63 protein-coding genes are annotated in these 55,823 nt (G+C 42.5%); 31 read left to right on the forward strand and 32 right to left on the reverse strand.

Going from position 1 to position 55,823, the window contains the following annotated elements:
- Positions 1 to 327 precede the first annotated feature (327 nt).
- The 3 genes from B4K11_RS12135 (at position 328) to B4K11_RS12145 (ending at position 2,663) form a co-directional block, all read left to right on the forward strand.
- Positions 328 to 504, forward strand: a complete 177-nt coding sequence (locus B4K11_RS12135) for a DUF6435 family protein (RefSeq protein ID WP_292952437.1) — start codon at positions 328 to 330, stop codon at positions 502 to 504.
- Positions 505 to 745: 241 nt separating this feature from the next.
- A complete protein-coding gene (locus B4K11_RS12140; RefSeq protein WP_292952440.1) occupies positions 746 to 1,342 on the forward strand; it encodes a glutathione peroxidase in 597 nt (198 codons plus the stop codon).
- Positions 1,335 to 2,663 (forward strand): ABC1 kinase family protein, encoded by a 1,329-nt coding sequence (locus B4K11_RS12145; protein WP_292952443.1) that lies wholly within the window; start codon positions 1,335 to 1,337, stop codon positions 2,661 to 2,663. Before B4K11_RS12140 ends, B4K11_RS12145 begins: the two co-directional genes overlap by 8 nt.
- Here B4K11_RS12145 and B4K11_RS12150 read toward each other — a convergent pair.
- Complete coding sequence (locus B4K11_RS12150; RefSeq protein ID WP_292952446.1) at positions 2,643 to 3,044, reverse strand: thiol-disulfide oxidoreductase DCC family protein; 402 nt, start codon at positions 3,042 to 3,044, stop codon at positions 2,643 to 2,645. The two genes, B4K11_RS12145 and B4K11_RS12150, sit on opposite strands and share 21 nt — an antisense overlap.
- A gap of 85 nt (positions 3,045 to 3,129) precedes the next feature.
- On the opposite strand from B4K11_RS12150, the gene B4K11_RS12155 reads away from it, so the two are divergent.
- Positions 3,130 to 3,873 (forward strand): SDR family NAD(P)-dependent oxidoreductase, encoded by a 744-nt coding sequence (locus tag B4K11_RS12155; protein WP_292952449.1) that lies wholly within the window; start codon positions 3,130 to 3,132, stop codon positions 3,871 to 3,873.
- Between the two features lie 21 nt (positions 3,874 to 3,894).
- Here the strand turns inward: B4K11_RS12155 and folM are convergent, their stop codons facing one another.
- Genes folM through folE form a run of 3 tightly spaced genes read right to left on the reverse strand, consistent with a single transcriptional unit; the run spans position 3,895 to position 5,592 of the window.
- Entirely contained in the window at positions 3,895 to 4,605 is a 711-nt protein-coding gene (gene folM / locus B4K11_RS12160) for a dihydromonapterin reductase (protein ID WP_292952451.1), read from the reverse strand.
- Positions 4,606 to 4,622: 17 nt separating this feature from the next.
- The gene (locus tag B4K11_RS12165; protein ID WP_292952453.1) at positions 4,623 to 4,940 is read right to left on the reverse strand and encodes a DUF6482 family protein; all 318 of its coding nucleotides are present in this window, start codon (positions 4,938 to 4,940) and stop codon (positions 4,623 to 4,625) included.
- 13 nt (positions 4,941 to 4,953) lie between these two features.
- Positions 4,954 to 5,592 carry a GTP cyclohydrolase I FolE gene (gene folE / locus B4K11_RS12170; protein ID WP_292952456.1) on the reverse strand — a complete coding sequence of 213 codons (639 nt, stop codon included), beginning with the start codon at positions 5,590 to 5,592 and terminating at the stop codon, positions 4,954 to 4,956.
- Positions 5,593 to 6,049: 457 nt separating this feature from the next.
- Between folE and B4K11_RS12175 the strand changes: the two genes are divergently transcribed.
- From B4K11_RS12175 to B4K11_RS12185, 3 genes are all read left to right on the forward strand, one after another.
- Complete coding sequence (locus B4K11_RS12175; RefSeq protein ID WP_292952459.1) at positions 6,050 to 7,810, forward strand: sensor domain-containing diguanylate cyclase; 1,761 nt, start codon at positions 6,050 to 6,052, stop codon at positions 7,808 to 7,810.
- A 97-nt stretch (positions 7,811 to 7,907) separates the two neighbouring features.
- Positions 7,908 to 8,375, forward strand: a complete 468-nt coding sequence (locus B4K11_RS12180) for a methyltransferase family protein (protein ID WP_292952462.1) — start codon at positions 7,908 to 7,910, stop codon at positions 8,373 to 8,375.
- Positions 8,376 to 8,476: 101 nt separating this feature from the next.
- On the forward strand, positions 8,477 to 8,968 hold the full coding sequence (locus tag B4K11_RS12185) for a hypothetical protein (RefSeq protein WP_292952465.1): 492 nt from the start codon (positions 8,477 to 8,479) through the stop codon (positions 8,966 to 8,968).
- 8 nt (positions 8,969 to 8,976) lie between these two features.
- On the opposite strand, the gene B4K11_RS12190 is transcribed toward B4K11_RS12185, so the two are convergent.
- Positions 8,977 to 9,435 (reverse strand): GNAT family N-acetyltransferase, encoded by a 459-nt coding sequence (locus B4K11_RS12190; RefSeq protein ID WP_292952468.1) that lies wholly within the window; start codon positions 9,433 to 9,435, stop codon positions 8,977 to 8,979.
- Positions 9,436 to 9,962: 527 nt separating this feature from the next.
- Here B4K11_RS12190 and B4K11_RS12195 point away from each other — a divergent pair.
- Positions 9,963 to 10,586 carry a TorF family putative porin gene (locus B4K11_RS12195; protein ID WP_292959404.1) on the forward strand — a complete coding sequence of 208 codons (624 nt, stop codon included), beginning with the start codon at positions 9,963 to 9,965 and terminating at the stop codon, positions 10,584 to 10,586.
- A gap of 129 nt (positions 10,587 to 10,715) precedes the next feature.
- Here the strand turns inward: B4K11_RS12195 and gatB are convergent, their stop codons facing one another.
- From gatB to gatC, 3 genes are read right to left on the reverse strand one after another with little or no spacing between them, the layout of a single operon-like run.
- Positions 10,716 to 12,170 (reverse strand): Asp-tRNA(Asn)/Glu-tRNA(Gln) amidotransferase subunit GatB, encoded by a 1,455-nt coding sequence (gatB, locus tag B4K11_RS12200; protein ID WP_292952474.1) that lies wholly within the window; start codon positions 12,168 to 12,170, stop codon positions 10,716 to 10,718.
- Positions 12,171 to 12,184: 14 nt separating this feature from the next.
- Positions 12,185 to 13,636 carry an Asp-tRNA(Asn)/Glu-tRNA(Gln) amidotransferase subunit GatA gene (gatA, locus tag B4K11_RS12205; protein ID WP_292952477.1) on the reverse strand — a complete coding sequence of 484 codons (1,452 nt, stop codon included), beginning with the start codon at positions 13,634 to 13,636 and terminating at the stop codon, positions 12,185 to 12,187.
- Between the two features lie 55 nt (positions 13,637 to 13,691).
- Positions 13,692 to 13,979 (reverse strand): Asp-tRNA(Asn)/Glu-tRNA(Gln) amidotransferase subunit GatC, encoded by a 288-nt coding sequence (gene gatC, locus B4K11_RS12210; protein ID WP_292952480.1) that lies wholly within the window; start codon positions 13,977 to 13,979, stop codon positions 13,692 to 13,694.
- A gap of 222 nt (positions 13,980 to 14,201) precedes the next feature.
- Between gatC and B4K11_RS12215 the strand changes: the two genes are divergently transcribed.
- From B4K11_RS12215 to B4K11_RS12245, 7 genes are all read left to right on the forward strand, one after another.
- A complete protein-coding gene (locus B4K11_RS12215; protein ID WP_067982568.1) occupies positions 14,202 to 15,239 on the forward strand; it encodes a rod shape-determining protein in 1,038 nt (345 codons plus the stop codon).
- An 85-nt stretch (positions 15,240 to 15,324) separates the two neighbouring features.
- Complete coding sequence (gene mreC / locus B4K11_RS12220) at positions 15,325 to 16,194, forward strand: rod shape-determining protein MreC (RefSeq protein WP_292952743.1); 870 nt, start codon at positions 15,325 to 15,327, stop codon at positions 16,192 to 16,194.
- Entirely contained in the window at positions 16,191 to 16,691 is a 501-nt protein-coding gene (mreD, locus tag B4K11_RS12225) for a rod shape-determining protein MreD (protein WP_292952492.1), read from the forward strand. Before mreC ends, mreD begins: the two co-directional genes overlap by 4 nt.
- A 15-nt stretch (positions 16,692 to 16,706) precedes the next feature.
- Positions 16,707 to 17,285: a Maf family protein gene (locus B4K11_RS12230; protein ID WP_292952495.1), complete on the forward strand. Its 579-nt coding sequence runs from the start codon at positions 16,707 to 16,709 to the stop codon at positions 17,283 to 17,285.
- Between the two features lie 9 nt (positions 17,286 to 17,294).
- Complete coding sequence (gene rng / locus B4K11_RS12235; protein ID WP_292952498.1) at positions 17,295 to 18,761, forward strand: ribonuclease G; 1,467 nt, start codon at positions 17,295 to 17,297, stop codon at positions 18,759 to 18,761.
- Between the two features lie 12 nt (positions 18,762 to 18,773).
- Entirely contained in the window at positions 18,774 to 22,640 is a 3,867-nt protein-coding gene (locus B4K11_RS12240) for a YhdP family protein (RefSeq protein WP_292952501.1), read from the forward strand.
- The gene (locus tag B4K11_RS12245) at positions 22,633 to 23,451 is read left to right on the forward strand and encodes a carbon-nitrogen hydrolase family protein (RefSeq protein ID WP_292952504.1); all 819 of its coding nucleotides are present in this window, start codon (positions 22,633 to 22,635) and stop codon (positions 23,449 to 23,451) included. Before B4K11_RS12240 ends, B4K11_RS12245 begins: the two co-directional genes overlap by 8 nt.
- Here B4K11_RS12245 and yjgA read toward each other — a convergent pair.
- From yjgA to B4K11_RS12310, 13 genes are all read right to left on the reverse strand, one after another.
- Positions 23,448 to 23,975, reverse strand: coding sequence for a ribosome biogenesis factor YjgA (gene yjgA, locus B4K11_RS12250; RefSeq protein WP_292952507.1), 528 nt, complete (start codon positions 23,973 to 23,975; stop codon positions 23,448 to 23,450). The genes B4K11_RS12245 and yjgA overlap by 4 nt on opposite strands.
- 9 nt (positions 23,976 to 23,984) lie before the next feature.
- Positions 23,985 to 25,334, reverse strand: a complete 1,350-nt coding sequence (gene mgtE, locus B4K11_RS12255; protein WP_292952510.1) for a magnesium transporter — start codon at positions 25,332 to 25,334, stop codon at positions 23,985 to 23,987.
- 139 nt (positions 25,335 to 25,473) lie between these two features.
- Positions 25,474 to 25,743, reverse strand: a complete 270-nt coding sequence (locus tag B4K11_RS12260) for an HPr family phosphocarrier protein (RefSeq protein ID WP_292952513.1) — start codon at positions 25,741 to 25,743, stop codon at positions 25,474 to 25,476.
- 5 nt (positions 25,744 to 25,748) lie between these two features.
- Positions 25,749 to 26,606 carry an RNase adapter RapZ gene (rapZ, locus tag B4K11_RS12265; RefSeq protein ID WP_292952516.1) on the reverse strand — a complete coding sequence of 286 codons (858 nt, stop codon included), beginning with the start codon at positions 26,604 to 26,606 and terminating at the stop codon, positions 25,749 to 25,751.
- Positions 26,607 to 26,615: 9 nt separating this feature from the next.
- Entirely contained in the window at positions 26,616 to 27,071 is a 456-nt protein-coding gene (gene ptsN / locus B4K11_RS12270) for a PTS IIA-like nitrogen regulatory protein PtsN (RefSeq protein WP_292952519.1), read from the reverse strand.
- 20 nt (positions 27,072 to 27,091) lie between these two features.
- Complete coding sequence (gene hpf, locus B4K11_RS12275; protein WP_292952522.1) at positions 27,092 to 27,382, reverse strand: ribosome hibernation-promoting factor, HPF/YfiA family; 291 nt, start codon at positions 27,380 to 27,382, stop codon at positions 27,092 to 27,094.
- A gap of 55 nt (positions 27,383 to 27,437) precedes the next feature.
- Complete coding sequence (locus B4K11_RS12280; protein ID WP_292952525.1) at positions 27,438 to 28,940, reverse strand: RNA polymerase factor sigma-54; 1,503 nt, start codon at positions 28,938 to 28,940, stop codon at positions 27,438 to 27,440.
- Between the two features lie 56 nt (positions 28,941 to 28,996).
- The gene (lptB, locus tag B4K11_RS12285) at positions 28,997 to 29,722 is read right to left on the reverse strand and encodes an LPS export ABC transporter ATP-binding protein (protein ID WP_292952528.1); all 726 of its coding nucleotides are present in this window, start codon (positions 29,720 to 29,722) and stop codon (positions 28,997 to 28,999) included.
- Between the two features lie 4 nt (positions 29,723 to 29,726).
- Entirely contained in the window at positions 29,727 to 30,257 is a 531-nt protein-coding gene (gene lptA / locus B4K11_RS12290; protein ID WP_292952531.1) for a lipopolysaccharide transport periplasmic protein LptA, read from the reverse strand.
- Positions 30,247 to 30,819 (reverse strand): LPS export ABC transporter periplasmic protein LptC, encoded by a 573-nt coding sequence (lptC, locus tag B4K11_RS12295; protein WP_292952534.1) that lies wholly within the window; start codon positions 30,817 to 30,819, stop codon positions 30,247 to 30,249. The genes lptA and lptC overlap by 11 nt, the downstream gene beginning before the upstream one ends.
- Positions 30,820 to 31,350, reverse strand: a complete 531-nt coding sequence (locus B4K11_RS12300; protein ID WP_292952537.1) for a KdsC family phosphatase — start codon at positions 31,348 to 31,350, stop codon at positions 30,820 to 30,822.
- A complete protein-coding gene (locus B4K11_RS12305; RefSeq protein WP_292952540.1) occupies positions 31,350 to 32,321 on the reverse strand; it encodes a KpsF/GutQ family sugar-phosphate isomerase in 972 nt (323 codons plus the stop codon). The genes B4K11_RS12300 and B4K11_RS12305 overlap by 1 nt, the downstream gene beginning before the upstream one ends.
- Before the next feature lie 18 nt (positions 32,322 to 32,339).
- Complete coding sequence (locus tag B4K11_RS12310; protein ID WP_292952543.1) at positions 32,340 to 33,293, reverse strand: calcium/sodium antiporter; 954 nt, start codon at positions 33,291 to 33,293, stop codon at positions 32,340 to 32,342.
- Positions 33,294 to 33,498: 205 nt separating this feature from the next.
- On the opposite strand from B4K11_RS12310, the gene B4K11_RS12315 reads away from it, so the two are divergent.
- The 9 genes from B4K11_RS12315 (at position 33,499) to hisD (ending at position 40,159) form a co-directional block, all read left to right on the forward strand.
- A complete protein-coding gene (locus B4K11_RS12315; RefSeq protein WP_292952546.1) occupies positions 33,499 to 34,311 on the forward strand; it encodes an ATP-binding cassette domain-containing protein in 813 nt (270 codons plus the stop codon).
- The gene (mlaE, locus tag B4K11_RS12320; protein WP_292952549.1) at positions 34,308 to 35,090 is read left to right on the forward strand and encodes a lipid asymmetry maintenance ABC transporter permease subunit MlaE; all 783 of its coding nucleotides are present in this window, start codon (positions 34,308 to 34,310) and stop codon (positions 35,088 to 35,090) included. Before B4K11_RS12315 ends, mlaE begins: the two co-directional genes overlap by 4 nt.
- 1 nt (position 35,091) lies before the next feature.
- Positions 35,092 to 35,550 (forward strand): outer membrane lipid asymmetry maintenance protein MlaD, encoded by a 459-nt coding sequence (gene mlaD / locus B4K11_RS12325; protein WP_292952552.1) that lies wholly within the window; start codon positions 35,092 to 35,094, stop codon positions 35,548 to 35,550.
- A 3-nt stretch (positions 35,551 to 35,553) separates the two neighbouring features.
- Positions 35,554 to 36,249 carry an MlaC/ttg2D family ABC transporter substrate-binding protein gene (locus B4K11_RS12330; protein ID WP_292952555.1) on the forward strand — a complete coding sequence of 232 codons (696 nt, stop codon included), beginning with the start codon at positions 35,554 to 35,556 and terminating at the stop codon, positions 36,247 to 36,249.
- Positions 36,249 to 36,539 carry an STAS domain-containing protein gene (locus tag B4K11_RS12335; RefSeq protein WP_292952558.1) on the forward strand — a complete coding sequence of 97 codons (291 nt, stop codon included), beginning with the start codon at positions 36,249 to 36,251 and terminating at the stop codon, positions 36,537 to 36,539. Before B4K11_RS12330 ends, B4K11_RS12335 begins: the two co-directional genes overlap by 1 nt.
- A gap of 114 nt (positions 36,540 to 36,653) precedes the next feature.
- Entirely contained in the window at positions 36,654 to 36,896 is a 243-nt protein-coding gene (locus B4K11_RS12340; RefSeq protein WP_292952561.1) for a BolA family protein, read from the forward strand.
- Between the two features lie 23 nt (positions 36,897 to 36,919).
- Positions 36,920 to 38,182: a UDP-N-acetylglucosamine 1-carboxyvinyltransferase gene (murA, locus tag B4K11_RS12345; RefSeq protein WP_292952564.1), complete on the forward strand. Its 1,263-nt coding sequence runs from the start codon at positions 36,920 to 36,922 to the stop codon at positions 38,180 to 38,182.
- Between the two features lie 19 nt (positions 38,183 to 38,201).
- Complete coding sequence (hisG, locus tag B4K11_RS12350; RefSeq protein ID WP_292952566.1) at positions 38,202 to 38,855, forward strand: ATP phosphoribosyltransferase; 654 nt, start codon at positions 38,202 to 38,204, stop codon at positions 38,853 to 38,855.
- Positions 38,852 to 40,159 carry a histidinol dehydrogenase gene (gene hisD / locus B4K11_RS12355; protein WP_292952569.1) on the forward strand — a complete coding sequence of 436 codons (1,308 nt, stop codon included), beginning with the start codon at positions 38,852 to 38,854 and terminating at the stop codon, positions 40,157 to 40,159. The genes hisG and hisD overlap by 4 nt, the downstream gene beginning before the upstream one ends.
- Before the next feature lie 95 nt (positions 40,160 to 40,254).
- Here the strand turns inward: hisD and B4K11_RS12360 are convergent, their stop codons facing one another.
- Complete coding sequence (locus B4K11_RS12360; protein ID WP_292952572.1) at positions 40,255 to 41,400, reverse strand: Do family serine endopeptidase; 1,146 nt, start codon at positions 41,398 to 41,400, stop codon at positions 40,255 to 40,257.
- A gap of 77 nt (positions 41,401 to 41,477) precedes the next feature.
- Here B4K11_RS12360 and B4K11_RS12365 point away from each other — a divergent pair, with 77 nt between their 5' ends.
- The gene (locus tag B4K11_RS12365) at positions 41,478 to 42,239 is read left to right on the forward strand and encodes a Nif3-like dinuclear metal center hexameric protein (RefSeq protein WP_292952575.1); all 762 of its coding nucleotides are present in this window, start codon (positions 41,478 to 41,480) and stop codon (positions 42,237 to 42,239) included.
- Between the two features lie 5 nt (positions 42,240 to 42,244).
- Here B4K11_RS12365 and B4K11_RS12370 read toward each other — a convergent pair whose 3' ends face one another.
- Entirely contained in the window at positions 42,245 to 42,790 is a 546-nt protein-coding gene (locus B4K11_RS12370; protein ID WP_292952578.1) for a YhcB family protein, read from the reverse strand.
- A gap of 240 nt (positions 42,791 to 43,030) precedes the next feature.
- Positions 43,031 to 43,807, reverse strand: coding sequence for a FadR/GntR family transcriptional regulator (locus B4K11_RS12375; RefSeq protein WP_292952580.1), 777 nt, complete (start codon positions 43,805 to 43,807; stop codon positions 43,031 to 43,033).
- A 144-nt stretch (positions 43,808 to 43,951) separates the two neighbouring features.
- Here B4K11_RS12375 and B4K11_RS12380 point away from each other — a divergent pair, with 144 nt between their 5' ends.
- Entirely contained in the window at positions 43,952 to 44,938 is a 987-nt protein-coding gene (locus tag B4K11_RS12380) for an MDR family oxidoreductase (RefSeq protein WP_292952583.1), read from the forward strand.
- Between the two features lie 85 nt (positions 44,939 to 45,023).
- Here the strand turns inward: B4K11_RS12380 and B4K11_RS12385 are convergent, their stop codons facing one another.
- A complete protein-coding gene (locus B4K11_RS12385) occupies positions 45,024 to 46,202 on the reverse strand; it encodes an NnrS family protein (protein ID WP_292952586.1) in 1,179 nt (392 codons plus the stop codon).
- 126 nt (positions 46,203 to 46,328) lie between these two features.
- Between B4K11_RS12385 and cobU the strand changes: the two genes are divergently transcribed.
- From cobU to B4K11_RS12405, 4 genes are read left to right on the forward strand one after another with little or no spacing between them, the layout of a single operon-like run.
- Complete coding sequence (gene cobU, locus B4K11_RS12390) at positions 46,329 to 46,850, forward strand: bifunctional adenosylcobinamide kinase/adenosylcobinamide-phosphate guanylyltransferase (RefSeq protein ID WP_292952589.1); 522 nt, start codon at positions 46,329 to 46,331, stop codon at positions 46,848 to 46,850.
- Positions 46,851 to 46,852: 2 nt separating this feature from the next.
- On the forward strand, positions 46,853 to 47,902 hold the full coding sequence (cobT, locus tag B4K11_RS12395; protein ID WP_292952592.1) for a nicotinate-nucleotide--dimethylbenzimidazole phosphoribosyltransferase: 1,050 nt from the start codon (positions 46,853 to 46,855) through the stop codon (positions 47,900 to 47,902).
- 17 nt (positions 47,903 to 47,919) lie between these two features.
- Complete coding sequence (locus tag B4K11_RS12400) at positions 47,920 to 48,528, forward strand: histidine phosphatase family protein (RefSeq protein ID WP_292952595.1); 609 nt, start codon at positions 47,920 to 47,922, stop codon at positions 48,526 to 48,528.
- Positions 48,529 to 48,550: 22 nt separating this feature from the next.
- On the forward strand, positions 48,551 to 50,098 hold the full coding sequence (locus B4K11_RS12405; protein ID WP_292952598.1) for an HDOD domain-containing protein: 1,548 nt from the start codon (positions 48,551 to 48,553) through the stop codon (positions 50,096 to 50,098).
- Positions 50,099 to 50,140: 42 nt separating this feature from the next.
- Here B4K11_RS12405 and B4K11_RS12410 read toward each other — a convergent pair whose 3' ends face one another.
- The 5 genes from B4K11_RS12410 to B4K11_RS12430 all read right to left on the reverse strand — a co-directional run bounded on the left by B4K11_RS12410 (position 50,141) and on the right by B4K11_RS12430 (position 53,412).
- Positions 50,141 to 50,431 (reverse strand): hypothetical protein, encoded by a 291-nt coding sequence (locus B4K11_RS12410; RefSeq protein ID WP_292952601.1) that lies wholly within the window; start codon positions 50,429 to 50,431, stop codon positions 50,141 to 50,143.
- A gap of 29 nt (positions 50,432 to 50,460) precedes the next feature.
- Entirely contained in the window at positions 50,461 to 51,027 is a 567-nt protein-coding gene (locus tag B4K11_RS12415) for a cob(I)yrinic acid a,c-diamide adenosyltransferase (protein WP_292952604.1), read from the reverse strand.
- Between the two features lie 220 nt (positions 51,028 to 51,247).
- Positions 51,248 to 51,475 carry a phosphatase gene (locus B4K11_RS12420; RefSeq protein WP_292952607.1) on the reverse strand — a complete coding sequence of 76 codons (228 nt, stop codon included), beginning with the start codon at positions 51,473 to 51,475 and terminating at the stop codon, positions 51,248 to 51,250.
- 18 nt (positions 51,476 to 51,493) lie between these two features.
- Positions 51,494 to 52,396, reverse strand: coding sequence for a polyphosphate kinase 2 (ppk2, locus tag B4K11_RS12425; protein ID WP_292952610.1), 903 nt, complete (start codon positions 52,394 to 52,396; stop codon positions 51,494 to 51,496).
- Between the two features lie 104 nt (positions 52,397 to 52,500).
- On the reverse strand, positions 52,501 to 53,412 hold the full coding sequence (locus B4K11_RS12430) for a 2-dehydropantoate 2-reductase (RefSeq protein ID WP_292952613.1): 912 nt from the start codon (positions 53,410 to 53,412) through the stop codon (positions 52,501 to 52,503).
- 83 nt (positions 53,413 to 53,495) lie between these two features.
- Here B4K11_RS12430 and B4K11_RS12435 point away from each other — a divergent pair, with 83 nt between their 5' ends.
- Positions 53,496 to 53,978 carry a YajQ family cyclic di-GMP-binding protein gene (locus B4K11_RS12435; protein WP_292952616.1) on the forward strand — a complete coding sequence of 161 codons (483 nt, stop codon included), beginning with the start codon at positions 53,496 to 53,498 and terminating at the stop codon, positions 53,976 to 53,978.
- Positions 53,979 to 54,036: 58 nt separating this feature from the next.
- Here the strand turns inward: B4K11_RS12435 and B4K11_RS12440 are convergent, their stop codons facing one another.
- Both B4K11_RS12440 and B4K11_RS12445 read right to left on the reverse strand, forming a co-directional pair.
- Entirely contained in the window at positions 54,037 to 54,252 is a 216-nt protein-coding gene (locus tag B4K11_RS12440; RefSeq protein ID WP_292952619.1) for a hypothetical protein, read from the reverse strand.
- Between the two features lie 71 nt (positions 54,253 to 54,323).
- Positions 54,324 to 55,745 (reverse strand): AmpG family muropeptide MFS transporter, encoded by a 1,422-nt coding sequence (locus tag B4K11_RS12445; RefSeq protein WP_292952622.1) that lies wholly within the window; start codon positions 55,743 to 55,745, stop codon positions 54,324 to 54,326.
- Positions 55,746 to 55,823: the final 78 nt, after the last annotated feature.

Genomic DNA, 55,823 nt, shown 5'->3' on the forward strand with positions numbered 1-55,823 from the left:
TTCAAATCCAGCCCCCGCTACCAAATATAGATTAAACCGATTTAGTTCATTCTAAGTCGGTTTTTTCGCGTCTGGGGATAAGGAAATTCAAGTAAAACTCGCCGGGCTCAGCTCTTGTGATTTTTGTATCTGGCTCTTAAAGCGAAGATCGTTGGTTTAGCGATTACGAAGTAATTACCATCTAGCGCGAAGTGCGCAGTCTGAAAGGTGGCTTTAGCCAATAAATCCAGTTCCCTCCATTGATTCTAGACATTTAATTAATTTTATATTGATCAGTTTGGTTCTAGCCAACGTAATACAGTTATTTGATATCAATTGGAGTTGAAAATGTTCTCATGGTTTAAGGCTGATCCGTTAAAAAAGCTTGATAAGCAGTATAAGGATAAGTTGGAAGAAGCGATGCTCGCGCAGAGAGCTGGTAACATAGAAAAGTATTCAGAATTGACTGTAGAGGCACAGGCAATTGCGCAACAGATTCAGCTATTAAATAGGGCAAAGGCGTAATAGTAATTTTTTGCTGAACTAGCTCTGATTTGACCGAGCATAATTGCTTAGAACTTCCGACAAGGGATGGTCGGTAATTATTTCGTTCAATGCATTTAGCTTTTTGAATGTATGTCTATTTTTGATTTATCCCCTAGTAAAGCTGTTTATTTTTCCTTTATGCCACTTTCATAATGGCACTATCATAATCCATATGTGACTTTTTTACGTATGGAATAGGAAACCATTCTGGAGTCTAGTTATGAATTGGGCGGTATCTTCCATGATAATGTTGGCTTTATCCGCACTATTATTTATTCCTCCTACGTCTGCCGAGCCTGTATTAGAGACGATTGAGTCAAACACAGACTGCCCTGCGGTTTTAAATTATCGTTTTAAGCGTTTGGGTCATGAGGAATATCAATCGGTGTGTGAGGCCTATAGGGGAAAACTAATTCTGGTTGTTAATACTGCGAGCAAGTGTGCATTTACCCCTCAGTATGATGGTCTTGAGCAGCTTTATCGACAGTATCGTTCGGCTGGTTTGGTTGTATTGGGCTTTCCTTCAAATGATTTTGCAGGCCAAGAGCCAGGTACAGAGAAAGAGATCTTAAATTTCTGTCGATTAACATATAGCGTTGAGTTTCCCATGTTTGAAAAAGTTCATGCTGCTCAGGGGAAAGCACATCCCTTTTATAGACACTTGGCAAACTTAGCTGATGGGCAGTATCCAAGCTGGAACTTTCATAAATACTTGATTGCGCCTGATGGCGAAGTCATAGCAAATTTTTCTAGTTTCACTAAACCTTTAGATCCCCGCTTAGTTAATACTATCAAGGCGAATCTACCTAATGGGTGAGTTAGTACAGGAGAATGCGCGAGCAGTTCCGAAATCACGAATTTCAAGGTTAACTAAATTAGGCGCTTTAGCCGGGAAGGTCGCAGGCAATATGCTTGTTGATGGCGGTAAAGAGCTTATGAAAGGTCGTAAGCCCGTTGTGCGAGATCTTCTTATATCCGGGAAAAATCTCACGCAATTAGCTGATAAGTTGGCGACTATGCGTGGTGCAGCCATGAAGGCCGGGCAGCTATTGTCGATGGATGTTGGTAATTTGGTACCAGAAGATATGGCCGTGCTGTTAGAGCGCCTACGCGCCGATGCAGTGGTAATGCCCACGGTACAATTGCTAGAAGTGCTGGAAAAAAACTGGGGTGAGTCTTGGCAAGATAATTTTCAGCGTTTTAGCTTTAAGCCGGTCGCGGCTGCTTCCATTGGACAGGTGCACAAGGGACTGACTCAAGATGGTCAGACGTTAGCGATTAAGATTCAATACCCCGGAGTCCGTCAAAGTATCGATAGCGATCTTGATAATGTTTTTGGTCTGTTACGCCTTAGTGGACTTATTCCTAAAGATATAGATCTATCCCCTTTAATCAACGAAGCTCGTATACAATTAAAACTAGAAGCCGATTATCAGCATGAGGCCCAGCAACTCGCGAACTACACTGATAACATGGCCTCCTTTGTTAGACGTGATGAGCTATTGTTACCTGAGTATTATCAAACGCTTTCAACAGATGAAATTCTATGCATGAGTTATATGCATGGGCAGTCGCTTGATAAACTCGCGTTTACCTCTCAGGGTGAGCGCAATAGGGTTGTATCTTTGATGATGCAGCTCTTCTTCGCCGAATTCCTCGAGTATGGCTGTGTTCAGACAGACCCTAATCTGGCTAACTATCTCTACCAGATAGAAATGAAACGGCTTATTTTGCTCGATTTCGGCGCTACCCGTGAATTTTCTTCCGAGTTTGTTGGGCGATATAAAGCAGCACTCTTTGCTGCCTATATTCAAGATCGGGCGGGATTGGCAGATGCCCTGAACCAATTAGGCTTTTTCAGTCAGGGCCTAGACGTTAGAAATTTAGAGATGATTTTAGATATCTTCATTTTAGCTACTGAGCCTTTGAGGTTTGATGGCGCTTATGATTTTTCCGGTTCAGAGCTTGCCCAGCAGATCCGTGATAAAGGAATGCAGATGAGCAGAGAACCTGATGCTTGGCACTCACCGCCACCAGATATTTTATTTTTACACCGCAAAATGGCCGGACTTTATTTGATTGCGGCTAAGTTAAATGCTCAGGTGAATGTTAAAGCGCTAATCTCTACCTATTGGTGAGCATTGCCCAGTTTTACAACGGTGCTTAAAGCGCCATACAGCGAAGCGACTGTAGACGATTTCTAATAAGCTATCTAGGCGCAGTAGTTTTACCAGTGCAGCGAGCTTTCTGTAGTAGGGTAGGTTGTCCCAGAGAAGTACAAAACTTGCTACACCTGAGGCTTTCTCCCCCATAGTATTGATGCAGTGTAAACGCTCTAAAGCTGATGTTAGGGATATATCATATTCTTTTAGCTTCTCTGGTGAAGTGGTTATATCTATCCATTCAATCTTGCCTAGGCGATCCACTTTCTTGTAGTGGTTAATCTCTTTTTCGCACATAGGACAGCCACCATCAAAAAAGACGATAGGCTTTTTAATCATGGGAGGGGTGTTTTGCATAATCTACCCTTAGGTTTCACGGTTCAGTGCATGGTTTACGTTAAATTCGGGTGATCGGTTCATTTTACTCGCGCGTACAATGTATATGACTGAAAAAACAAAAAAGCTTAAAAACGTGGTGATTATCGGTGCATCCGGCGGTATTGGGGCGGCTTTAATTACGCAACTACTCAAAGATGATGAAATAGAAAAGATCTTTGCCTTTTCTCGCTGTTCTGTTGATAAGCCACAGCTTTCTCATGAAAAAGTGATTCACGGATTTATCGATTTAACTGAAACAGCGAGTATCGAGTGCTTAGGAAGGTCTTTAGAAGGAGTTGAGTTCGATCTAGCTATTGTCTGTTCGGGTTTATTGCAAAACGGAGATGTTAAGCCTGAGAAGTCACTACGACAAATTAATCAAGATACTCTCAGACAATATTTCCAAGTAAATAGCATTGCTCCTATGTTAGTTGCTCAACAGCTAGTGCCATTGATGAATCGAAACAATGACAGTCAACTGGCTTTTTTATCCGCTCGTGTTGGAAGTGTCTCGGATAACCGGTTAGGTGGTTGGTATGGTTACCGTGCCAGTAAAAGTGCATTAAATATGCTGATTAAAACTCTAGCAATTGAGTGTCAGCGTACCTTACCTAAGTTAACTATTGTAGGTTTACACCCAGGTACTGTAGATACAAATTTATCCAAGCCATTTCAAAATAGAGTCCCAGCCGACAAATTATTCACCCCTATACAATCAGCCAACTATTTATTAAGTGTGTTAGCAACGCTAGATGTGAGTGATAGCGGAAAGGTGTTTGCTTGGGATAAAAAGGAGATCATGCCTTAATAAGGTGATCTCAAATGCAATTTAGCGGATATGTCTGCCGCCATCTAAAGACAGTATGCGTCCGGTCATATATTGGCTCTCTAGTAGATAATCTACCGCATTTACAACCTCTTCAGCTCCCGGAGTGATCTTCATCACTGATTTATTCAAGGCTTTAGCGCGATAGGCTTCGTCATCTTCAGGGTTAAACATGATGAGCGAAGGTGCAATTGCATTGACTTTGGTGTGTGGTGCTAACAATGAGGCAAATGATAGCGTCATATTACTCAGCGCGGCTTTACTCGCAGCGTAGGCGATATGCTTCGCACTGCCTTTTTCCACGACATAGTCACTAATGTGGATAATATCAGCGGTTTTAGAGTTGTTAGCAAGTAGGTCTTGCAGTGCTAAGTTGAGTTGATAGGGCACGCCTGCATGGATTTGCATCATTTTGCTGAATATTTCTTGAGGGGGGACGCCGGACGATTCTGCTACCCAATCAGAGGCATTATGAATAATGCCTCTTAAGCCTCTATAGTTCCTTATTAGATGATCAATTAAGTGATCTAAATCTTGTTGTTGGTATAAATCACAATGGATCAGATCTGCGCCAATCAACTTATCAAAAGTACCATAGTCTGTTCGGTAAGTGCCGATAACAGGAATACCATGGTGTATAAAGTATTGGCATAGAGCATACCCTATACGTTTACCGACACCTGTGATTAGTACTGGGTTTGATGATGTTGCCATAATTTATCAATTAAATCTTAATGTGAAGTAGTTGCGAGGTACTTCCAAGGTAAGGAAATCTCAAAGCTATCTAGAAAAACGTTTTCAGGTTGTCCTACCATTTCATCGTAGGCGCTGTTGGGCCGACGTAAAACATAACTTTCTACATCTACGCATTGAAAAAGCTCCTGTATGTCTAGAAGGTTGCGGCTATTGAAGGGATCTTTACCTTGGTAAAGCACATGCTGCTTCCCTTGATATACAATGAATACTTGATATGTCATCCAGTCTATTGAATGTACAATGACTTTATCGATAGGGTTTAAATCCGTAACATCTTCTATTTGAAGTTTCATCGATAGCCTCTTTTTAAATCAAAAATTCAGCTCGAGTGCGCTCGTTACTCTTAAATATACCACCCAATGCAGTTGTCTCAGTTGTTGAATTAACATCCATGACCCCGCGGGATTTAACGCAATAATGTGTTGCTGAAATAGATATGGCTACATTGTCAGTTTCTAATAAGGTCTGTAAGGCTATAAGAATTTGTTTGGTTAGGCGTTCCTGTACTTGTGGTCTCTGGCTAAAGAAGCGTACCAGTCGGTTGATTTTAGATAAGCCGATTATTTTTTTATTCGGTATATAAGCAACTTTAGCTGTCCCATCTATGGTGACAAAATGATGTTCACAAGAGCTGATTACGCTTATATCACGAACTTTAACCATCTCTTCAACATCCATTTTATTTTCAATCATTGCTATCTTGGGAAAGTTCTCGTAGTCGAGCCCTGAAAATATTTCATAGACATACATTTTAGCTACGCGGTGTGGTGTTTCTCTAAGACTGTCATCTTCTAAATTTAGCCCAAGCGTACTGACGACCTCAGTCATTAACCCTTTAATTCTTTCGTATCGCTGTTGTTGGTTTAGTTGCGATTTAATGGTCGGTGTTTCGAGACCTTTTTCTATAAGCTGTTCTTGAACAGCTATCGCTTCTGCAGAAATCATAGTGGTAGCCCTTAAATTACAAAGCTACTGTTATACGCAGTAGTAAATCCAAATGGATCACTTCCTTATTCTGATTTTTGTGCTGCGACAGAAATCTAGGTTCTGTGAAAATGTGGCAAATACAGAGAGCTGAATAATTATGCCCTAGAACTTTGTTAGGACTTTTAGCACTGAGGTGGGATATTAATGTTAGTAGTTATTTGTTTAAGAATACATTGAATTAATGTGGTGGTTATGGGTTGGTAGTTAACTTGTTATATATATTAGATTTATTATATTTGGTGTATGTTTATTGTGTGTGTCTAGTTCTAAATAAGGGTGCGCTTTTTGTTTGAATGTATTTGCTTGCTATCGATGTCAGTAAGAAACGTGAGTAGATGTTATGGGCTATGTTTAAAAATGGCTCTTAGGTGTTTTCCTTGACAGTAGTTTTTCAGATAAAAATGGATACCGACGTATGGTCAATGCTTTCAAGACGTTAAAGTTTAGAAATAAAATTATCGTTATTTTTATCTTAGCTGTGCTGGTCGTTATGGCATCGATCTTAATGGCTTTGCCAGCGATTAAGACAACTGTTCTAAATAGTGCTAAACAAGAATTAATCACAACGACAAACCTCGCAGCAACTTCCGCGGAATCATTGTACAAGAATGCGATTCGTAATTACTTGCGTGGAATTACAGAAACCCACCTCAATACCTTGAAGCTCAAATACAAGCAATATCAGGCCGGTGAAATTACAAAACAAGAGGTGATCGAGCAATTTGAAGAGATTGTTTCCTCTCAGGTTATTGGTAAAACCGGATATATGGTTGTGAGCGATTTTGCAGATAAAGACCGTATCACTACGCTTGTGCATCCCTTTATTAAAGGCCAAAGGATTGATCAGTATGCATTTGTTCAGAGAATGTATATTCAAAAAGAGGGGTACTTTGAAAACCAATGGCAGAACCCTAATGATCCTTTTCCTCGTCTAAAGGCTGCATATATGAGCTACTTTGAACCGTGGGAGTGGATAATTAGTGTGCATCCATACAAGGATGAGTTTAGCTCGTTGATAAATATTGAGGAGTTTAAGCATAGCTTATCTAAAGTGCAGCCTTCTACTTTAGAAGGAAGTTATGTTTCGATATTCAATGGCCAAGGTGATCTTATGTATCATCCTACATTTACAGAAGAAAATGTTTTTAATGCGCAGGATGCGGTAACCGGTGCTTTTTTCGTTCAAGAAATAATCAGTAGTATCAATGAAAGGAAAGACGATAGCACTATCAGTGGGTGGAAAGAGTTTACCTACAACCAGCGGGGCAAAGAGGATGTGCCAGTTGAAAAATTAATGCGTTATCAATATGTCCCAAGCCAAGACTGGATTATAGCAACGATCATTAATAAAGATGAGGTGTTGAAACCTTACTTAAGCTTATTGCAGCAGTTGGTTATTATTGGGGCGATGCTCTTTGTGGTCATCTCTCTTTTAGCGTTTTTCTCCGGAAGGTATTTGACGCATCGTATCAACAGTTTAGTTATCGCTGCGAAAAACCTTTCTCGTAATAAGTATGATTTGGATCTAGAGCGCACAGCGGATGATGAAATAGGTGATCTGGAAGATGCTATGGGTACAGCTGCTCAGACTATTGAACATCTATTAATGGAACAAAAACGCCTTAATGCCAACCTGGAGGACAAAGTGGAGCAGAGAACCAAAGAGCTTGCTTTAAAGAATGAAGAGCTTGGAAAGCTTTATATCACTGATTCTCTTACTGGCTTATTCAATCGACATAAACTTGATGCGGTCTTGAAAGAAGAAGCGGATAGGTGTTCTAGATATAAGAAGGTTTTCGGGTTGATCATAATTGATATAGACCATTTTAAACATGTTAATGATTCATATGGTCATCAGGTAGGAGATACCGTACTCCAAGAATTTGCTGAGATATTAAAATCTTCCTCAAGAAAAACCGATACGGTTGGTCGATGGGGAGGGGAGGAGTTTATGATTATTTGCAGTGAAACGAGTTTAGAGGGAACGCAGGCTCTAGCTGCGATGTTGAAAGATAAAATTTCAACTTATCCATTTAGCCCTGGAGAAAAGAGGGCCGCTAGTTTTGGAGTGTCAGCCTACCTCATTGATGACGAGCTACATGACTTGGTGAAACGAGTAGATAGTGCATTGTATAAAGCAAAAAATAGTGGAAGAAATAATATCCAAACCTTATAAGTAAGTTCATTATTTATGTTATAGCTCGCTATGATTCAATTATTGCGATGAGATTTATAGATCATGAAAAAGCTACTGTAATCAGGGAGGTTGAGTTTTGGATGTAATAGATAAGGGACCAGGGGTTAGGGTTCCGCCACCATTAATTTTTCTATTCATGATTGCAGTAGGCTATTGGCTTAATCTTTATTATCCATTGATTATTCCTTGGCCTGAATTTTTCTTCTTTATCGGTTTGTTTTTAATTGCAGTTGCTGTGAGTTTTGCGCTAATAGCGGTGTATCAATTTTGGCGTGAAAAAACACATATTGAGCCGTGGAAGCCTGCTAGCTCCCTAATGTTAGAGGGTGTTTTTGCCTATTCTAGAAATCCTATCTATTTATCGTTCATTATTATTACGCTTGGTATCGGTTTAGTCTTGAATAATATATGGATCTTATTTAATACAGGTCCATTGTTGATAGCTTTGTATTTTTTGGTTGTTAAAAAGGAAGAGCTATATTTGGAAAGGGTATTTGGTGATCTATATCTGGATTATAAAAAAAGAGTAAGGCGTTGGTTATAATTCAGTATATAGGCATGTTAGATTGTTAGTTCTTACACAATGCTATGAAGAAGGATTCAGCATCTGCTTTAAGTTAGATTGCTGTATGAGCTGAGGTTTTTATGGAAGTTAGTGCTTTAATCTTGTTAGATGGCAGTGAAAATATTGAGAAATCTATTGAAACTTCTCTCCTAAGAGTTCCAGCCGGAATAGATCATGTGCTCTTTATGTTGCCCCAGGAGAGTGAAGGGAATCATACGCAGAACCATACAATCCTTTACCGTGATAGTAACGATAGTTTGCTATTACAGGCATTCTTCGATGTGCTTAATAAAATGGAGTCCGGCCGGCTTTTGATCTTAAATGGGGTTGATGAATCGATCTCTTGTGAAAATATTGAGCACTTACTTGAGTACTCCACTCGCTTGCCTCACATGACTGTAGTGGCTGTTAGGCAGGGTAATGCTTTAGACTTTCCTTTAGTTTTGCCTACCTCAGCGAAATTGGATATTGCGGATTTTATTCATGAGGGGCAGGGGGAGCAGGGCGTAAACGGATGGCTAGAACAGGGGGTTTATATTGAGTGCGAGCTATCACCGGTAGTGACAGGCTAAAAATCTATCTATGAGACAGACAGCACCATTGCAATAGATTCCTGCCCCCGTCTTTTGTAACGGTTTGACATCTCTGCTAGTTGATCTGGAATGTGTTTTCCTTCAGCTTTTTTATATTGGTTAGTCATATAAAATTGCTCAAGATGAGGTAGAGCTAAGCAATACAGGTCGTTATTTTTTTTCACTTCATTTTTGCTTATGTAGCGTAGAAGTTGGCTGCCAAGCCTTTTTCCTCGTTTAGATTTATCAACCCATAAGCCTCTAAGCAGTGAGAAACTAGTTGTGTCTGAGCAGTGAGCTAAAATACGTGCGGCTGCTACGATTTCTCCATTCAGCTCAAGCCAGCAGCATAGGTCCCTGGGTTGTATTTTTCCTTTGTAACCATTTCTTTTGTAGAAGCGTCCAAGCATTGGTGATTGAAGCTCGTGCCCATAGCTCGTTTTGTACTTTGCATTTAAATTCTGCAATATTCCTACCTCTTTTTGTCAGTATTGCTGGCGGTATTTCTCTTCAGGCCAGAACTAGATAATAAAACCAGAATAACTTGTTTTTTTCGAATATGGTTTTACTTTTTTAGCATGATTTCTAGGTGCTTTCCCGGTGCTACTCATATGCCCAGTGGACCTGATCGTTATGCTTAGAATGATGGGATATTTAAGTTCAATCCTCGAAAAGCGTGCTGCCGCAGATGTGGCAAGATTCATTTTATGTCTTCATCTTAGGTGGTGCTGTGTTGTTTAGTGCTTGATAGCATAGCTGAGATATTAATGTGGGCGCTAGCCCTGATTGGATGCGCTAGCCCTAATAGGGTGCGCGCTTGCATCTTGTTGCGCTAATGTGGTGCGATTTTGATTTGTTGCGACGCAGCATATAATGGATTGTGATCCTTGTTCGTTCATAAATTATTGTAAATAAAGGCTTTTTTTGTTTTGGCATAGGGCGTGCATTACTGGTGGTAATTCAAGACTTATATGTATCGAAGGGGTGAATACAAATGATGAAATCTACAACTAAAACTTTAATTGCTGCGGGTCTACTGTCTGCTTCTGTTATGGCTGAAGCGGGTCTATCTGCAAATATTGGCGCGATGAGTGACTACTACTTCCGTGGTGTTGACCAGACTACTGGTGCAAGCATGATGGGTGGTGTTGATTACGAAGCAGACAATGGTATCTATGTTGGCCTATGGGCTGCTGACCTATCTGATGATGACGTAGAGTACGACATCTATGGCGGTTACGCTGGTGAAGCTGGCGATATCTCTTATAGTCTTGGTTACACTGGTTATTTCTACACAGAATCTGATGTAGATTTCCATGAGTTGAACCTTAACTTAGGTTATAGCTTCTTCAACCTAGAAGTAACTTTAGGTACTGAAGATCAGCCATCAGGTACTACTGAAGCTGATTACTCTTTTGTTGGTCTAACGGGTGAATACGAAGGCGCTTATCTAACATACGGCACTTTCGGTAAGGACTATGACGGTGACTATGTTGAGCTTGGTTACGGTATGACATACGAAGGTTTAGATATGAACCTTGCTTACATTAACCCAGACGACACTTTGGGTAATGCAGATACAGTAACATTCTCTATCAGTAAGTCTTTCGATTTTTAATCCCAAGCAATTGATCGAAATATACTAGTATTGAGCCCGTCTTATGACGGGCTTTTTTTGTGCGCTAAGGATGAAAAAAACCGCGATAAACGCGGTTTTTATATTCTTTGACCTTATACGTATTAGCTTTTAGCCAGTAAGGGCATCGAGTTTTTTCTTGAGCATGCCCTGAACTTGGCCTGGGTTTGCCTTGCCTTGAGAGGCTTTCATGACTTGACCCATGAAGAATCCAACCATCTTCCCGCGTTTATCAGGCTCAGCGTTAACATATTGGTCGACTTGAGGCTGATTGTTAGTGATGACTTCATCAACAATCTTTTCAATCGCGCCGCTGTCAGTTACCTGCTTTAAGCCTTTGGCTTCAATGATTTCATCTGCAGTGCCGCCCTCTATCCACATAACTTCAAAGACTTGCTTAGCGATTTTTCCGGAAATAGTGTCGTCCTTGATACGGCTAAGTAGTCCGCCAAGTTGATCTGCATTGACAGGACTGCTGCTAATATCAAGATCATTTTGGTTTAGAAGTTTTGATAGCTCTCCCATCACCCAGTTTGCAGACAGTTTTGCATCTTTAGAGGCTTTAGCAATAGTTTCAAAGTAAGCGGCCATATTGTAGTCAGCAGACAGTACCATGGCATCGTAATCACTGAGTTTATATTCCTCAATGAAGCGAGCTTTGCGCGCATCTGGAAGCTCTGGCAGTGTTTCGCGAACAGCTTCAATGTACTCATCATCGATCACTATTGGGAGTAGATCTGGGCAAGGGAAGTAACGGTAGTCGTTAGCTTCCTCTTTTGAGCGCATGGAGCGAGTTTCGTTTTTGTCTGCGTCATACAGTCGAGTGGCTTGCTCAACGCGACCGCCATCTTCGATCAAATCAATCTGACGCTCGATTTCGCCCACAATCGCTTTTTCAATGAAACGGAAAGAGTTGATGTTCTTAGTTTCTGTGCGGTTGCCAAGCTCTTCTTGCCCCATAGGGCGCACTGATACGTTGCAATCGCAACGGAATGAGCCTTCAGCCATGTTACCGTCACAGATGCCTAAGCTCGTTACAATCGAGTGGATTTTACGAACATAAGCTACAGCTTCTTCAGCGCTGCGCATATCTGGTTCAGAAACGATCTCAAGGAGTGGTGTACCTGCACGGTTTAGGTCGATTCCAGTCATGCCAGGGAATTCATCATGCAGTGATTTGCCTGCATCTTCTTCCAAGTGTGCACGTGTAACGCCAATGCGCTTTTCAGTGCCGTCTTCGAGTGTGATATCTATATGGCCGATACCTACGATCGGCTCAAAAAGCTGACTGGTCTGGTAGCCTTTAGGCAGATCGGGGTAAAAGTAATTTTTACGATCAAAGACAGACTTCTTTCCAATCTCAGCATCAACCGCTAGGCCGAATTTAACCGCCATGCGAAGTGCTTCTTCATTGAACACGGGTAGTGTGCCGGGTAGTGCAAGATCGACCGCGCAAGCTTGGGTGTTAGGTTCTGCACCAAACGCAGTGCTGGCACCCGAAAATATTTTGGATTTTGTGGCTAGTTGAGCGTGTATTTCTAGCCCTATTACCGCTTCCCATTCCATAATTATTTAACCTCTCAGATGCCTTGTGGTGACTGTTTGTGCCAGTCAGTTGCCATTTGGAATTGGTGCGCAACATTTAATAGTTTCTGTTCGGCAAAGTAATCGCCGATGATCTGCAGACCTGTTGGTAAGCCGTTAACTGTACCGCAAGGGATGGACATGCCTGGTAGGCCTGCTAGGTTTAGGGAGATCGTAAAAATATCTTCCATATACATAGAAACGGGATCTGAGGACTTTTCACCTATTCTAAAGGCAGGGTGTGGTGTTGTTGGGCCCATGATAACGTCGACTTCGCTAAGTGCTTTTGTAAAGTCATCACGAATTAAGCGTCGAATCTGCTGAGCTTTATTGTAATAAGCATCATAGAAGCCTTCAGATAAAGCGTAAGTGCCTACCATGATGCGGCGCTTAACTTCAGGGCCAAAGCCTTCGCCACGTGAACGCTTGTACATATCTTCAAGGTTGACAGGTTCTTCGCAGCGGTGGCCGTAACGAACACCGTCAAACCTTGAAAGGTTTGAGGACGCTTCAGCAGGAGCGATGATGTAGTAAGCAGGAATCGATAGTGCCGTATTCGGTAAGCTGACCTCTTTTACTGTAGCGCCTAGTTTTTCAAACTCTTTGATTGCGGCTTGTGTTTGGGCTGCAATGTCTGAGTCCATGTCATCCATGATAAACTCTTTAGGCAGGCCGATACGTAGGCCGTCTAATGGCTTATTCAGGTCTGCTGTGTAATCCGGTACGTCGCGCTCAACAGAGGTTGAGTCGTTTTTATCGAAGCCCGCCATAACGTTAAGCATCATTGCAGCATCTTCAGCGGTTTTTGTCATTGGGCCGCCTTGGTCCAATGAGGATGCAAAGGCGATCATGCCAAAACGTGATACGCGGCCATAGGTTGGTTTAAGACCGGTAATACCACATAGCGCAGCAGGTTGGCGAATTGAACCACCAGTATCTGTTCCCGTTGCTGCAGGCGTTAGCTGTGCTGAAACTGCGGCTGCAGAACCACCTGATGAGCCTCCAGGAACACGATCCGTATCCCAAGGGTTGCGGCAAGCGCCATAGAAGCTGCTTTCGTTTGATGAGCCCATAGCGAACTCATCCATGTTGGTTTTACCTAACGAGATTGCACCCGCTTGGTTGAATTTATCAACAACGGTTGCGTTATAAGGTGAGATAAAGTTGTCCAGCATCTTTGACGCGCAGCTTGTGCGAGTGCCTTTAGTGCAGAAGATATCTTTATGCGCGATGGGTAATCCAGTAAATGCTCCGGCATTCCCAGTGGCAATAATCTTGTCAGCTTCGCGTGCTTGTTGAAGAGCGGTCTCTTCTGTAACAGTGATGAAGCTATTGTATTTAGCGTCTTCTGCTTTAATGCGTGCAAGGTAGGCTTGTGTAAGCTCAACGCTGCTGAATTCGCCTGATTTTAGCCCACTGGCTAATTCAGCTAATGTTTTGTCAAACATGGAAATATATCCTTAAAAAAATTCCTGATGAAAAGAGGCGGTCAAATTAACCGTCTTATTCGATTACTTTAGGAACTTGGAATAGGCCGTTTTCGACGGCGGGCGCAACAGATTGGAGATTTTCGCGCTGGTTCTCTTCCGTAACGGCGTCACTTCTGAGGCGTTGTACTGCATCAAGAGGATGCGCCATAGGCAAAACGTCGGTGGTATCAACGGATTGCATCTGGTTTACAAGGTCAAGAATGTTCGACAAGTTTTGCGCGTATTCAGGAGTGTCCTGTTCTTCAATTTGAAGTCGCGCCAGATGGGCGATCTTGTCCACATCAGTGCGGTCCAGAGACATAATTTACTCTCACTTATTGGGGTGTTGTCGATGAAAAAATCAACGGAAAAAAAATAAAGGCCTACGTTATCATATTGGTGTTGTATCATGAAGGTTAAATAAGATAGATATTTAAGTAGTTTTACTGATTTTCACCTTGCTCAAAACGTTTGCCATTGTTAGAGTTACGTGTTTTCAGGATATAGCGGCTATACCTGCAGAATTTCTTAGGACTCCCTGTACATGCTCAAGAAAATTCGTGGTCTTTTTTCCAGTGATCTGTCCATCGACCTGGGCACAGCTAACACGCTGATATATGTCCGTGATAAGGATATAGTTCTCGATGAACCTTCTGTTGTAGCGATACGACAGACCGGTAATCAGAAATCCGTTGCAGCCGTAGGCGCTGACGCTAAACGTATGTTGGGCAGAACGCCCGGCTCTATCACAGCTATCCGTCCGATGAAGGATGGTGTTATTGCAGATTTCCATGTGACGGAAAAGATGCTGCAGTACTTTATTAGTAAAGTACATGATACTAATTTTTTAACACCAAGCCCTCGTGTTTTGGTGTGCGTACCTTGTAAATCCACTCAAGTAGAGCGACGTGCTATCAAAGAGTCCGCTATGGGTGCTGGTGCGCGTGAAGTATATTTGATCGATGAGCCTATGGCCGCAGCTATCGGTGCAGGTTTACCTGTAGATGAAGCAAGCGGTTCGATGGTTGTTGATATTGGTGGTGGTACGACCGAAATAGCAGTTATCTCATTGAATGGTATCGTTTATGCGGATTCAGTTCGCTTAGGTGGTGACCGTTTTGATGAATATATTGTGACTTATGTACGTCGTAACTACGGTAGCTTAATTGGTGATTCTACTGCTGAACGTATTAAGCAAGAGATTGGTACAGCCTACCCATCATCTGAAATGCATGAGATTGATGTACGTGGCCGTAATCTTGCTGAAGGTATTCCGCGTAGCTTTACACTGAATAGCAACGAAATTCTTGAAGCACTTCAGGAGCCTTTGTCAGCAATTGTTCAAGCGGTTAAAAGCGCATTGGAGCAGTGCCCACCTGAATTGGCGTCTGATATTGCTGAGCGTGGCATCGTTTTAACCGGTGGTGGCGCTCTACTGAGAAATATCGATCGTTTGATCAGTGAAGAAACGGGCTTGCCAGTGATTGTGGCTGAAGATCCGTTAACCTGTGTTGCCCGTGGTGGTGGTCGTGCGTTAGAAATGCTCGACAAACATGGTTTTGAACTGGTTAGTCATGATTAACCCATGTCCAATGCTAATTTTGTTGTGATCTGTTCTTCGTTCCTCCGATGTGAAGTTTCACATCTGGAGGTGACGTATTAAGACTATCTTTCGTGGCCGTTCTTCTGGTCGACGTTTCTTTTTTTTACTTCTCATTGCATTTTCTTTAATGGCCGCGGATCTTTATTCTGCAAACGTTAGGGATGGACGTGCCTACTTATCACTTATTCTGACACCGTTACAGTGGATCGTTGATGTGCCAAGCCGCTTAGCCGGTGAAGTGTCTGATGTGGTCGTTGATAGAAGTTTGTTGCTTAAGGAAAACGCAAAGCTTAAATCGGAAGCGCTTTTGCTCGAACGAAAAGTACAGCAAAATTCTGCGTTATGGCATGAAAATGATCGTTTACGTTCTCTTCTTGTTAGTAGCAAGCGTGTAGATGAGTCGGTCCAGCTTGTTGAGCTAATAGGTGTCAATCCTGATCCATTTCAGCATCAGGTTATTATCAATAAAGGCAGTGAAAACGAGGTCGTTTTAGGTCAACCGATTCTTGATGCTGGTGGCGTGATGGGGCAGGTGACGGAGATGTCGCATTATACAAGCCGTGTCATGTTAATTACTGATGCAAGGCATGCTTTGCCTGTTGAAATCAATCGTAATGGCTTTCGTACTATTGCCTTAGGTAAGGGGCAGTTAGACGAGCTTGAACTTGATCATGTACCTGATACTGCGGATATTAAAGCGAATGATCTGGTTATAACCTCAGGACTGGGTGGCCGTTTTCCTCGAGGTTATCCCGTGGCGATTGTCTCAGAAGTTATTCGTGATCCCGGCCAACAGTTTGCGCGTGTAAGAATTAAACCTACAGCGCTGCTAGATAAGTCAAGACATCTCCTATTGGTCACCATGCCGGCGGAAGTTGAAGAGATCGCTTTGCCTCTAAAAGGTGAAGTGTTGCCTTCTAAGGAGATTCAATGAATTCCGGATCCCCGGCTCAAACGGGTGGCGGCGGATTTATTATTCTAGGGACATTTATTGTTGGTTTAATGTTAAGTCAAATTCCTTTACCTTACTTTATCGAATGGGCACGACCTGAATGGGTGGCTATGATTTTGATCTATTGGGTAATGGCACTGCCTCATCGGGTCGGTATGGGCATGGCATTCTGTTTAGGTCTTTTGCTGGATGTTATTAAAGGTAGTGTGCTGGGGTTGAATGCCTTGTCGCTGACTATTATCGCTTTTCTTACGTTGTTGCTGCATCAACGCCTACGCATGTTCCCTATTGTCCAGCAAGCGCTGATGGTCATGGTCTTTGTCGGCATTAATCAGCTTTTATTCCACTGGATGCAGGCGTTTACAGGCTATACAGGTGATTCTTTAGTTTTTCTACTTCCTTGTTTGGTAAGCGCGGTACTCTGGCCATGGTTGTTTGTTGTGCTTCGTGGTGTGCGTCGAGTATTTAGAATTAAGTAATATTTGGAGGCTAAAGTGAAACTTGTATTGGCTTCGGCTTCACCGAGAAGAAAAGAGCTTTTAAAACAGATAGGTGTTCAGTTTTCGGTTAGACCTGTAGATATTTGTGAAGATGTAATCGCGGGTGAAACCCCTTTAGCTTATGTGTCTCGATTGGCTGAAGAAAAGGCACGTGCATGTAGCATTAAAGGTGATGAGGTTGTGTTAGGCTCAGATACCACCGTAGTGCTGGATGGGCGCATTATTGGTAAACCAATGTGTAAAGCAAGGTCCATAGAGATACTAAAGGCTTTGTCAGGAAAAACTCATCAGGTTTTAACCGCAGTTGCTTTGATAGGCAAGGAACAAACTAACGTTGTAGTGGTCGAAACCGATGTTACGTTTAGAGATATTTCCCTACAAGAGTGCGAATCGTATTGGTTAACAGGAGAGCCCATTGATAAAGCGGGTTCTTATGGTATTCAGGGGCTTGGTGCTGTATTTGTTGATAAGATTGAAGGTAGCTACTCTTCAGTGGTGGGATTGCCATTGTCGCAAACTGCGGAACTGTTAAAAGTAGCCGGTGTTGATATCTGGCAACTAGACAATATTTAAGGATCAGTCATGGGCGAAGAGATTTTAATCAACTTTACACCGATGGAAACTCGGGTTGCGGTCATAGAAAATGGTATGCCTCAAGAGGTATATGTTGAGCGCGTACACCGTCGTGGGATTGTTGGGAATATCTATCAAGGGAAGGTCGTCCGTGTTCTACCAGGGATGCAAGCCGCTTTTGTTGATATTGGTCTTGAGCGCGCCGCGTTTATTCATGTTGAAGAGGTCTTATCACAGAACGTTTCTCATGAGGAGAAAGTTAATACGTCTATTGCCCAGGTATTAAGAGAGGGGCAATCTCTTCTCGTTCAGGTGACTAAGGACCCCATTGGTACGAAAGGAGCTCGGCTGACTACGCATCTGTCTCTACCTTCGCGCTATCTTGTTTGTATGCCGGGGAATGAGCATATTGGTGTTTCTCAGCGTATTGAAGATGCTGAGGAGCGTGATCGCTTGCGAGGAATTATCCAAGCATTGATCGCTGAAGATGATGGTGAGCCAGCAGGGTTTATTTTACGAACGGTGGCTGAAGGAGCTGCTGAAGCTGAATTGAGTGCAGATATTCAGTTTTTACGCCGCTTATGGGCGTCCATTCAGGTCAAAATCAAGTCTGCGAAAGCGCCTAGTGTTATTTATGAGGACCTGCCTCTCAATATGCGTGCTTTGCGAGATATGGCGCATTCCGGCTTAGAAAAGATCCGCATCGATTCCCGTGAAACCTATCAGAAGGCGCAAGAGTTTGTAAAAGCGCTAGTGCCTGAAGTTGCTGATACCCTTGAGTATTATCCAGGTGAGCGCCCAATCTTTGACCTCTTTAATGTTGAAGATGAGATCCAAAAGGCCTTAGGTCGTAAAGTCGAATTGAAGTCAGGTGGTTATTTGATATTTGACCAAACAGAAGCAATGACTACGGTTGATATTAATACTGGGGCTTTTGTAGGCCATCGTAATCTAGAAGAAACCATATTTAAAACCAATCTGGAAGCTGCTACGGCGATCGGGCGTCAGTTACGTCTGCGAAACCTTGGTGGGATTATTATTATCGATTTTATCGATATGGAAGATCAAGATCACCAAAGACAAGTATTAAGAACGCTTGAACGTGTTCTAGAGAGAGATCATGCTAAGTGTAAATTAACAGGGGTTTCTGATTTAGGCCTTGTAGAGATGACGCGTAAGCGAACGCGTGAAAGCTTAGAGCAAGTGTTGTGTGATGTTTGTTGTGAATGTCAGGGGCGAGGCTCTATTAAAACGCCGGAAACGCTCTGTTATGAAATTTTCCGTGAGATTCTACGTCAACATAGAGCCTATGATACTGAAAGTTATCTTGTATTGGCCGCTCAGCCTGTTGTTGATTATGTGCTAGACGATGCATCTAATCATGTAGCCGAGTTAGAATCATTTATAGGTAAAACAATCCGCTTCCAAGTTGAGCCTATGTATAACGCAGAGAGTTTTGATGTCGTTTTGCGCTAATAGGGGGCGCTAGTGAAGCGTTATGCTCATTCGTCCTTATGGTTCCTATATTGGGCCCTCGCATTTCTTATAGCTTTTATAGCCGTTGCTTTGTTGGCGCTGAAGGTTCTTGTTCAAGATGCGGGAGAATATCGTCAAGATATTGAACGTTTATTGTCATCTCAGTTAAGTGCGGAAGTTCATTTAGTTGATATACAAGGTGACTGGGAGGGTTGGCAGCCGGTACTTTCATTAAAGGGCTTGTCTGTCGATGCGATAGAGCAGCAGCCGGGTTTATCACTTGCGGTGATGGATGCGGTTATTCAGCTGGATCCTGCTGCATCGATTAAGGCTTTTGCCCCCATTTTCTCTAAGTTAGATATTGATGGTACGACCTTAAGGTATGATCTGAGTAAATCCCCTGAGGGTGGCGACTCACCTGACGCTGAGGCTGCTGGAAAATCTAGCTCGCGCTCTGGAGCGTTAACTTTTCTACTTAATCAAAATGCTATTAATCTTAATGACACTCGTATTGTTGTTAAGCCTCAATATGGACAAGAGATATCTGTTTCACCGATTCAATTAAGTTTTAATCACGATGATGTGTTGAAGCAGCTAAAGATTGATGCTGATCTTTTGACCGGCAACAAGCAGGCGTCAATAAAATTTGTGGCTGAAGTGGAGGGAAGCGCCTCTGATAACCCTGTTGATTTTTATCTGAAAATTGAAGGCTTGAATCAGGCTCAGTTGAATCCATGGTTGAATCTTGCAAATATCAAGATTGATAGTATGAGCGCTGAGCAGGAAGTGTGGGGGCAATCGCAGCAAGGTAGATTAAGTTATTTAACGGGTAGAACTTCAATTACAGATTTTCAATATCAGGATTATGTACTGGAACAGTTTACCGTTCAAACTGCGTTGATTAGACGGGATATTGGCTACCAGCTACAGATTACTGATTTTGTACTTGATGCTGCAAAAAGCGAAATATCCATTCCGCAAATTAGTATGGATTTTGAGCGCGATAAGGGTGCGATTTTACCTAGACGTATAATGCTCGATCGTATTGATCTTGGAGTCGCGGCTAATTGGTTGTTAAAGCAGCCTTCTCTACCTAGTGGGGCATCGATAGCCCTAGATGAACTTTTACCTACAGGTATTGTTAAAAATCTATTGATATCTTGGCCTGTGGGTGCGGAACTGAGTGAGGCTGAATTATCAGCTGATCTAGAGAATGTGGGTATTGATGCTTGGGATGATATCCCCGCAATTAAGGGAATTAATGGATTAGTTGTTGCTGACCGTTCAGGCGGTAATATTCACCTTGAAAGCCAAGACTTTGCTATGCAATACCCAACTTTGTTTGACTATCGTTGGGATTATCATAATGCAAAAGGAGTTGTCGGCTGGCGGCTCGAAGATGAGGGAGTTGTTGTCGCGTCTCAATTACTAAATTTGAGTAATGATGACTTGAACGCAGCAGGCCGGTTTAGTATTTACCTACCGTTTGCAAATGATGAACAGCCGTTACTTAATTTACAAATAGGTCTTCAGAATACCAATGGTCTGCAAGCTAAGTTTTATACGCCTCCTAAAGAGGTGGGTGTTGAAACCTACAATTGGTTAGTAAAAGCGATTAAGAAAGGTCATGTTAAGCGTGCTGGCTTTGTGCTGAATGGTGTAACGCGTTCTCGTTTGCCCAATTATCAATTGCCAGTCGTGCAGATGTTTTTTGATGTAAATGATGCTTCATTTGAATATCAATCTGGTTGGCCGCAGGTTGCTAATGCTAATGCTTTTGTTTTCTTTCGCAATGGTGAGTTAATTGTTGAGGCTCAAGGAGGTGAGGTGTATGACTCGCCTGTAGAGTTCTCTTGGGTTCATTTGCCTCAATCAGCTGATAAAATATTTGTAGTTGGTGCTGTTGAGGGCGTGACTCATGATCTTCAGCGTTTATTAACTCAGAGTGACCTTAAAGACGCAGTAGGTGATGGTCTCGATGATTGGGAGATGAGTGGCCAGGCTGCAACTCTCGTTAATTTGGCTATCCCGCTTAACGGCGAGAAAGAGCCAAGCGTTTCTGTTGAGACTGTGTTATCTAATGCAGGGTTTAGAGCGGATAAAGAAAAGATTAATTTCACAGATATTACTGGCAAGATTAAATTTAATTCCCAAACGGGTTTATCCGCAAATAAGATAACTGCGCAGCTGTTTGATAGACCTGTCAACGCAAGTATTTCTACTAAAAATGAGAAAACCCAGATTGCTTTAAATAGCCATATTGCGACGAATACGCTACGTGAATGGTTAGGACTTGATCTTCTGGCTATTTTTAAAGGAGAGTTGCCTTATTCTGCCCGCTTGGATATGTGTCCAGGGAAATCATGCAATCAGTTGGTTATTCAGAGTGATCTAAAAGGTGTAACTATCTCTGCGCCAGCGCCGTTTGGTAAAGCGAAATTGGCTTCAATGCCGTTAACCGTGATTAGTGACCTAGGTGTGACTTATAGTGATGAGCGAACTGTTGTTCGCATTAATTTGGCAGACCAGCTGCGCGGGGTTATGGTTAATGATGATGACACTATTGAGCGTGCTGGATTTAGTTTGGGTGGAGCAAAACCTTTAGTCCCTGTTGAAAAAGGCGTGTGGGTTGATGGGCGTCTTACCTCTGTTGATTATGCTGAGCTAGAAACGTTTTTAACGACAGCAGGTCTACTTGGGAGTGATAAGGAAGGGAGCTCTACTGACGGCGTGACTGAAAGTAAGCTGCGTCAGGTTGATCTATTTCTTAATGAATTTTCAGTGCAAGGAAAAGTTATATCTGATCTTGCATTGACGTTAGCGCCAGCCCCTTTAGGTTGGATGATTAATGCAGATAGCTCTGAGCTTTCAGGGCGATTGTGGTTACCGGAAGATACAAGTAAGCCGTATAAAGTCGATTTGCAGTATTTGAATATACGACAGAGTGAAGATGCTGCTAGGGTGAATAATGAGCTTGAATCTGAAGCTTCTAGTATTGATATAGATCCGAGTTCGTTACCTTCTGTTGATTTTAAAATAGCTAGTTTGTCGTTAGATGAGTATCCCTTGGGGCGTTGGTCTTTTAAGCTTAGGCCTACGAAAAAGGGTGCTACAGTTAATCACATAAAGGCTAATATGGAGGGCGCTGAGATCTTAGGGGAGCTTCGTTGGGAAAATGGACCTAACTCAATTTCTGATCTCACATTGAAGCTCAAAGGTGATGATTTTACGAATGTCCTTAAAACGTGGAAGCTTCATGAGGCGATTGAAAGTAAAAAGCTAGATTCCTATTTGCAACTTTCTTGGGATGGCGCGCCTTGGGCCTTTGAGTTGGGTAGTTCCAATGGGGAATTACAATTTACAGCTGAAGAGGGGCGCATTTTAGATGTGGGTAAGTCAGGCAATATTTTACGTGTATTTGGCATTCTCAGCCTCCAATCATTAGGGCGTCGTTTAAGGTTGGATTTTACCGATCTTGTGAAAACGGGTGTCGCATTTGATGAAATGAAAGCAAGTTATACAATTAAGGAGGGGATTGCATATACATCTTCTCCATTTGTTATGACAGGGCCTTCCGCTAATATTGCTATGCAGGGGTATTTAAATTTAGTGGATGAGACTGTAGAAAAGGATATTGAGGTTGCTATACCTGTTACAGGTAATATTCCCCTTGTAAGTGTTTTGTTAGGTGCCCCTCAAGTGGCTGGAGCTGTGTTCCTATTTGATAAGCTTATAGGTGATCCGTTAGCCGATTTTACGACCGTTAAGTATCATTTATCGGGAGATTGGAGTGATCCGCTTATCACGATTGATCAGGGTGAGCCGGTGAAGTCAAAAGAGTCAGCGCCGTCAATATTGATGGATGATCGAAATGGCTAAGGTTGCTATAGCGCAGATGGTCTCAGGTGAGCTTCTGGAGGATAACCTATCTGTTGTGGAGCAATTGGCTAAAGAGGCATTTAAAGCCTCTGCCAAGCTGCTTTTATTACCTGAAAACTTTGCAATGCTTGATTCAAAAGCGTTGGTCAGATTAGCTCGCTCGGAAGAGCAAAATAAAACCATTCAAAATTTTATAAGTAACCTTTCTGTACAGTATGGTTTATGGATAATTGCGGGTTCAGTGCCGCTATTATCGCCTTGTGGTGAAAAAGTTTTTGCTAGCTGCCTCGTATTTAATGATGTAGGCGAATGTATTGAAAGATACGATAAAGTTCACCTGTTTGATGTGGATGTTTCAGATGAGCATAATCGTTATCGAGAGTCCGACTTTATTGAACCCGGAGAGCAGCTTGTTGTTGTGGTAACACCTGTAGGTAAAGTGGGTCTATCTATCTGCTATGATTTGCGTTTTCCTGAGCAGTATCAGCGATTGCGGGAGATGGGAGCTGAGGTTCTTGTTGTGCCTTCTGCATTTACTTATACGACAGGTGAGGCGCACTGGGAGGTTTTATTAAGAGCCCGTGCGATTGAAACTCAGTGTTATGTTTTGGCTGCAAATCAAGGTGGGCAGCATACGAAAACACGGCAGAGCTGGGGACACAGTCTGGTTGTAGACCCTTGGGGAGAAGTGCTTGCTGTAAAAGATAAGCCCGGTGTGGGTTTAGTAATGGCAGATGTAGATTTGGCAGATTTGCATAACAGGCGTGAGAAAATGCCCATTATGCAGCATCGTACAAAGGTAGGCTTTTAAGCGCCTGCAACCTCACGTAAGTACTTGAATAGCTTCCTTGCTGAGGCTGGAGGCTTTCCAAGTTCTTGTTCTTTTTTCGAATTTCTGATCAGTTGTCTTAAATGCTGAACATCGGCTGTTGGGTGCTCTTCAATATAATTTTGAAGGGCGCTATTCCCTTCAGCAATAAGTCGATCCCTCCAGACCTCTAATTTATGAAATGTCTGTGTGTGTGCTTGATGACCCGCTTCATAGGTGCCGAGATCATGCTCAATTTTTTCAGTGTCTTCAGTTCTTAGGATTTTACCGACAAATTGCAGGTGTCGCTTTTGAGCGCCATGAGATTTGATTCGATGAAACTCTTCTATCGCCGAATGTAGTCGATCATCTAACTGTAATTTTTCAAGTTGATCTTTATTTAGTTTGGTTAAACGTACGCCTAATTCCAGAAGTCCGTGCATTTGGCGTTTTAATTCTGATTTGCTCAGTTCTCCCTCATCAAGGTCGTTTAAATGAGAGTTGGAAAAGTTATCGTTATTGCTCATGATCTATTCTCATGCGTAAAAAATAGTGGCTAAGCCTAAAAAGGCAAAGAAGCCTACCACATCCGTGATAGTCGTTAATAGCACGCTTCCTGCGAGGGCAGGGTCTATACCCATTGATTTTAGAATAATGGGTAAAAGTGTACCGGCCATGGCGCCTGCGACCAAGTTAATAACAATGGCGATCGCAATGATGATCCCTAGGTTTATATCTTGGAACCATAGGGTGGCAACTACAGCAATGACGCCGGCCCAGAGTATGCCGTTTAAAACGCCTACGACCATCTCTCGATTAAGCAGCCAGCCGGCATTAGAGCGTTCGACATGCCCGAGAGCTTGACCGCGTATGACAAGTGTCAGCGTTTGAGAGCCGGCGATACCGCCCATAGAGGCAACTATTGGCATAAGGACAGCCAGAGCCACTACTTTATCAATAGTTTGTTCAAATAACCCGATTACAGCAGATGCTATAAAGGCTGTAAGCAGATTGATGCCCAGCCAAACAGCTCTGCGTCTGGTGGTTTTCATTACCGGTGCGAAGGTATCTTCGTCTTCGTCAAGACCCGCCATGCTCATCAGGGAGTGATCTGCATCTTCGCGGATGACATCTACCACGTCATCGATTGTGATACGACCTAGGAGTTTCCCTTTGTCGTCAACAACCGGGGCAGAGATAAGATCGTGCTCTTCAAATAGAGCTGCTACTTGGTCGTCGGGCATGTCGGCATCTATTGCTTCTATGTCCGTGACCATAATCTCTCGAATGGTAATTGAAAGATCTGAAACCAGCAGTTTGGTAAGAGGGACTAGGCCTATATAGGAATCCTTACGGCTGACCACAATCAGGCTATCAGTCATTTCAGGGATTTCATCATGGCGGCGAATATAACGTAAGGTTGTTTCAACGCTAATGTCCGGACGGATAGTGGTCGTATCCGTATTCATCAAGCCGCCAGCAGTATCTTCCGGGTAGGAAAGTAGCTTCTCAACTCTACGTCGATTTTGCTTATCCATGATCCGCAGAGTTTCTTTCATTACTCTGTTCGGAAGTTGCTGAAGTACATCGACCATATCATCTGAATCAAGAGATTCAGTGAGGGCTAAAACCTCTTCAGAATTCATTCGGCTTAAGATATCCGCTTGGATATCATCGCCTAGATGCTGCAGTACCTCAGCTTCATGTTCTTGAGAAACTAAGTTCCACAATATTTGACGTTCTTTCGGAGGAGACTTTTCAATGAGTCGAGCGACTTCAGTGGGGCGTAACGTGCTGTTGAGGGTAAAGCGAATCTGCCTGAACTCGCCACTATCTAAAGCATCATTTAGCTTGTCGAGATGTGACTTGGTTTCTTTAACAGCCATAGGTATTGTCGCTTTTGGACTTCGCTTGTCTAACTTTTTTCGTATTAATGTTAACTACAAAAATTAGATGAAAATAGTCTGGGAGATTATTATAACTGATTGTAAATGGGTAATATAACCCTAAGAAGAGGCTTGAGGGTTATTCATCTTCATCAAATCGATTATTAACTAATGTCTCTATTGCCTCTAAAGCGGCTTCTTCATCACTTCCGTCTGTTTTTATTGTGATAGAAGTACCTTTGCTCGCTGCTAGCATCATAACTGACATAATGCTCTTTCCATCAACCGGCCGCCCCTCTTTTTCCAATGTGATATTAGATGAAAAGCGAGAAGTGACAGCAATGAGTTTTGCTGCTGCTCGTGCATGTAAGCCGAGCTTGTTGATAATGAGTAGCTCTTTTTCTTGCATAGTAATTAGCTCAACTCTCTGTGGCGAACATGAACATTATCCATATGTTTAGAAAAATGAGAAGCTAGATGTTCGCTGATATAAACAGAACGGTGTTGGCCACCTGTGCAGCCAATGCCTATCGTGATGTAGCTGCGATTATTATTAGAAAATCGAGGCAGCCAACGTTCAAGAAAGCTTTGAATATCTGAGATCATTTCGCAGACTTCTGACGAGGATTTAAGAAAATCCTGTATTGGTTTCTCTCTTCCGGTGTATTTCCTTAATTCAGGAACCCAATGGGGATTAGGGAGTGCGCGTACATCGTAGACAAAATCTACATCTAGAGGAACGCCATGTTTGAAACCAAATGATTCAAATTGAACTGACAGAGTTTGCTCTTTTCGTTTTGCGACCCGTAATTTGACTGTGTCTCTTAATTCATACAGTGATAGTCGAGTTGTATCAATTCGTATATCGGCGAGACTGGCGATAGGCTCAAGAAGCTCGGATTCTGACTGGATCGATTGCTGTAGGTTTTTAGAGCTATCAGAGAGGGGGTGTTTGCGTCTTGTTGAGCTATAACGTTTTAGCAGCGTCGCTTCAGAAGAGTCTAAAAAAATGACTTCATATTCCGCCCAATGTTCTTGGCGTAGTTGCTCTAAAATTTCAGGAAACTTCGCAAGATTACTTAAAATATTACGAGCGTCTATGCTAACGGCAATTTGGTCAGGATGACTTGCTTCGCTGCTCATTTGTTGAACAAGGTCGGGCAATAATAGAGCAGGCAAATTATCTATACAGTAGAAGCCAATATCTTCTAAAGCTTGTAGAGCTGTACTTTTTCCGGAGCCTGAGCGGCCGCTAATTACTACAAGCTTCATTGATGGCTCCTAAGATCCCAATTTTAAAATTGCATTATAAATTGAGTGATTATCGTGGGCCTTCCTGATTGTGTCTCTTACCGTCTCTTGGCTGAATAGCTCGGCAATAGAAGCAAGTGTTTGTAAATGCTCAGAAGTAGCATCCTCGGGCACAATTAAGATAAATAAGAGATCAACAGATTGGCTATCTACAGCATCAAAATCAATAGGTGAGTTAAGCCTGACAAGATACCCTTTAGCATCAGAGCATTCAGATAAGCGGCAGTGAGGTATAGCAATACCATCGCCAATACCTGTACTGCCTAGTTTCTCACGTGATAGAAGTCCGTTAAAGATGCAAGATGAATCCATATCTGGATTTTGCTCTGATATTATTTCTGCGGCACTTTCTAAAATGCGCTTTTTGCTGCCACCCTCAAGACCACAAAGGATACTTGAGGGGGTTAATAGTTCATGAAGCAACATAATTTTGGATGTGAGACCGTTTATTTGTGTTTTTTGGTTTTTTCTTTATGTTTGATAACTTGACGATCTAATTTGTCTGTTAGGCCGTCAATTGCAGCATACATGTCTTCATGTTCATGGGTCGCAAAAATTTGTGCGCCAGATAGATGAAGCTCTGCTTCTGCTTTTTGTCTTTGCTTTTCAACACTAAGTGTCACTTGAACATTGGTAATGTTATCGAAGTGGCGCTCAATTTTTTGCATTTTTGAGAGCACGTAATCATTCATTGATTCAGTCAATTCTACATGGTGTCCAGTGATGTTGATCTGCATAAGTCTCTCCTGATTATATGTGACGTTTTTCGCCACCTTTTATTATTAATGGCTATTAAACCAGACGCTTCCGTTCATTAGAAGGCGGAATCCCCATGGCTTCTCGATATTTTGCAATTGTTCGTCTTGCAACTTTGAAGCCTTGTTCGTCTAAAAATTGTGCAATTTTGTTGTCACTGAGTGGTTTGGTACTATTTTCAGCAGCAACCATCTTCTTAATGAGTGCTCTAATGGCGGTTGATGATGCAGCGCCACCTGTGGCTGTGCTTACATGGCTAGAGAAAAAGTATTTTAGTTCAAAAATTCCACGGTGTGTGTGCATGTACTTTTGTGTGGTTACGCGTGAAATGGTGGATTCATGCATCTCTACGGCTTCAGCAATATCATGAAGGACCATCGGTTTCATACCTTCCTCACCGTGATCTAGGAAGCCTGCTTGGCGCTTAACGATCTCATTAGATACTTTTAAGAGTGTCTCATTTCGGCTTTGTAGGCTTTTTATAAACCAGCGAGCTTCTTGCAGGTGGTTTTTTAAATAGGTGTTATCAGCGCTATTATCTGCTCGCTTAACGAGTCCCGCATAACCTGAATTTATACGTAATTTGGGTGAAACTTCAGGATTTAAGTTAACTGTCCATGTTCCTTGCTGCTTAGTTACGATTACATCTGGAATGACGTATTCTGCAGTGCTGCTACTTATGGAGGCCCCTGGTTTAGGGTTCAGGGTTTGAATCAGTTGTATGACCTGCTGTAATTGCGCTTCTTTTAAACGGGTTTTGCGCATTAATTGGCGATAGTCATGAGTGCCAAGCAGTTTGATATACTGCTGCACAACTTTAATGGCTTCAGCTTTCCATTCAGTCTCTGGCGGAAGTTGTTGTAACTGTATACTTAAGCAATCCCCTAGATCTTTGCATGCGACTCCAGCAGGATCAAATTGTTGAATTCTGTGTAAAACGGCTTCTATTTCGTCGAGTTCAATCTCTTCAAACTGCTCACCTGTTTGGGCATGGAAGTGATCCAAGATCTCTTCAAGCGTAATAGTGAGATAACCGTCTGGGTTAATTCCGTCAATAATATTGGTCGCAATTAAGCGATCAATATCACTCATGGGTGTCAGGTTTAATTGCCAGTGTAAATGGTCTTGTAAAGTCTCTTCCGAGGAGTCATTAGATTCAAAAGAATCAAAATCTTCTTTGCTTTGGCTTGAGGCTGGGCCTGATGATTGATAAGTATCTTCCCAGCTGCTGTCGGTGGAGAGTTCATCTGGAATGCTCTCATTCCAGTTATCTTCAGGTGTTGCATTTTCATCTGTATCAGCCGTCGCAGTGGCTGGTGCTTCTGAAGTAACTTCAGGTGACTGACTATTATTTTCTTGTTCAAGAGGGTTTGACGGTTGTTCATCTTCGGAGGCGTCTAGCATTGGATTGCTTTCTAGGGCTTCCTGAATCTCTTGTTGAAGATCAAGTGTGGACAGTTGCAGTAAGCGGATAGCTTGCTGTAACTGAGGGGTCATGGTGAGCTGCTGCCCAATTTTTAAATGAAGCGCTTGTTTCATAATACTAAGGGCTAAACTCCTGAAACTACATAATTCATTTATATTTAAGTATATGCTTAAAGCGTAAATTGGTCGCCAAGATAAGCATTTTTAACGGCTTCATTTGCCATGATATCTTTTGGTGTGCCATTAGCAAGGATTCTTCCTTCACTTACAATATAAGCGCTTTCGCAGATATCTAAAGTTTCTCGTACATTGTGATCTGTAATGAGTACGCCGATACCTTTTGATTGTAGGTGACGAATTGTTTGTTTGATGTCATTAACTGATATAGGGTCAACGCCTGCGAAAGGTTCGTCTAATAGAATAAATTCAGGTTCAGTAGCGAGCGCTCGAGCTATTTCTACACGTCTACGTTCGCCGCCTGAGAGACTCATGCCCATACTGTCTCTAATATGGGTGATATGAAACTCTTCTAGTAACTCTTCCATCTTTTGAGTCGCAGATTTTTTATCAAGATCTTTGCGCGTCTCTAATATAGCTAGAAGGTTATTTTGTACTGAGAGTTTGCGGAAGATAGAGGCTTCTTGTGGAAGGTAGCCTATGCCTTTTCGTGCTCGGCCATGCATAGGAAGGGAGGTGATGTCTTGTCCCTTTATATTGACGATGCCTTTATCTGCTTTTACTAATCCCACAATCATGTAAAAGCAAGTTGTTTTGCCAGCGCCGTTGGGGCCGAGAAGGCCAACAATTTCGCCGCTATTTATCTGCAATGAAACATCTTTGACTACTTCTCGCCCTTTGTAGCGTTTAGCTAGGTTGCAGGCTTCTAATGAACTCATTGATCTAGTTAGCCTTATCTTTCTTTGTGGTGGGTTGAATAACCATGTTGATACGCCCTGGTTTATCGTCTTTACCAGAGCTGTTGTTGCTACCAAAAGCATTAACAATAGATCTGTTTAGATCGTAAATTATCTTTTTGCCTGTAAATGTATCTTTGTCTTGAACGACTTTTGCATTTTCAGTAATAGTGAGTTTTTGTTTAGTCACTTGGTAGACCATATGTAGCCCCCAAGCATCGCTATATGGCTCATCTATTTGTGGGCGTTGACGGAAATGAGCAGGAGAACCCGTAGCAATTAGTTTTTCAATACCATCTTCTCCTCGATGCATATCAACACGTGCTCCTTCTATTAGAAGTGAGCCCTGAGTGATGATGACATTACCGGTATAGGTTGTAATGCCTGTTTTGTCGTTTATTTGAGCGGTATCTGCTGCTATATAGATTGGTTTGCTCTGATCGTCAGGAAGAGCGTAAGCGTATGTCGTAGTAAAGCAGATAATTATGGCGAAAAGATTTAAGAACTTATTCCGCATTGCTATGGGTCCCTTTTACTCTAGAGTGTAAATTTAAGATGCGAGTATCAAAAGTCACATCCATTCCTACACCTTCTAGTTTGCTATGTGGCGATGTAATTGTGACGTGTTCTTCAGTTTCCGCGTAATCCTTTTTAGGATAGATGGTCAAAAAATTAGTGTTTATAATCGTTTGAGATTCAGTGTCAGGATTATCAATAACGACCACATTGCCTGAAAGATCTGTTCGACGATTATTATCTCGTACTGTGCCTTTATCAGACGAAATCTTTAGCTGCGAATGATCTGTTCGGTAACTGGTATTTATCGGCTTGTCTAAGTGACTTGCCTTCTCTTTAGGGTAGTGTTCTAAAAGGATGGATTCCGTTTTACGAAGTAAACTGCCGTCGCTATCCCACTCCTTAAATGTTGCGTTTTCAACAAAGTAATCAATCGTGTTTTTTGCCTTAGTATTTTGAGAAATGCTTTCGTTTGGGGATGACGAAAAGCCCCAGTACAATAAGACTGGAATAAGTATAATTGCTGCGAGAATTATTCTGGTTTTATTGCTCAGTTCAGGCATTTATAAGTATGTTTCTTGTATGTGTTGGAGTTTGCCTTGCGCATTAAGGATGAATTCGCAAAATTCACGTCCAGCCCCTTCGCCACCTTTACGTATAGTACACCAATCGGCATGCTCTTTTACGAATTCGTGCCCATTGGGGACCGAGGCTCCGAAAGCGCAGTGTTTTATAGCTGATAAGTCTGGGTAGTCATCGCCTATATAAGCTGTTGTTTCTGCTGAATGAGATGTGCTTTCCCAGATCTCTTTTAATGCATTTAGTTTGTCTTCTCTTCCTTGGTATAGGAAATTTATGCCTAGAGAATCAGATCTCTTTTTAACTTGCAGTGAGCTTCTACCGGTAATGATAGCGGTTTCAATTCCCGCTTGCATGAGCAGTTTAATACCAAGCCCATCAAGGGTATTAAATTGCTTAACTTCTGTTCCATCGGCCAGAAAAAGAAGTTGGCCATTTGTTAATATTCCGTCAACATCAAATACTGCAAGAGTAATGCTTTCTAAGCGTTTTTGAAGCGTGTTCTGCTCTGGCATTAAATAACTCCAGCTTTTAAAAGATCGTGCATATTTAAAGCGCCAATTGCCTTGTTGCTTCTATCCGTTACGATAAGCGCGTTAATTTTAAGGGTTTCCATTATCTGCAGGCACTCGGCAGCGAGTATATCCGCAGTAACGGTTGTGCCATTATGGGTCATCACGTCATCAATCGGCGTGTTGTTTAGATTGGTATTATTATCTAATGCTCTTCGTAAATCACCATCCGTAAAAATACCGATTAACTCTTCATTATTATTGATAATGGCTGTCATGCCCAAGCGCTTCAATGTGATTTCTAATAAAGCATCCTTAAGAGACGTGCCTGTTAAAACGGTAGGAATGTCATCTCCAGAATGCATCACATCGCTGACCTTGAGTAATAAGCGTCGGCCAAGGCTTCCACCTGGGTGTGAAACCGCGAAGTCTTCAGCACTAAAACCTTTAGTTTCCAGTAAAGCTATAGCCAATGCATCACCTAAAACAAGTTGGGCTGTCGTACTGGAGGTTGGCGCTAAACCTAAAGGGCAGGCTTCGCGTTCAACACCAATATGAAGATTAGCCGCAGATGCGCTGGAAAGTGTTGAAGCTGCATTGGCTGTAATGCTAATAAATGGGGTGTTCATCCTTTTTAAAAGTGGAATGAGTGTCACAATTTCGGAAGTTTCACCAGAGTTGGAAAGGGCAATTACGACATCGTTGGATGTAATCATTCCTAAGTCACCATGGCTTGCTTCTCCAGGATGTACAAAAAATGAAGGGGTTCCTGTACTTGCTAACGTTGCCGCGATTTTTTTGCCAATATGCCCGGATTTTCCCATTCCTGTAACAATAACTCTACCTGTGCAATTCAGCATAAGTTCACAGGCATCGATAAAGTTTTGGTCAAGGTGCTGAAGTAAATCAGTAACGGCAGCCGCTTCTAAGGAAATAGTGCGTTTTGCCGAATTAAGGAAACTGGAATCACTCATCTGAATAGTCAACTTCTTTTAAGAAACAGTCATAGTGTATAGCAGTACCAGATAGCCTGCATAGGCAGAAGCGAGAATGCCGCCTTCAAAGCGATTGATCGAAGGAGGCTTTTGCCACAGAGCAAAGGCAAGCAATGCGAAGGTTAAACCTAGCATGACTACATAGTCCCTTTGTAACACAATTGCTTCCATGCCAATTGGTGCAACTAAACCGGGAATTGCCATCACAGCAACAAGGTTGAATATGTTGGAGCCTACAATATTGCCAATGGCAATATCATGGTGATTCTTTAACGCACTGGCGATGGAGGCTGCTAATTCAGGAAGGCTTGTTCCTATAGCAACAATTGTTAGTCCGACGACTAATTTACTAACACCTAAGGAATAAGCAATCTCACTGGCTCCCCAGACAAGCATTTTTGAGCTGGCCGCTAAAATTACTAGGCCTGTAATTAACCAAAAGATTGCAGAGCGATTTTCCATTGAAGGAAGTTCTTCATCTTCAGCTAAGGAATCGTTAGATGCGTTTTTTTGGAATCGACTGAACAGATAAAGGCAGACACCTAAAGCTATTAATAAAATAATGCCATCAACACGGTTTAGTTGTAGATCGAAAAGTAAGATGCCTGCGAGTATGGTTACCCCTAGCAGTAATGGGAGTTCTTTTTTGAGTACGCCTGATTTAACAGGAAGTGGTGCTATTAAAGCGGTTACACCAAGTACTAAAGCAATATTAGCAATGTTAGATCCTAGCGCGTTACCGATGGCTAGATCTCCAGCACCGGATGTAGATGCCATGAGTGATACGAGTATCTCGGGTGCTGATGTGCCAAAAGATACAATAGTTAAGCCTATGAGCATTGGGGACATGCCAAAGTTTTTAGCAGTAGCGGCTGCACCTAATACAAATCGGTCTGCGCTCCATACTAGAAGAATTAGCCCCGTGATAAGCGCCAAAATTGGATAAAGCATAGGATGAATCAATTCCAGTTAATTTAAAGAGTCGTATTAGAACAGAATGCACACTTCGTTTGAATCAGTACTGAAGGAGGTTGCTGAAAATATTCCTGTTTTTATATCAAAATGGTATAGTTGCCGCCCCTTTACTAAAGGGGAAGGTTAATGAAGTATGAACAGGCATGTAGGAATTTATCTGTTTTTTCTCTAATGGGATGTTATGAAAGAATTTGATGATGTAGTCATCGATATTAAAAAGCTGAGTTTTTCTCGTGGTGATAGGCTTATATATGATGAAGTCGATATCAAAGTTCCGCGTGGAAAAATTACAGCGATTATGGGGCCTTCTGGTACGGGTAAAACAACCCTCCTCAGATTGATCGGTGGACAGTTGAAGCCGGATTCAGGTTCTATTCTGGTTGATGATGATAATATTCCTGAATTGGGTCGTAGTGATCTATTCAATGTGCGTGAACGCATGGGGATGTTATTTCAAAGCGGTGCTTTGTTTACCGATATTAGTGTTTTTGAAAATGTAGCTTTTCCTATTCGTGTACATACTGATCTTTCAGAAGATATGATACGCGATGTGGTTTTTATGAAGTTACAGGCTGTTGGCCTTAGAGGTGCTCATGACCTTATGCCAAGTGAACTTTCAGGCGGTATGGCACGCAGGGTTGCGTTGGCTAGAGCAATTTCCTTAGATCCCGATATCGTCATGTATGATGAGCCATTTACGGGTCAGGATCCTATTGCAATGGGGGTTTTGGTTAACCTAATCCGTGAATTAAACGCTTCTTTAGAGCACACCAGTATCATTGTATCGCACGATATCCAGGAAACCTTAGGGATCGCTGATTACATCTATATTATTGCGGATTCTAAAGTGATTGCATCAGGCACACCTGAAGAACTGAGCAAAGTGGAGTCAGAACAGGTTAAGCAGTTTATGCACGGCTTACCGGATGGCCCAGTTCCATTTCATTTCCCTGCAGATGATATAGTTAGTGATTTAATGGGAGGGCAGCAATGATCAATCAGCTTGCTCGGTTAGGTCATAAAGGATTAAGTAAGCTCGCTGCGTTTGGCCGAGCTGGGATGATCTTATTTCAATCATTAGTGGCTGCACCTCAGCCTCTAATTATGTTTCCTTTGCTTGTTAAACAGATCTATTTTGTTGGCGTACTATCTCTAATCATTATTGTTGTGTCAGGACTGTTCATCGGTATGGTCCTTGGTTTGCAAGGTTATACGATTTTGGTCGATTATGGTTCGGAGCAGGCTGTAGGCCAGATGGTTGCCTTAAGTTTAGTTAGAGAATTGGCCCCTGTTGTAACTGCTTTATTGTTTGCCGGACGTGCAGGTTCAGCGTTAACCGCTGAAATAGGACTGATGAAAGCAACAGAACAGCTGTCTAGCTTAGAGATGATAGGGGTCGACCCTCTCCGTCGTATTATTGCACCAAGGTTTTGGGCCGGTTTTATCTGCTTGCCTATTCTCGCTGCTATCTTTGCTTTGGTTGGAATTTATGGTGGTGCATTAGTCAGTATTGATTGGTTAGGTATCTATGAAGGTTCTTTTTGGGCCAATATGCAAAATTCAGTCGATTTCTATGATGATGTGGTAAATGGTCTGATTAAGGCCGTTGCCTTTGGTTTTGTTGTTACTTGGATCGCGGTGTTTCAAGGATATGATTGTATTCCTACTTCTGAGGGAATAAGTCAAGCAACAACCAAAACAGTGGTTTATTCATCCCTAGCGGTGTTAGGCCTTGATTTTATTCTTACAGCTGTAATGTTTGGAGAGCTTTGATATGCGTATGCGGATCTTGGAGATCAGCGTAGGTGCCTTTATTGTAGCAGGTGCACTCGCTTTGGTTGGACTGGCATTGAACGTTAGCGGTTTAAATGTGTCCAATAGCGACCAGACCTATACTGTTTATGCCCGTTTTGAAAATATAGGCGGACTTACTCCGCGCGCTAAAGTCACTATGTCTGGTGTTGCAATTGGCGAAGTAAACGAAATTATTCTTGATAAAGATGAGCTTATGGCTCGTGTTGAAATGAATATTTACGGCGATGTTGATTTTCTATCTATTGATAGTTCTGCATCTATTCTTACTGCCGGCTTATTAGGTGAGCAGTATATAGGTATTAGCGTAGGTGCTGAGGACGACTCTCTCAAAGATGGTGATTATATTGAAGATACTCAATCGGCATTGGTGCTTGAGGAACTAATAGGCAAATTCCTATTTAATGAGGTGAGTGAGTAAACGATGAGTAAGGTTTTGATGAGTCAGTTTAGGTGCTTACTTACAGCGGGGTTAGTCTCTTTGTTGAGCTTTTCTGCTCTTGCTGATACTCAGGCGGACACCAATGTTGAAGTGGAGACTAGCGTTCAAGTAGGTCCGTGGGGCGAAGCCGGTGGTGTGATTGAAGAGGCGACTCAAAGTGTTCTTGGTTTGCTTGAGCAAGATGAATTGCTTGAAGAGGGGCAAGAAGGGCAGTTGATTGCCGAGATTGATACGGCTTTATCACCGGTCGTTGATTTTGCTTATATATCTAAGCAAGTAATGGGTAAATACTATCGCAAAGCTTCAACAGAAGAGCGTGAAAAGTTTGTTGGTGTATTCAAAACGACACTGCTTAAAACCTATGCCAAAGCGTTAGTTGGTTTCAAAATTGAAAAGTATGAGATGGTGCCTCCTCGTAAGAAGAGTCCTCATGAAGATAAGCAGATAATTACAGTTAACGTTTTTTCTCAAGATGGGACTAAATACTCTTTAATATATTATATGGTTAAGGATGATGAGGGTTGGAAGCTGGTTAATGCCATTTTAGATGGCAGTATTAATATTCGCTTGAGCTTTAAGAATCAATTCGCTGATTTGATGCAGCGTAACCGTGGTAATATTTCAAAAGTTATTTCTACTTGGAAAGAGAAGGTTGATCCAGGTAAGGATAGTGCATAATGGCTGATGTTCAGCAGGTTGATGAAGGGCTGATCGGGATCAAAGGTGAATTGGTTTTTCCTGAGATCATGAAAGCGCGTAAACAGGCAGAGCGGTTGATAGCAGCAAGCAAAGGCGTTGTTAATGTTGATTTTGCTCAAGTTACAACCGTTGATAGTTCTGCTCTGTCATTTTGGTTTTGCTGTTTGCGTTATTCCTCGAAGATTGGGGTGACTCTTCATGCCATAAATCTACCTAAAGAAATGGTAGGAATTGCAGAGTTAGTGGGATTAGAGAAACAGTTTTCTTGAATTAGCTAATTAGTTTTAAGTAATAAGGCGGTGCTTGGCATCGCCTTTTTTGTCATGATCCGGTATTATTCCCGCCTTATTTTTCTATCTGTAGTATTCGATCAGGAGCTTTGAATGCAGGCTGAACAGGTTAAACAGATCATTGAAACTCAATTGGAAGGTTGTGTAGTCACGACAGCCGGCGAAGGTTGTGATTTTCAGGTGGTAGTCGTTGGTGATCTTTTTGAAGGTCTACGCCCTGTTAAGCGTCAGCAGTTGGTCTACGCTTGCTTGAATGAATATATCGCTGATGGAACGATTCATGCGTTAACGATCAAAACCTATACGCCTGAACAGTGGAAAGCGACACAGAACTAAATCCTCGATTGGAAGTACTATCTATGGATAAATTAATGATCACAGGTGGCGAGCCGCTCAGAGGAGAAGTGAAAATCTCTGGGGCTAAGAACTCGGCACTACCTATCCTTGCAGCAACGTTACTTGCATCTGAGCCGGTGACTGTATGCAATTTGCCACACTTACATGATATTACAACCATGCTTGAGTTGTTACGTCGTATGGGTGTAGAGCTAGTTATTGATGAAAAGCTCAATGTTGAAATTGATGCTGGAACTATTACACAGCTGGTCGCGCCTTATGAGTTGGTGAAGACGATGCGTGCCTCTATTTTGGTTTTAGGGCCAATGCTTGCGCACTTTGGTGAAGCTGAAGTATCGCTACCGGGTGGCTGTGCAATTGGGTCTCGCCCAGTAGATATGCATATCCAGGGCCTAAGGGCGATGGGTGCTGATGTCGTGGTTGAAGCCGGTTATATCCGTGCTAAAAGTGACGGTAGACTTAAGGGTGCGCGCATATTTTTTGATATCGTAACTGTGACTGGAACGGAAAATATTCTGATGGCTGCTACCTTGGCAGAGGGTCAGAGTATTATTGAGAACGCTGCGCGTGAGCCTGAAATCGTTGATTTAGCCGAGTGTTTAATCGCGATGGGTGCCGATATTACCGGGCATGGTACCGATACTATTACGGTTAATGGCGTTGAAAAGCTTCATGGCTGTAAGTTCCCGGTTGTAGCGGATCGTATTGAAACAGGTACGTATCTGACCGCTGTAGCGGCGACACGCGGTAAAGTTAAAGTTAAGAATACTAACCCTCGCATTCTGGACGCGGTTTTGCAGAAGCTTGAAGAAGCGGGTGCTCACATCACGACAGGTGAAGATTGGATTGAGCTTGATATGAAAGGGCAGCGCCCGAAAGCGATCAATATCACAACGGCTCCTTATCCTGCATTCCCAACAGATATGCAGGCACAGTTTTCTGCAATGAATGCTGTCTCCGAAGGCGTTAGTATTCTGAAAGAAACTATTTTTGAGAATCGTTTCATGCATATGCAAGAGATGATTCGTATGGGCGCTAAGATTAATATTGATGGTAATACAGCCGTTGTTGAAGGTGTTGAGCGTTTGCAAGCTGCACCTGTTATGGCTACAGACCTTAGGGCTTCCGCAAGTCTAGTTATTGCTGGGCTTGTTGCGGATGGTGATACGATAATTGATCGTATCTATCATATTGACCGCGGTTATGAATGTATTGAAGAAAAATTACAGTTATTGGGTGCGCAAATTAAGCGTATTCCAGCTTAAGCATAGGTATAAATAAGCTATGAAGCAGCAACTTACGATTGCCCTGTCCAAAGGACGTATTCTTAAAGAAACTTTGCCATTATTGGCAGAGGCGGACATTGTTCCTGCAGAGGATATTCATAGCAGCCGCAAACTAATTTTCGATACCAATCATGAAAATATTAAGCTAGTCGTTATCCGCGCAACTGATGTTCCAACATACGTTGAGTATGGTGGGGCCGATATGGGTATCGCGGGTAAAGATGTGCTGTTAGAGCATGGTGCTGCTGGTTTATATGAACCATTAGACCTACGTATCTCAAAATGTAAGTTAATGGTCGCAGGCCCTAAAGGCGCTCAGCCTGTCAAAGGGCGGATGAAAGTCGCTAGTAAGTTTGTCAATGTGACCCGCGATTATTTTGCTAAGCAGGGCTGCCAAGTTGATATCATTAAACTTTATGGTGCTATGGAGCTTGCTCCACTGATGGGCTTAGCTGATCGTATTGTTGATATTGTAGATACCGGTAATACATTGCGTGCCAATGGATTAGAGCCAATGGAAGAGATTGCAGATATCAGCTCCCGATTGGTTGTAGGTCAGCCTTCAATGAAAATGAAGTATCGCCAGATTCAGCCAATTTTAGATAAGTTGGCTGATGCGATTAACCGTCGTGATGCAGAGGTTAGCGAATGAGTGAGTTAATTCTTAAACGACTTGATTCGTCCCAAGTTGATTTTAGTCAGCAGATGGATCAGCTGTTGGCATGGGAAGCCGTATCTGATGAAAAAGTAAATCAGATCGTTAATGAGATTCTTCAAAAAGTACGTGAAGAAGGTGATAGTGCAGTTGTAGAGTATACCAATCGTTTTGATGGTACTTCGGTTGAGACTATCGCTGAGCTAGAGATGAGCCGTGAGCGATTGCAACAGGCTCTCGATGGCTTACCAGATGATCAGCGTAAAGCCTTAGAGATTGCGGCTGAACGTGTACGAGCTTACCACGAGCGTCAGAAAGGCGATTCTTGGCAGTATACTGAAGCTGACGGCACTATGCTGGGCCAAAAAGTTACACCTATGGATCGTGTTGGTCTATATGTTCCTGGTGGAAAGGCTGCATATCCCTCTTCTGTATTGATGAATGCCTTGCCTGCAAAAGTGGCAGGTGTTGAAGAAATTATCATGGTTGTGCCTACGCCGGGTGGGGTAGTGAATGAGCTGGTACTTGCTGCAGCTTGTTTATCCGGTGTTGATCGTGTTTTTTGTGTGGGTGGCGCGCAAGCGGTTGCTGCACTTGCCTATGGCACGGAAGTCATTCCAAAAGTAGATAAAATCGTTGGTCCAGGTAATATTTTTGTAGCGACGGCAAAGCGTGCTGTGTTTGGTGCGGTTGGTATCGACATGATCGCGGGGCCATCTGAAATTTTGGTTGTATCTGATGGTTTAACCAATCCTGATTGGGTTGCAATGGATCTGTTCTCTCAGGCTGAGCATGATGAAGATGCGCAGCCGATACTTGTTACGCCAGATGCAGATTTTATTGATGCTGTTGAAGAAAGTATCAATAAACTTCTACCAACAATGGAACGTAAAGAGATTATAGAGACATCACTACGTCTACGTGCGGCACTTATTAAAGTGAAGGATTTGGATGAAGCGATAGAGGTTTCTAATCGTATCGCACCTGAACATCTAGAGCTTTCCATTGCTGATCCTGAAGCTATGCTGCCTAAGATACGTCATGCAGGCGCTATCTTTATGGGGCGCTTTACCGCGGAAGCATTGGGTGACTATTGTGCGGGCCCTAACCACGTATTACCAACATCCGGTACGGCACGCTTTTCATCGCCTCTAGGTGTTTACGATTTCCAGAAGCGTTCGTCTTTAATTATGTTCTCTGAAGAGGGTGCATCAGAGATGGGTAAAGTAGCATCGGTTCTTGCGCGAGGAGAAGGTCTTACCGCTCACGCACGTTCAGCTGAGTACCGTATTAAGAAATAGTTAACGGTTTCAAAGCAGGTAAAAAAAAGCAGACGGTAATGTCTGCTTTTTTATTTCTTAAATAGGGCGATGATGTCCTTATATGATTATTAGCTTTATTCTTGGGCTCTAGGTCGTTCACCAATTTTAGCGTTGATTGTTAGCTCTTTACCTTCACGTAGTATTTGCAGTGTAATCGTTTCGTTTGGTCGAAAGCGTGCAATCTCAGTCATCGATTTTCTGCCATTAATGATTGATCGGTCATTAATCGATAGCATAATATCGCCAGGTTGCAGGCCTGCTATATGCGCGGGACCGTTTCTGAAAACACCGGCTATTATTAGGCCCTGCATTGTTTCCAGGTCAAATGATTCTGCTAATTTTGGTGTTAATTCTTGGATTTCGATGCCTAACCAACCGCGTACAACTCTGCCGTGCTTAATTAGGTCTTTCATCACTTGCTTTGTTAAGTTGGACGGAATCGCAAAGCCAATACCTTGAGAGCCACCCGACTTAGAAAAAATAGCGGTATTGATACCGATTAAGTTGCCGTAGGCATCTATCAGAGCGCCGCCTGAGTTTCCTGGGTTTATCGCAGCATCAGTTTGTATAAAGTCTTCATAAGTATTTATGCCTAAACTGTGGCGGCCTGTTGCGCTAATAATTCCCATCGTTACGGTTTGTCCCACGCCAAAAGGGTTCCCTATGGCTAAAACAACATCACCAACACGGCTTTTATCTGATTCAAGTATTGCAATGCTAGGTAGGTCGCTCATTGATATTTTGAGCACGGCTAGATCAGTTTCTGGGTCTGTACCTATTACTTTAGCTATAGACTCCCGACCGTCTTTTAACGCGACAACAATGCTGTCAGCCCCCGTAATCACGTGATTGTTAGTCACTATGTAGCCTTGTGGGCTTAGGATAACGCCTGAACCTAGACTGGATTGAATTCTTTCCTGTTGAGGAATGCTATCGGCATCAAAAAAATTACGGAAAAAAGGATCATCAAATAGTGGATGGACTTCCTGTTGAACAATCGTCTGTGTATAAATATTAACAACGGCTGGAGAGGCAAGAGCGACTGCATCAGCATAGGAAACCGGACCAAAATTAGTGTTAGAGTTTAAAGGACGTGTTGATTCTTTAAACTCTATGGCTTGGGGTTGCGTTGATAGAAGACTAGGGAATAACTGCAATAGTATTACAGCAACCAGTATTCCAGATAAGATAGGCCAAAAAAGAAAAGTTAGTTTACGCATTATAGGGTAGTCGTTAGCCTGATTTTGTACATAGAATTATACGGCGAATTGAAAAATTATGAATGGATAAGATGAAAATGTCGATTAAACTGCAAGAATTTGTCAGTTACATCAATACTGTTTTAACGCCTGAGTTATTTAAAGATTATTGTCCTAACGGTCTTCAGGTCGAAGGTAAGCAGGATATCAAAAAGTTTGTGACAGGTGTAACTGCTTCGCAGGCGCTAATTGATGCGGCTATTGAGCAACATGCAGATGCTATTTTGGTACATCATGGCTTCTTTTGGAAGGGTGAAGATAGCTGTATTACTAAGACTAAAAAGAAACGTATAAAAGCACTGCTGGATCATGATATAAGTTTGATAGCCTACCATTTGCCTTTAGATGCTCATCCCGAGCTTGGTAATAATGCGCAATTAGCTAAAAAGCTTGGCATTAAGGTTTTTGGCGGTTTAGAGCCTGAGAACCCTCGTAGTATTGGCAATGTGGGTGAATTGGAAGAAGCACACACGCTTGCCGAATTTTCTACGATAATAGATCTTGCGTTAGGGCGTTACCCGCTTGCGATTAAAGGAGGGGATCATAAAATAAAATCAGTCGCATGGTGTACTGGGGGAGCGCAGGGGTATATAGATAAAGCGATTGATCTGGGTGTTGATGCTTATATTTCGGGTGAGATATCAGAGCCAACTGTTCATACTGCAAGAGAGAATGGCATACACTATTTTTCTGCGGGACATCATGCCACTGAAAGATATGGTGTGCAGGCTTTAGGCGAAAAGCTGGCATTGCAGTTTGGATTGCAACACCAGTTTATTGAGATATCTAACCCAGTTTGAAGAACTTACTTCTTCTCTTCTGATATAGGAGCTGCTGGTTCTGCAGGGTTATCGGCAGTAGCGGCTTCTTCGTTTGTTTGTTCTTCTTTTAGGCCGTATGTTTCAGACAGGGTGCCTTCGTCTTCAGGGCTTTTCGGGGCGTAATCCCTAGGCGCTTCGGAGCTTTCTGCTTCAGGCTTATCTGTTGAAGAATCTGTCTCATCAGAGATGTTAGATTCATCGGTACTCTCTTCTTGTTTTTCAAGCTGACTTTGCATTGTAGGCTCAAGAGCAAGGTTGATGCTGTCTGCGTCACATAGATCTTGAGCGCCGTTAGCTAAATGTTCGTGGACATCTTTATAGCTTGTGGTTAGCTCGTTAACGAGGGTCGCTGTTTTTTCAAAATGCTTATTAACATTAACTTTGTAGCTCTCTAACTCCGCCTTTGTATTCTCTAGCTCTTCCGCTAGCTCGGCTTGCTTGTTAGATGCATTGCCTGATCTGCCCATCAGAAAACCAATAGCTGCTCCGACAAGTAGAGCTGCGATGCTAATTAACCAAATATCTTCCACGAAAACTCCTTGAATAGTAGAGAATCAGCCTATATTTCTGTTTGGCTTAAGTGCTCCTTCAATACACTATAATCTGAACAGTTAAGTAGGCTGAGGTATTAAATTTACGTGAGGATAGGAGAGTTACAACAAGCTGAACTTTATTTATAAAATTTACAGCATAATGCCTATCCATCTGTCGCCATTAGGATAAAGCAATTGCTACTTCTTGCCTATGCTTTGAAAGGATTGTGTGTCTTTTTATCGACCAAAGATATTGGGTGCTGAAACTGTTTTGTTGCTCTCTTTTTGTTGGTGGTTTGCTTGAGCTTCTTGGTGGAGCTGATCTAGATATTCAATCTGCTCTTTAAGAATGGCTGTTGCTAAATTGGAATCTTGGTTTTTAATAGAGGCTAACAAACGTTTGTGCTGAGCTGTAATGATCTCTCTTTCGCGAAACCGATAAGCAATCATATTTGCGACAGGTTGAAGTGCCTCAATAAGTGTATACATGATGAAACTTAGCATTCGGTTATGGCTTGCATCAGCTATAGCGCGATGAAAACGGACGTCTGCAGCGCAGAACTCTTCTGAGGTGATATTGCGGTTTTGCTGTTGTTCTAGCTCCGCTTCCATCAATTCTAAGTCACTAGGGGTCCTGTTTTGGCAAGCGAGTTGGCAGCATAAACTTTCCATTTCTAACCGAGTACTACTGACTTCAGTGAGCGAAATCTGATTCATACTTACAAACAGGGTAGAAGCAGTGGTTAGATGCTCGCTGAGTTCACCTTTTCCCAAGTGGTTAACAAATGTTCCACCTGCGGGGCCACGGCGAGAGCGAATAAGGTTTTTAGCTGCTAATCTTTTTAATGCTTCTCGGATGGTAGGGCGGGACACTTGAAAGCGTTTTGCGAGATCGTCTTCGGTCGGCAAACGGTCGTCAGCTTTCAGCGTGCCTTCCAAGATAGCTTCTTGAAGTTGATCGGCTACTTGCTTTGATAGGCTGGCTTTATTGACGGGCCCGATTTCTAAACTCACAGATTACTCCGGTTTTTTGTGTGGTCTATAATCAATTTAAGATTATATGCAGTAATTTATTATATAGGATTGCTTAAATAATTATAGTAATTTATATTTGTAAGACAAATTAACATTTACATAAAAAATCTGAGTGGAGAGAGTATGTTTAATGCACTAGTACTTAATCAGGATGAAAATAAGAAAACAACAGCCACTATCGAGCAGTTGTCGACGAGTGATCTTCCTGATGAGGATGTACTCGTTAAGGTTGATTATTCATCACTCAATTACAAAGATGGTCTAGCGGTGACAGGCAAAGGTAAAATTATTCGTAATTTCCCTATGGTGCCTGGTATCGATATGGTCGGTACGGTAGAGGAAAGTGCCGATTCTCGCTATTCGCCTGGTGATAAGGTTGTTCTAACTGGGTGGGGTGTAGGTGAAAATTATTGGGGCGGCTTTTCTCAATATGCAAAACTTAAGGCTGATTGGTTGGTGCCTCTTCCTGAGGGTATGGACCCTATTCGTACGATGCAAATTGGTACCGCGGGCTTAACCGCAATGCTGTGTGTTATGTCATTAGAAGAGGGTGGTGTAACGCCAGAAAGCGGCCCTATTGTTGTGAGTGGTGCTGCTGGAGGCGTGGGAAGTGTCGCGGTGTCTATTCTATCGGGGTTAGGCTACAGCGTTCATGCAATTACGGGACGTCCAGAAACGGAAGGCTATTTAAAAGCATTAGGGGCTGCTGAAATATTAAGCCGTGATGAGATGTCTGTTCCACCTAGACCGCTAGAAAAACAAAAGTGGGCTGGTGCAGTCGATACTGTAGGAGATAACATTTTAGCCAGAATTCTTGCTGAAGCGGATTATAATGGTGTCGTTACCGCGTGTGGTTTAGCGGCTGGTTTTAAACTACCGTCTACGGTTATGCCATTTATTCTTAGAAATGTGCGTTTACAAGGAGTGGATTCTGTAATGTGCCCATATGCTAAAAGACAGATTGCTTGGCAGCGCCTGATGACACAGTTACCTGAAGGTGCGTTAGGTGATATTGCGCAGCTGATTGCTTTGGCGGAGGTTCCTGAATATGCTGAGAAGATTACTAACGGCCAAGTTCAGGGGCGAGTTGTTATTGATTTAAACGCCTAATTAAACTTTAAAGATAAAAATCCCACATTAGTGGGATTTTTTATGCTTAAAAAGTGAGAGCTTTGGGGTGGGGTAGTGTTTGTTCTTAGCCATAAACGCCATCTACACGGGGTTTGATCAGGATAGGTGTGTATTTAATAACAAAGAGTATCCAAGCCAATATCCACAAGCTGCCCGCGAGATGTAGAGTGCTCATGTATGGTAGAGGTATCAGATCGATTCCTACGCGTAAGAGGCTTGAAATAATCATTAGTATGAATGCTGTCACGATCATCGGGCTCGTAGCCAGTTTTCTACCGGTATGTCCTAAAGAAACCCTCGCCATCATCCCCAAGGTAAGCCCTCCAATTCCACCTGTAGCGAAAGCGTGAAAAGCGACAGATTGAGAGACTATCTCAAATAAACTCAGCGCATATAAAAAGAACCCCATAACAATAAACATGTAGCTGACTTGTAAGATCCACACTAGGGGAACTTTAAAAATTTTAGGGCTCATCCAGCCCGAGATTCGGACTAAATTCATTAATCCTAAGATTAGACTTATAGCGGCTATTGCGGTCTTAAATTCAGAGAGGGATATGAGTATCCAGAGGATACTTGTAGGAATAATGATTTTCTCCAAAAGAGGGTATTTCTTACACTTTACACCTTCTACCCCTCTCTCAGTAAAGAAAGGAATAACTCTCCCGCCAATGATTGTAATGACCATAATGACAAGCAATAGACCTAACTGAATGCCATGCTCGGCGGTACTCTCAGCTATGCCCAGTAATTCAAGGTGGAAAAGTAAATTGGCAATAAAAAAAGCGGTTAGCACTGGAACAAAAACTAAATTTCTATAGTTTTTTGATCGTATGATGGGCCAAGCAATACTGATTGCGACAAGTGGCAGGAACGCTAAATCCACAGCCGCGACAATTGTGGCTGGGGTTTCAGAAAATATTGGTAATATACGGGCGCTCAACCAGAGTAAAAAAAGTCCTGCTAATGGCCAACTATATAATGTTTGAACGTTGGTCCACGTTTTGACTGCAGTTAGAAGAAAGCCCGCAATGATTGCAACACTAAAACCGAAGATCATCTCGTGTGCATGCCAATACACACCAATTTGGTAGTAGTTTGGTTGATACCCTTGGCTTAAGGCAATTAACCATAACCCTACTAACACGGCTGCGCTAATTGCGCCGGCGAGAAAAAAGGGGCGGAACCCTAGGTTGAAAAGAGAAAAGCTCGACGGTTCTCTTCGCTCTTGTAATTGGATCATCTTGTCTCCCCTGGATGCTGCAAGTGTTACAATATGGTATTTGATTATATTATGTATTAAAAATACATTTTAATACATGGCTAAATTTGTATTTATTGATCTAGCGTAGTTTTATGGAGTCTGTGTGTGCGGCAATTAATTTTAGGTGGTGCGCGTTCTGGTAAAAGTCAGTTGGCACAAAATCGTGCAATTGAGCTTGGGCAGTCAGTAGTTTATATCGCCACAGCGGATGCCGGCGATGGTGAAATGAAACAGCGCATAGCTTTGCATAAAGCTGATCGACCATCAGAGTGGGAAGTGTTAGAGGTTCCGCTAGAGCTACCGGAAGTACTTAGCGTTCTCAGTGGTAGTGGAAAAACGGTGTTGGTTGATTGCTTGACCTTATGGTTGACGAATTTATTGCTGCAAGATCTCTCGGTCATGCAAAAAGGAATGAAAGACTTAACTGAAGCGGTGGCCAACTTTAGAGGTGAGTTAATTCTGGTGTCGAATGAAGTTGGCTGGGGAATTGTGCCAATGGGGGAGCTCAGTCGCCAGTTTCAAGATAATACCGGACGCTTACATCAGGACCTTGCTCAGATTGTAGAGGGCGTTACTCTGAGTGTGGCTGGAATTCCTTTAGTGATTAAAGCGGAAAGTGTGGTTTAGTTGTGAAAATTACAGATTGGTTAGATTTAACGGTTCACCCTTTGAGTGTTGAGGCGGCTGATAAAGCTCTACAGCGACAAGCTAACTTGACTAAACCACCAGGCTCATTGGGCCAGCTTGAAAGCATCGTTGTCCAACTTGCGGCAATGCAATCTTTGGAATTACCTAGCTGTGAACGGGTCAGTATTTGTATATTTGCGGCAGATCATGGTGTAGCCCAGCAGGGTGTATCTGCTTTCCCGCAAGAAGTTACGGCGCAAATGATTCTCAATTTTGCATCAGGCGGCGCTGCCATTTCCGTATTAGCTCGACAGCTTAATGCGGATTTTGAGGTGGTAAACCTCGGTACAGTTTCTCCTGTAGAGCATGAAGCAGTCATCGATAGCGTTATCGCTCAGAGCACGACTGATTTTACAAAAGCCGAGGCTATGACGGCAGCACAGTTAGAGAGTGCTTTAAATGTTGGTGCTGAAGCGGTTGCGCGAGCGCAAAACCAACAAGCGGATCTATTTGTTGCAGGGGAGATGGGGATTGCAAATACAACCTCAGCATCTGCCCTTATTGCCGCACTTCTTAATCTCAATGGAGCGGAAGTTGCCGGTTCCGGCACCGGAATCAATGAAAAAGGGGTTAGGCATAAAGCGGAGGTTATTGACCGAGCGCTCGCCCTGCATGCTGATATACTTTCATCCCCATTAGAGATATTGCGCTGCCTAGGTGGTTTTGAAATTAGTGCAATGGTCGGGGCGTATTTAATGGCGGCTCATAAAGGCATCGGTATTGTTGTCGATGGCTTTATTAGTACTATTGCGGCCTATATCGCCGTAAAAATAAATGCGGAATCGCTGCAGTGGATGTTTTTTGCTCATCGCTCTTCTGAACAGTTTCATCAACATCTTTTGGATGCTTTACAGGTGACACCCTTACTTGATTTAGAGATGCGCTTAGGGGAGGGAAGTGGCGCTGCTATAGCAATACCTCTCTTAAGGTCATCTTGTGAGCTTCATCGTAATATGGCTACCTTCTCTGATGCGGGTGTGAGTGAATCTTAGGTGAGAAGGTTAAAGGTATGTTGAAGGGTAAACAGTTTGATTTAATTCGCCATGGAGAACCTGAATTAAGTGGGGTTTATTTAGGTCGTACTGACTGTTTACTCTCCGAACAAGGAAGGTTAAAAAGTGCGGAAGTTGTAGGAGAAAATCCCGGATGGGATTTAGTGGTTTCTTCTCCTTTGCAGCGTTGCTTAGAGAGCGCTAAATGGGCTGCTGAAAAACATGATCTAGAGTTATTGGTGTTAGATGAGCTTCAAGAGTTTAATTTTGGAGATTGGGATGGACGATTGTTTGAATCGGTCTATATGGAACAGGCTGAATGGGCCGATCGTTTTTGGAAGGATCCTGAAATAACCCCGCCTCCAAACGGAGAAACTATAGAAGGATTTATTGGGCGTGTTGATCTGGCCAAACAAATTCTTCTAGAAAGGAAGGAGTGTAGAGTTCTTATTATCACCCATGGCGGCGTGATTAGGTGTCTACTGGCTTCATTGTTGGGAATAGAAGCGAAGTACTGGGGAAGAATAAAAGTGGACTATTCTCACTTTACTCAGCTAAGGTTTGATTATGCCAATAAACAATATTGGCCTCATCTTTTGAGTAGTAACTGCCGTTCGCCGTTATAACTTGTGTCAGTTAAGGGCTTCGATGAAATATACTGAAACGTTAAAGAACATTCACAAGAGTCTAGATCGTTTAGGTGATCTACCTATCTTCAGTGCCACTATAAATCGAATTCAGCAGATCAGTGCTTCAGATGAAAGTGACGCGATGGCACTCGCGATGGCCATAATGAAAGATACAGGTTTATCAGCTCGTTTATTAAAATTAGCCAACTCCCCGACTTATAAACGCGGCCAAGGAAATGTCAGTGTCGTGTCTAGAGCGGTTGTCTTGATGGGTTTCAACCGCATAAAAAGCATTTGCTTAACGCTTAAATTGATCGAAAGTTTCCATGATGATCATCCGGATTTGGATGTGCCGGGTATGATGATGAGGCAGTTTTTGAGTGCCAATATTGCTAAAGAACTGGCCTTGAGAAGTAAGCAAAATGTCGATCCGGAAGAGGCCTACATGGGGGCATTATTGTTTGGGTTAGGTGAGGTCATGGTGGCTTGCACTTTACCGGATCAGTACCGAGAGATGTTACGTTTAAAAGATACGACGAATAAAAAATGGTCTTTTATTCAAGCGGAAGCTTTAGGTATATGTTTTAGTGATTTAGGCCGAGAGATGGCTGCTGGCTGGGGTTATCCTAAGCAGATATTAAACACGATGGCTGAAATCGATGTTGAGCGTTTGGATGACCGGAGCGACCTGCTTACATGCCTCCCGTATTTGAGTAATGGCTTAGTACAGAAATTATACGGACAGGATTCTAAACACGAGCCTTCATATGATCAAATAATTGATTCCATTTCAAGCGTGGGGTCGGTGCCATTTGATGATGTAGGTGATGTGGCTATTCAATGTTTTCGTCAGGTAGCAAAAGTCAGCCGTAATTATGGACTTAAAACTAAGTCTTTAATCCCTGAGTATGTTGAAACGGGCGATGTAACAAAAGACGATATGGTCAGGAAGTTAGCTTTTCTCGCGCATGGTGAAGCTGAGCAAGATGAGCCAGAGATCGCTCAGGCAGCGAATGCTGATACACATGAACAAAAGGCGATACGTAGTCAAGAGCAGTTAGATTACTTAAAACAGCTAACGGAATTGATTGCTGCAGAAGCGAATATTCATGATGTTTTAAAATTAGTGATTGAGGCTGTACGCAAGTGTACTAATTTCGATCGAAGCATGTTGTGCCTGCTGGCTAATTCGAAAAAACATCTATCGGTAAAAATGATAGAAGGTGAATTGATCGAGCCTCTGCAAGCGTATTTTGAGCGTGATAAAAGTGGCAAAGCAGACGATCTTTTCTTTAGGGTTTTGGAAAAACAGGTCACATTGTTAGTTAATGATTTAGATGAAGAGGGCTGGAGTGATAGGCTCCCTGAAAAATTTGTGGATCAGGTTAAGTGCCAGGGGTTTGTACTTATCCCATTGGTGATGGGAAAGCGTGTAATCGGGATGTTATATGCGGACAGATTAAAAAGGGCGGGTCCGGTGACTGAAGATGATTTTAATACCTTTAATCAGTTTGCTACCCAAACTCGCCTAGCTTTGATGTATGCCGATAGTAAAGCAAAACGTTGATAAGTCTTCTGTTTTAAATCCGAAAAGAGTTTTAGGAAAGAGCTATTCAGTTAAACCTTTGACAAATGATTTGGTGTCTTTCCAGGCCTCTTTAGTAACTTCGACACCTGAATCAATGACCTCTCCACCCGTTTCAACTGCTGTTTCCGCTCCTGATTCGGTGGAGCATACAGCTCGTTTGGCAACGCATTTTGATTTACAGCCCAATTCGGCGGCATCATCGGTAAAATAAGTAATGGCACACTGAGTTTCACATAGTGTTTGCTCAGTGGAGCAGTCTGCATTTGCAAAAGTAGCAATTAAAGCAAGGGATAAGGTGAATAGTATTCTCATTGTCTAACTCCTGAAAAAGGCGAATAGTTTTAACGTTTATCTTTGGGCTTCCAAAGCACTTCTTCGCCGCCCTGTCTCAGCACAACTATTCTACTTGCCACAAAAAGTAGATCAGATAAGCGGTTTAAGTAGATCACCGATAGAGGGTTAACTGTTTCCGATTTGTCTGTTAGTAGGGCTGTAAAATGTCGTTCGGCACGTCGGCAGATACTGCGTGCTAAATGTGTATGACTAGCTAAAACACTCCCACCGGGCAGAATAAATTCCTTGAGAGGGGGAAGCTCAGCATTCATGGTGTCGATACTGACTTCGAGATAGTCTACCTCTGTTTGATCGATAACAGTATAGCTTTCATCTGCAACAGCTATCTCGCCACCTATATCAAAAAGCTGATGCTGAATTGTTGTCAAAAGTGATAGAAGGTCTTTGTCTATATTTAAATGAGCAATGACAAGACCGATACTGCAATTGAGTTCATCGAGTGTGCCCAAAGTTTCAATACGTTGAGCGGTTTTTTCTACGCGGTTGCCATTGGCTAATGCCGTTGTGCCTTTGTCGCCGGTACGTGTATATATTTTGCTGAGTCTATTGGGCATAAGGTAGCCTGAATTAAGAGATAATCTATAAGTATGTAGAGTCCCGTCAGGATAAATGGTTCAGCAAAGATAGCAATAAGGTCATGTAGGAGAGAATATAACGGTAAAAAGAAGGCTTACAGAAGGGGAGTGACTGTAAGCCTAACAAGATAGGGAACTAAATCCCGCTTTTTGCTACTTTTTGATGATGGTTTAGCTATCGATAATTAAGCATCGATAATTAGGTATCAAAATGTTCAGCGAAGTGACGAATATTATGCGCTAATTCATCAATTTTATCGGCCGCCTTTTCCATTTCAGTAAGTACAGCAGCACTAATTGCTGATTCAATCATTAAGGCTAATTCATCAAAGTGGGCATCGCCGATATCGTTACTCATCGCATCAGGTAACTTAGCTTTGAATGAATCGACGACATGTTTAGCGTGTTCTGTTTGTTTCATAGTCATGATCTTTATCCTTAGCCCTTACTTGTGAGTTGGATGACGGTCGATATGTGAATCTTGTGCATTGCTAACAATCAGTGAATCAGGTTGTAATTTAATATCGGGGTTTTTATTAGGATAAGCCATACGTCCTAAAAAGTGCCTCATAGCGTTAAGTCGAGCACGTTTTTTGTCATCGGATTTGATAACAGTCCATGGCGCATCAGCCGTATCGGTATAGAAAAACATTGACTCTTTTGCTTCGGTATAGGCATCCCATTTGTCTAGAGACGCTAGATCAATGGGGGATAATTTCCACTGCTTAAGAGGGTCTACTCGTCGTGCTTGGAAACGCTTAAATTGTTCATCTCTGCTGACAGAGAACCAGAACTTAAACAACTTTATGCCGCTACGCGCTAGCATACGTTCTAAGTCAGGAGTTTGGCGCATGAATTCAAGGTACTCAGCAGGGGAGCAGAAGTTCATTACTTTTTCTACGCCTGCTCGGTTGTACCATGAACGGTCAAAAAGAACGATCTCTCCGGCTGTTGGCAAGTGGTTGATATAACGTTGAAAATACCACTGGCCTTGTTCTTGTTCGGTTGGTTTTTCTAAAGCTACAACGCGCGCACCACGAGGGTTAAGGTGCTCCATCATACGCTTTATTGTTCCACCCTTACCCGCAGCATCTCGACCTTCAAACAAAATAACGACACGCTGCCCAGTATCTCTTACCCAGTTCTGCATTTTCAGGAGTTCAATCTGTAACTCCTTTTTCTGCTTCTCATATTCTCTACGCGATATCTTTGTATCGTACGGGTAGTCGCTAGCCTCGAAAATATCAGTCATTTCCTGATCCAGCAGTACAGATGGACAATGGTCTTCTTCAGGTTTAACCACTGTATCATTTAAAAGTGGGGTGGGTGTCTGTAACTCCTGGTTCATAGGCTTTCCTATTAAAGTAGTTAATTGGTGCCTACAATTATGCGCCTGTTGTATTAGTCGTTTTTGATATACATCAAGTAAGGTGTTGAAATAGGAAGCTGTTTTTAAAAAGCTTGATTAAGTTTGATATCATCCTGAATTTTTTCAATTTTTCTTAGGTATAGCTGGTTTGTTGGGATTCGTAGATGATGTTGTTTTGCTAGGTCGCACAAATATCCGGTTATATGTGATATTTCTGTTGTTCGCTGGTGGCGAATATCTTGCAACATTGAGGAGAAATTATCGGCTGTAAGTTCAGCTACTTGGCACGCTTGCTCTATTAGAGGTCCCTCAAACAACCTAAGTCCTTCTGCTTTTGTTACGAGCTCAACTTCTGTGCATATCGCAGCCATTGTTGCTAAGTAATCAGGATTCTTAATGAGGTCACCATTTTTACATTGGTGAACTGCGGTGAGAGGGTTGATGGCACAGTTGATGGCTAATTTTCGCCACAATGTTCCGGATATGTCGTCATCGATTTCAACGTTGAGAAATCCATTATCTAACGACATTAACCAAGGGTAATTAGTATCGGGTGACCCGATCCGAGTAAAGCCTTTACCTGCATGTACAAGTGAAAATGGCGATTTTAGCCACGCACCATCGGTAGTGGATGCCCATGTGACGTCTGCATTTGGTAGTTGTGCTTTAATCCATTGCTGGCTCCCCATACCGTTTTGCAGAACCACTACCCGTGCGTTATCGGCGACCCGTTCTCTAATACTGTTAAAGGCGTCTATAGTGTCAATAGCTTTTGTGGTGACAAGTAACTGTTGTATCGGCAGGGGACCGTCAGCTAATTCAGCAGATACAGCGAAAAAATCATTACCGATTTGGATACCGCTCTTTTCTGAGAATTGGGTTAACCGTTGTTGATTACGCAAAATCAAAGAGACGGGATAGCCTGACTCTGTCAAATGGCAAGCCCATAAACAACCGATAGAACCTGCACCAAGAATATGCCAACGTTGTTTCATCTATTTACCCTCCAATACGCTATTGTGACGTGAAAAGGCTGTGTAGGTCAGCTAGAATCGTAAAAAAATTTAGGAGTGGGAAAATGCCATCATTTGATATTGTATCTGAATTGGATATGCACGAAGTCTCTAACGCTGTTGATCAGTCGAATCGTGAAATAGAGATGAGATATGATTTTAAAGGTGTTGATGCCCGTTTTGAGCAGAGTGATGGTTCGGTAGTTATGCATGCGGAGGTAGACTTCCAGTTACAACAGCTGCTTGATGTTTTACGTACAAAAATGATTGGACGGAAAATCGATGTGCGCTGTTTAGAAGTTAAAGACCCCGAAAAAGCAAACATGCGAGCGCGTCAAGAAGTTGTATTAAAGCAGGGACTAGATCAACCGCTGGCTAAGAAAATCGTTAAGATGATCAAAGATGCGAAGCTCAAAGTTCAGTCCCAGATACAAGGTGAACAGGTACGTGTGACAGGTAAAAAAAGAGACGACTTACAAAAAGTCATGGCTTTTTTACGTGAAGCGGACCTTGAGCTTCCTTTGCAGTTTAATAACTTTCGCGATTAGTCGTCCCTCCCAAAACATGGCTGCTTAGTCACTCTCTACTCGATTGTTATTTGAATACTTAACCTTCCTCTTCAAGGCAGTCGAGTAGAAACAGTTCCTTTACTAATTCTTGTGATGGAGTTTCTTCAAAATCCTCAACACAAATAGCACCGTTTTGTAATTTGTTTAAAAGCGTTTCGCCACGCCAGCTGACCAAAGGGATTCCGGTTGAACGGTGAATAACCTTAAGGTAAGGGTTACTTCTCTCAAACCACGCATCAATCATATATGTCATTTCCCTATTCTCCCTTAGCTTTTTAAGTAGTAAAGAGATCATAGGTTAATAAAATCTAAATGTAAATGATATTAATTATCATTTATGTCCATGGTCTTTTCTTGTGCTTGGTCAATGTTTTCTTTGGCCGCTTTTGCTGCTAGGGATATAAGCAACAAAACAGGAAGTCCCAGCAAGGCGACACAGATAAAGAACCATTCATAGTCGTAAGCATCAACAAAACCACCGGAAAATCCGCCTAAGAACTTGGGGAATAACAGCATCACAGAGCTGAAAAGAGCATATTGTGTGGCTGAATATTGAATATTGGTCAGGCTAGAGAGATAAGCGATGAACGCCGCTGTGGCGATGCCTCCACTTAAATTATCTAAAGAAATAACCAATGTTAGAGCCGTTGTATCGTTACCTTGCGTTGCGAGCCAAGCAAAAAGTAGATTAGTTATTGAAACCAGTAATGCACCCATAAATAAGATACGCATTACACCAAAGCGGTTGACTAAAATACCGCCTAAGCCTGCGCCAACAATGGTCATGATTACGCCATAGATTTTAATGATTTGTGCTATTTCACCCTTCGTGAATCCCATATCTACATAAAATACGTTCGCCATGATGCCCAAAATCACATCAGATATGCGATAGGTGCCTATTAGGGCTAAGATAATAATGGCTTGCTTACCGTATCTTTGAATGAAATCAATAAAAGGGCAGGCGATAGCGATATATGACCAACCAATAAAGCGAGCAATAAATTGAGGTAAATGAGCGTATTTCTCACTGTATTCGATGACTTTATTCTGCTGCTCTTTGGTTGCTTCATCCATTTCGACGGCTTTAGGTTCCGCGATCGCTAAGGTCGTGCTGATCCCTACAAGCATTAAAGAGGCCATCGCTAAATAAGCAGTTTTCCATGAGGTCAGATCGTATACTTCCGGACTTAGACTTGCCCAAGCAGCAACCGCTAAGGCGCCTGCGCCCGCAACGATCATGGCGATACGGTAACCTGCCATATAAGTCGCAGCCATAGCTGCTTGTAAGTTCTCTTCCGCTGATTCTATTCTGTATGCATCAATCACAATATCTTGTGTGGCGGAACTAAATGCGACCACCACAGCAAGCAGAGCCATGAGCTGTAAGTTTTCTAGGGGATTAGAGAAGGCTAATCCGGCTAACCCGACTAAGAGAAGTATTTGAGCTAATAATAGCCAGCTGCGGCGACGCCCGAGCCATTTAGAGAGTAATGGAATAGGGAGTCGGTCCACTAAGGGCGCCCAGAGCCACTTAAAGCCATAGGCTAGGCCAACCCAGGAGAAATAAGTAATTAAGCTACGCTCGACACCGGCTTCCCTTAACCAAAAAGAGAGAGTGCCAAAGACTAAAAGAATAGGAAGGCCTGAAGAAAAACCCAGTAATAACAGAGTGATTGCTCTGGGGTGTAAATAAACTTTAGCGGATGAAAGCCAGGAATTAGACTGAGAACCAACTGATGACATTTTGCACGCCTTCCATGAATAAGCGCTTATTGTCCCTGTCTCTTGTTTACAAGGCAATGTCGAATTGGCTGGAGAGGC

The sequence above is a fragment of the Neptuniibacter sp. UBA6509 genome, from assembly GCA_002435145.1.
GTDB lineage: Bacteria > Pseudomonadota > Gammaproteobacteria > Pseudomonadales > Balneatricaceae > Neptuniibacter.

Bases quoted from the DNA above. Each gene is read 5' to 3' on its own strand.
- B4K11_RS12135 (WP_292952437.1), top strand. From the start codon at position 328: ATGTTCTCATGGTTTAAGGCTGATCCGTTAAAAAAGCTTGATAAGCAG.
- B4K11_RS12140 (WP_292952440.1), top strand. From the start codon at position 746: ATGAATTGGGCGGTATCTTCCATGATAATGTTGGCTTTATCCGCACTA.
- B4K11_RS12145 (WP_292952443.1), top strand. From the start codon at position 1,335: ATGGGTGAGTTAGTACAGGAGAATGCGCGAGCAGTTCCGAAATCACGA.
- B4K11_RS12150 (WP_292952446.1), bottom strand. From the start codon at position 3,044: ATGCAAAACACCCCTCCCATGATTAAAAAGCCTATCGTCTTTTTTGAT.
- B4K11_RS12155 (WP_292952449.1), top strand. From the start codon at position 3,130: ATGACTGAAAAAACAAAAAAGCTTAAAAACGTGGTGATTATCGGTGCA.
- folM (WP_292952451.1), bottom strand. From the start codon at position 4,605: ATGGCAACATCATCAAACCCAGTACTAATCACAGGTGTCGGTAAACGT.
- B4K11_RS12165 (WP_292952453.1), bottom strand. From the start codon at position 4,940: ATGAAACTTCAAATAGAAGATGTTACGGATTTAAACCCTATCGATAAA.
- folE (WP_292952456.1), bottom strand. From the start codon at position 5,592: ATGATTTCTGCAGAAGCGATAGCTGTTCAAGAACAGCTTATAGAAAAA.
- B4K11_RS12175 (WP_292952459.1), top strand. From the start codon at position 6,050: ATGGTCAATGCTTTCAAGACGTTAAAGTTTAGAAATAAAATTATCGTT.
- B4K11_RS12185 (WP_292952465.1), top strand. From the start codon at position 8,477: ATGGAAGTTAGTGCTTTAATCTTGTTAGATGGCAGTGAAAATATTGAG.
- B4K11_RS12195 (WP_292959404.1), top strand. From the start codon at position 9,963: ATGATGAAATCTACAACTAAAACTTTAATTGCTGCGGGTCTACTGTCT.
- gatB (WP_292952474.1), bottom strand. From the start codon at position 12,170: ATGGAATGGGAAGCGGTAATAGGGCTAGAAATACACGCTCAACTAGCC.
- gatA (WP_292952477.1), bottom strand. From the start codon at position 13,636: ATGTTTGACAAAACATTAGCTGAATTAGCCAGTGGGCTAAAATCAGGC.
- gatC (WP_292952480.1), bottom strand. From the start codon at position 13,979: ATGTCTCTGGACCGCACTGATGTGGACAAGATCGCCCATCTGGCGCGA.
- B4K11_RS12215 (WP_067982568.1), top strand. From the start codon at position 14,202: ATGCTCAAGAAAATTCGTGGTCTTTTTTCCAGTGATCTGTCCATCGAC.
- mreD (WP_292952492.1), top strand. From the start codon at position 16,191: ATGAATTCCGGATCCCCGGCTCAAACGGGTGGCGGCGGATTTATTATT.
- rng (WP_292952498.1), top strand. From the start codon at position 17,295: ATGGGCGAAGAGATTTTAATCAACTTTACACCGATGGAAACTCGGGTT.
- B4K11_RS12245 (WP_292952504.1), top strand. From the start codon at position 22,633: ATGGCTAAGGTTGCTATAGCGCAGATGGTCTCAGGTGAGCTTCTGGAG.
- yjgA (WP_292952507.1), bottom strand. From the start codon at position 23,975: ATGAGCAATAACGATAACTTTTCCAACTCTCATTTAAACGACCTTGAT.
- mgtE (WP_292952510.1), bottom strand. From the start codon at position 25,334: ATGGCTGTTAAAGAAACCAAGTCACATCTCGACAAGCTAAATGATGCT.
- B4K11_RS12260 (WP_292952513.1), bottom strand. From the start codon at position 25,743: ATGCAAGAAAAAGAGCTACTCATTATCAACAAGCTCGGCTTACATGCA.
- rapZ (WP_292952516.1), bottom strand. From the start codon at position 26,606: ATGAAGCTTGTAGTAATTAGCGGCCGCTCAGGCTCCGGAAAAAGTACA.
- ptsN (WP_292952519.1), bottom strand. From the start codon at position 27,071: ATGTTGCTTCATGAACTATTAACCCCCTCAAGTATCCTTTGTGGTCTT.
- hpf (WP_292952522.1), bottom strand. From the start codon at position 27,382: ATGCAGATCAACATCACTGGACACCATGTAGAATTGACTGAATCAATG.
- B4K11_RS12280 (WP_292952525.1), bottom strand. From the start codon at position 28,940: ATGAAACAAGCGCTTCATTTAAAAATTGGGCAGCAGCTCACCATGACC.
- lptB (WP_292952528.1), bottom strand. From the start codon at position 29,722: ATGAGTTCATTAGAAGCCTGCAACCTAGCTAAACGCTACAAAGGGCGA.
- lptA (WP_292952531.1), bottom strand. From the start codon at position 30,257: ATGCGGAATAAGTTCTTAAATCTTTTCGCCATAATTATCTGCTTTACT.
- lptC (WP_292952534.1), bottom strand. From the start codon at position 30,819: ATGCCTGAACTGAGCAATAAAACCAGAATAATTCTCGCAGCAATTATA.
- B4K11_RS12300 (WP_292952537.1), bottom strand. From the start codon at position 31,350: ATGCCAGAGCAGAACACGCTTCAAAAACGCTTAGAAAGCATTACTCTT.
- B4K11_RS12305 (WP_292952540.1), bottom strand. From the start codon at position 32,321: ATGAGTGATTCCAGTTTCCTTAATTCGGCAAAACGCACTATTTCCTTA.
- B4K11_RS12310 (WP_292952543.1), bottom strand. From the start codon at position 33,293: ATGCTTTATCCAATTTTGGCGCTTATCACGGGGCTAATTCTTCTAGTA.
- B4K11_RS12315 (WP_292952546.1), top strand. From the start codon at position 33,499: ATGAAAGAATTTGATGATGTAGTCATCGATATTAAAAAGCTGAGTTTT.
- mlaE (WP_292952549.1), top strand. From the start codon at position 34,308: ATGATCAATCAGCTTGCTCGGTTAGGTCATAAAGGATTAAGTAAGCTC.
- mlaD (WP_292952552.1), top strand. From the start codon at position 35,092: ATGCGTATGCGGATCTTGGAGATCAGCGTAGGTGCCTTTATTGTAGCA.
- B4K11_RS12330 (WP_292952555.1), top strand. From the start codon at position 35,554: ATGAGTAAGGTTTTGATGAGTCAGTTTAGGTGCTTACTTACAGCGGGG.
- B4K11_RS12335 (WP_292952558.1), top strand. From the start codon at position 36,249: ATGGCTGATGTTCAGCAGGTTGATGAAGGGCTGATCGGGATCAAAGGT.
- B4K11_RS12340 (WP_292952561.1), top strand. From the start codon at position 36,654: ATGCAGGCTGAACAGGTTAAACAGATCATTGAAACTCAATTGGAAGGT.
- murA (WP_292952564.1), top strand. From the start codon at position 36,920: ATGGATAAATTAATGATCACAGGTGGCGAGCCGCTCAGAGGAGAAGTG.
- hisG (WP_292952566.1), top strand. From the start codon at position 38,202: ATGAAGCAGCAACTTACGATTGCCCTGTCCAAAGGACGTATTCTTAAA.
- hisD (WP_292952569.1), top strand. From the start codon at position 38,852: ATGAGTGAGTTAATTCTTAAACGACTTGATTCGTCCCAAGTTGATTTT.
- B4K11_RS12360 (WP_292952572.1), bottom strand. From the start codon at position 41,400: ATGCGTAAACTAACTTTTCTTTTTTGGCCTATCTTATCTGGAATACTG.
- B4K11_RS12365 (WP_292952575.1), top strand. From the start codon at position 41,478: ATGTCGATTAAACTGCAAGAATTTGTCAGTTACATCAATACTGTTTTA.
- B4K11_RS12380 (WP_292952583.1), top strand. From the start codon at position 43,952: ATGTTTAATGCACTAGTACTTAATCAGGATGAAAATAAGAAAACAACA.
- B4K11_RS12385 (WP_292952586.1), bottom strand. From the start codon at position 46,202: ATGATCCAATTACAAGAGCGAAGAGAACCGTCGAGCTTTTCTCTTTTC.
- B4K11_RS12400 (WP_292952595.1), top strand. From the start codon at position 47,920: ATGTTGAAGGGTAAACAGTTTGATTTAATTCGCCATGGAGAACCTGAA.
- B4K11_RS12405 (WP_292952598.1), top strand. From the start codon at position 48,551: ATGAAATATACTGAAACGTTAAAGAACATTCACAAGAGTCTAGATCGT.
- B4K11_RS12410 (WP_292952601.1), bottom strand. From the start codon at position 50,431: ATGAGAATACTATTCACCTTATCCCTTGCTTTAATTGCTACTTTTGCA.
- B4K11_RS12415 (WP_292952604.1), bottom strand. From the start codon at position 51,027: ATGCCCAATAGACTCAGCAAAATATATACACGTACCGGCGACAAAGGC.
- B4K11_RS12420 (WP_292952607.1), bottom strand. From the start codon at position 51,475: ATGACTATGAAACAAACAGAACACGCTAAACATGTCGTCGATTCATTC.
- ppk2 (WP_292952610.1), bottom strand. From the start codon at position 52,396: ATGAACCAGGAGTTACAGACACCCACCCCACTTTTAAATGATACAGTG.
- B4K11_RS12430 (WP_292952613.1), bottom strand. From the start codon at position 53,412: ATGAAACAACGTTGGCATATTCTTGGTGCAGGTTCTATCGGTTGTTTA.
- B4K11_RS12435 (WP_292952616.1), top strand. From the start codon at position 53,496: ATGCCATCATTTGATATTGTATCTGAATTGGATATGCACGAAGTCTCT.
- B4K11_RS12440 (WP_292952619.1), bottom strand. From the start codon at position 54,252: ATGACATATATGATTGATGCGTGGTTTGAGAGAAGTAACCCTTACCTT.
- B4K11_RS12445 (WP_292952622.1), bottom strand. From the start codon at position 55,745: ATGTCATCAGTTGGTTCTCAGTCTAATTCCTGGCTTTCATCCGCTAAA.